General features: G+C 68.3%; 57 protein-coding genes (1 of these 57 running past the window's edge). 27 read left to right on the plus strand and 30 right to left on the minus strand.

Annotation, left to right across the window (positions count from 1 at the left end):
- Positions 1-337: 337 nt before the first annotated feature.
- The 4 genes from NA8_RS27490 to NA8_RS27505 form a co-directional block, all read right to left on the minus strand.
- Positions 338-1507, minus strand: a complete 1170-nt coding sequence (locus NA8_RS27490; protein ID WP_169810572.1) for a CHAP domain-containing protein — start codon at positions 1505-1507, stop codon at positions 338-340.
- Between the two features lie 237 nt (positions 1508-1744).
- Positions 1745-2596: a TIGR02569 family protein gene (locus NA8_RS27495; RefSeq protein ID WP_063053252.1), complete on the minus strand. Its 852-nt coding sequence runs from the start codon at positions 2594-2596 to the stop codon at positions 1745-1747.
- Between the two features lie 408 nt (positions 2597-3004).
- Complete coding sequence (gene moeZ / locus NA8_RS27500; RefSeq protein WP_063053253.1) at positions 3005-4189, minus strand: adenylyltransferase/sulfurtransferase MoeZ; 1185 nt, start codon at positions 4187-4189, stop codon at positions 3005-3007.
- Positions 4190-4458: 269 nt separating this feature from the next.
- Positions 4459-5628 (minus strand): DUF3152 domain-containing protein, encoded by a 1170-nt coding sequence (locus NA8_RS27505; RefSeq protein WP_084467128.1) that lies wholly within the window; start codon positions 5626-5628, stop codon positions 4459-4461.
- 281 nt (positions 5629-5909) lie between these two features.
- On the opposite strand from NA8_RS27505, the gene fasR reads away from it, so the two are divergent.
- Entirely contained in the window at positions 5910-6575 is a 666-nt protein-coding gene (gene fasR, locus NA8_RS27510; RefSeq protein WP_040869167.1) for an HTH-type transcriptional activator FasR, read from the plus strand.
- 79 nt (positions 6576-6654) lie between these two features.
- On the opposite strand, the gene NA8_RS27515 is transcribed toward fasR, so the two are convergent.
- Both NA8_RS27515 and NA8_RS27520 read right to left on the minus strand, forming a co-directional pair.
- Entirely contained in the window at positions 6655-6885 is a 231-nt protein-coding gene (locus NA8_RS27515) for a DUF3107 domain-containing protein (RefSeq protein ID WP_040869214.1), read from the minus strand.
- A gap of 66 nt (positions 6886-6951) precedes the next feature.
- Positions 6952-7491, minus strand: a complete 540-nt coding sequence (locus NA8_RS27520; RefSeq protein ID WP_063053254.1) for a YceI family protein — start codon at positions 7489-7491, stop codon at positions 6952-6954.
- A 102-nt stretch (positions 7492-7593) separates the two neighbouring features.
- Between NA8_RS27520 and NA8_RS27525 the strand changes: the two genes are divergently transcribed.
- A complete protein-coding gene (locus NA8_RS27525; RefSeq protein ID WP_063053255.1) occupies positions 7594-8430 on the plus strand; it encodes a helix-turn-helix transcriptional regulator in 837 nt (278 codons plus the stop codon).
- A 7-nt stretch (positions 8431-8437) separates the two neighbouring features.
- Here NA8_RS27525 and NA8_RS27530 read toward each other — a convergent pair whose 3' ends face one another.
- The 3 genes from NA8_RS27530 to NA8_RS27540 are packed head-to-tail and all read right to left on the minus strand — an operon-like array spanning position 8438 to position 11136.
- Entirely contained in the window at positions 8438-9139 is a 702-nt protein-coding gene (locus tag NA8_RS27530) for a ferritin-like fold-containing protein (RefSeq protein WP_063053256.1), read from the minus strand.
- 27 nt (positions 9140-9166) lie between these two features.
- The gene (locus NA8_RS27535; RefSeq protein WP_063053257.1) at positions 9167-10222 is read right to left on the minus strand and encodes an alpha/beta hydrolase; all 1056 of its coding nucleotides are present in this window, start codon (positions 10220-10222) and stop codon (positions 9167-9169) included.
- A 56-nt stretch (positions 10223-10278) separates the two neighbouring features.
- A complete protein-coding gene (locus tag NA8_RS27540) occupies positions 10279-11136 on the minus strand; it encodes an SCO6745 family protein (protein WP_063053258.1) in 858 nt (285 codons plus the stop codon).
- Between the two features lie 409 nt (positions 11137-11545).
- On the opposite strand from NA8_RS27540, the gene NA8_RS27545 reads away from it, so the two are divergent.
- The 6 genes from NA8_RS27545 to NA8_RS27570 all read left to right on the plus strand — a co-directional run bounded on the left by NA8_RS27545 (position 11546) and on the right by NA8_RS27570 (position 17042).
- Positions 11546-13306, plus strand: a complete 1761-nt coding sequence (locus NA8_RS27545) for a DEAD/DEAH box helicase (RefSeq protein ID WP_063053295.1) — start codon at positions 11546-11548, stop codon at positions 13304-13306.
- A 27-nt stretch (positions 13307-13333) separates the two neighbouring features.
- Positions 13334-14563: an Rv3212 family protein gene (locus NA8_RS27550; RefSeq protein ID WP_063053259.1), complete on the plus strand. Its 1230-nt coding sequence runs from the start codon at positions 13334-13336 to the stop codon at positions 14561-14563.
- A gap of 41 nt (positions 14564-14604) precedes the next feature.
- Positions 14605-15117: a nitroreductase/quinone reductase family protein gene (locus NA8_RS27555; protein WP_063053260.1), complete on the plus strand. Its 513-nt coding sequence runs from the start codon at positions 14605-14607 to the stop codon at positions 15115-15117.
- An 84-nt stretch (positions 15118-15201) separates the two neighbouring features.
- Positions 15202-15807: an acid phosphatase gene (locus tag NA8_RS34775; RefSeq protein WP_063053261.1), complete on the plus strand. Its 606-nt coding sequence runs from the start codon at positions 15202-15204 to the stop codon at positions 15805-15807.
- Positions 15804-16331, plus strand: a complete 528-nt coding sequence (locus tag NA8_RS27565; RefSeq protein ID WP_063053262.1) for a GNAT family N-acetyltransferase — start codon at positions 15804-15806, stop codon at positions 16329-16331. Before NA8_RS34775 ends, NA8_RS27565 begins: the two co-directional genes overlap by 4 nt.
- A gap of 3 nt (positions 16332-16334) precedes the next feature.
- Positions 16335-17042, plus strand: coding sequence for an endonuclease V (locus tag NA8_RS27570; protein WP_063053263.1), 708 nt, complete (start codon positions 16335-16337; stop codon positions 17040-17042).
- On the opposite strand, the gene NA8_RS27575 is transcribed toward NA8_RS27570, so the two are convergent.
- A complete protein-coding gene (locus NA8_RS27575) occupies positions 17021-17434 on the minus strand; it encodes a hypothetical protein (protein ID WP_063053264.1) in 414 nt (137 codons plus the stop codon). The two genes, NA8_RS27570 and NA8_RS27575, sit on opposite strands and share 22 nt — an antisense overlap.
- Positions 17435-17633: 199 nt before the next feature.
- On the opposite strand from NA8_RS27575, the gene NA8_RS27580 reads away from it, so the two are divergent.
- Complete coding sequence (locus NA8_RS27580; protein ID WP_063053265.1) at positions 17634-18578, plus strand: diacylglycerol/lipid kinase family protein; 945 nt, start codon at positions 17634-17636, stop codon at positions 18576-18578.
- Between the two features lie 255 nt (positions 18579-18833).
- Positions 18834-19088, plus strand: a complete 255-nt coding sequence (locus NA8_RS27585) for a WhiB family transcriptional regulator (RefSeq protein ID WP_011211115.1) — start codon at positions 18834-18836, stop codon at positions 19086-19088.
- A gap of 436 nt (positions 19089-19524) precedes the next feature.
- Here NA8_RS27585 and NA8_RS27590 read toward each other — a convergent pair whose 3' ends face one another.
- Positions 19525-21039 carry a sensor histidine kinase gene (locus NA8_RS27590; protein ID WP_063053266.1) on the minus strand — a complete coding sequence of 505 codons (1515 nt, stop codon included), beginning with the start codon at positions 21037-21039 and terminating at the stop codon, positions 19525-19527.
- 22 nt (positions 21040-21061) lie between these two features.
- Positions 21062-21277 (minus strand): biotin/lipoyl-binding carrier protein, encoded by a 216-nt coding sequence (locus tag NA8_RS27595; protein WP_040869187.1) that lies wholly within the window; start codon positions 21275-21277, stop codon positions 21062-21064.
- Between the two features lie 90 nt (positions 21278-21367).
- On the opposite strand from NA8_RS27595, the gene NA8_RS35945 reads away from it, so the two are divergent.
- Positions 21368-21442 (plus strand): 50S ribosomal protein bL37, encoded by a 75-nt coding sequence (locus NA8_RS35945; RefSeq protein ID WP_022597109.1) that lies wholly within the window; start codon positions 21368-21370, stop codon positions 21440-21442.
- Positions 21443-21521: 79 nt separating this feature from the next.
- Here the strand turns inward: NA8_RS35945 and rsrA are convergent, their stop codons facing one another.
- On the minus strand, positions 21522-21812 hold the full coding sequence (gene rsrA / locus NA8_RS27600) for a mycothiol system anti-sigma-R factor (protein ID WP_063053267.1): 291 nt from the start codon (positions 21810-21812) through the stop codon (positions 21522-21524).
- Positions 21809-22567 (minus strand): sigma-70 family RNA polymerase sigma factor, encoded by a 759-nt coding sequence (locus NA8_RS27605; RefSeq protein WP_245664031.1) that lies wholly within the window; start codon positions 22565-22567, stop codon positions 21809-21811. Before NA8_RS27605 ends, rsrA begins: the two co-directional genes overlap by 4 nt.
- Positions 22568-22737: 170 nt before the next feature.
- On the opposite strand from NA8_RS27605, the gene ybaK reads away from it, so the two are divergent.
- Together ybaK and NA8_RS27615 are read left to right on the plus strand one after the other, a co-directional pair.
- Positions 22738-23232: a Cys-tRNA(Pro) deacylase gene (gene ybaK, locus NA8_RS27610; protein ID WP_063053268.1), complete on the plus strand. Its 495-nt coding sequence runs from the start codon at positions 22738-22740 to the stop codon at positions 23230-23232.
- Positions 23233-23306: 74 nt separating this feature from the next.
- Positions 23307-23594, plus strand: coding sequence for a hypothetical protein (locus tag NA8_RS27615; RefSeq protein WP_063053269.1), 288 nt, complete (start codon positions 23307-23309; stop codon positions 23592-23594).
- 251 nt (positions 23595-23845) lie between these two features.
- Here NA8_RS27615 and NA8_RS27620 read toward each other — a convergent pair whose 3' ends face one another.
- On the minus strand, positions 23846-24634 hold the full coding sequence (locus NA8_RS27620; RefSeq protein ID WP_063053270.1) for an SOS response-associated peptidase: 789 nt from the start codon (positions 24632-24634) through the stop codon (positions 23846-23848).
- Between the two features lie 166 nt (positions 24635-24800).
- On the opposite strand from NA8_RS27620, the gene NA8_RS27625 reads away from it, so the two are divergent.
- From NA8_RS27625 to rsgA, 3 genes are all read left to right on the plus strand, one after another.
- The gene (locus NA8_RS27625) at positions 24801-26309 is read left to right on the plus strand and encodes an aldehyde dehydrogenase family protein (protein ID WP_084467129.1); all 1509 of its coding nucleotides are present in this window, start codon (positions 24801-24803) and stop codon (positions 26307-26309) included.
- 563 nt (positions 26310-26872) lie between these two features.
- On the plus strand, positions 26873-28165 hold the full coding sequence (gene aroA / locus NA8_RS27630) for a 3-phosphoshikimate 1-carboxyvinyltransferase (protein ID WP_063053271.1): 1293 nt from the start codon (positions 26873-26875) through the stop codon (positions 28163-28165).
- Between the two features lie 116 nt (positions 28166-28281).
- On the plus strand, positions 28282-29163 hold the full coding sequence (gene rsgA, locus NA8_RS27635) for a ribosome small subunit-dependent GTPase A (protein WP_062973782.1): 882 nt from the start codon (positions 28282-28284) through the stop codon (positions 29161-29163).
- Between the two features lie 5 nt (positions 29164-29168).
- On the opposite strand, the gene NA8_RS27640 is transcribed toward rsgA, so the two are convergent.
- Positions 29169-29546, minus strand: a complete 378-nt coding sequence (locus NA8_RS27640) for a YybH family protein (protein ID WP_063053272.1) — start codon at positions 29544-29546, stop codon at positions 29169-29171.
- A gap of 195 nt (positions 29547-29741) precedes the next feature.
- Positions 29742-32606: a preprotein translocase subunit SecA gene (secA, locus tag NA8_RS27645; RefSeq protein ID WP_063053273.1), complete on the minus strand. Its 2865-nt coding sequence runs from the start codon at positions 32604-32606 to the stop codon at positions 29742-29744.
- Positions 32607-33118: 512 nt separating this feature from the next.
- Here secA and NA8_RS27650 point away from each other — a divergent pair.
- From NA8_RS27650 to NA8_RS34115, 7 genes are all read left to right on the plus strand, one after another.
- Positions 33119-34540 (plus strand): WS/DGAT/MGAT family O-acyltransferase, encoded by a 1422-nt coding sequence (locus tag NA8_RS27650; RefSeq protein WP_174550144.1) that lies wholly within the window; start codon positions 33119-33121, stop codon positions 34538-34540.
- 10 nt (positions 34541-34550) lie between these two features.
- On the plus strand, positions 34551-35099 hold the full coding sequence (locus tag NA8_RS27655) for a DUF6912 family protein (protein WP_062973899.1): 549 nt from the start codon (positions 34551-34553) through the stop codon (positions 35097-35099).
- A 125-nt stretch (positions 35100-35224) separates the two neighbouring features.
- Positions 35225-36382, plus strand: coding sequence for a ferredoxin reductase (locus tag NA8_RS27660; protein ID WP_063053275.1), 1158 nt, complete (start codon positions 35225-35227; stop codon positions 36380-36382).
- Positions 36383-36427: 45 nt separating this feature from the next.
- A complete protein-coding gene (locus tag NA8_RS27665) occupies positions 36428-37864 on the plus strand; it encodes a fatty acid desaturase (protein ID WP_063053276.1) in 1437 nt (478 codons plus the stop codon).
- A gap of 99 nt (positions 37865-37963) precedes the next feature.
- The gene (locus tag NA8_RS27670) at positions 37964-39220 is read left to right on the plus strand and encodes a fatty acid desaturase family protein (protein WP_063053277.1); all 1257 of its coding nucleotides are present in this window, start codon (positions 37964-37966) and stop codon (positions 39218-39220) included.
- A 127-nt stretch (positions 39221-39347) separates the two neighbouring features.
- Positions 39348-39968, plus strand: a complete 621-nt coding sequence (gene bluB / locus NA8_RS27675) for a 5,6-dimethylbenzimidazole synthase (protein ID WP_063053298.1) — start codon at positions 39348-39350, stop codon at positions 39966-39968.
- A gap of 145 nt (positions 39969-40113) precedes the next feature.
- Positions 40114-40284 carry a hypothetical protein gene (locus NA8_RS34115; protein ID WP_157106955.1) on the plus strand — a complete coding sequence of 57 codons (171 nt, stop codon included), beginning with the start codon at positions 40114-40116 and terminating at the stop codon, positions 40282-40284.
- A 78-nt stretch (positions 40285-40362) separates the two neighbouring features.
- On the opposite strand, the gene NA8_RS27680 is transcribed toward NA8_RS34115, so the two are convergent.
- Positions 40363-41655, minus strand: coding sequence for an acetyl-CoA C-acyltransferase (locus NA8_RS27680; protein ID WP_063053278.1), 1293 nt, complete (start codon positions 41653-41655; stop codon positions 40363-40365).
- A 310-nt stretch (positions 41656-41965) separates the two neighbouring features.
- On the opposite strand from NA8_RS27680, the gene NA8_RS27685 reads away from it, so the two are divergent.
- Genes NA8_RS27685 through NA8_RS27700 form a run of 4 tightly spaced genes read left to right on the plus strand, consistent with a single transcriptional unit; the run spans position 41966 to position 44756 of the window.
- A complete protein-coding gene (locus NA8_RS27685; protein WP_063053279.1) occupies positions 41966-42667 on the plus strand; it encodes a helix-turn-helix domain-containing protein in 702 nt (233 codons plus the stop codon).
- A gap of 10 nt (positions 42668-42677) precedes the next feature.
- Entirely contained in the window at positions 42678-43112 is a 435-nt protein-coding gene (locus NA8_RS27690) for a hypothetical protein (protein WP_063053280.1), read from the plus strand.
- Between the two features lie 46 nt (positions 43113-43158).
- Positions 43159-43683 carry a hypothetical protein gene (locus NA8_RS27695; protein ID WP_063053281.1) on the plus strand — a complete coding sequence of 175 codons (525 nt, stop codon included), beginning with the start codon at positions 43159-43161 and terminating at the stop codon, positions 43681-43683.
- On the plus strand, positions 43680-44756 hold the full coding sequence (locus NA8_RS27700; protein WP_063053282.1) for an MAB_1171c family putative transporter: 1077 nt from the start codon (positions 43680-43682) through the stop codon (positions 44754-44756). The genes NA8_RS27695 and NA8_RS27700 overlap by 4 nt, the downstream gene beginning before the upstream one ends.
- Positions 44757-44819: 63 nt before the next feature.
- Here NA8_RS27700 and hpf read toward each other — a convergent pair whose 3' ends face one another.
- The 12 genes from hpf to NA8_RS27760 all read right to left on the minus strand — a co-directional run.
- Positions 44820-45434, minus strand: a complete 615-nt coding sequence (gene hpf, locus NA8_RS27705) for a ribosome hibernation-promoting factor, HPF/YfiA family (protein ID WP_245664033.1) — start codon at positions 45432-45434, stop codon at positions 44820-44822.
- Positions 45435-45737: 303 nt separating this feature from the next.
- Positions 45738-46382, minus strand: a complete 645-nt coding sequence (locus tag NA8_RS27710; protein ID WP_063053283.1) for a ComF family protein — start codon at positions 46380-46382, stop codon at positions 45738-45740.
- A gap of 132 nt (positions 46383-46514) precedes the next feature.
- Positions 46515-48338, minus strand: a complete 1824-nt coding sequence (gene lpqB, locus NA8_RS27715; RefSeq protein ID WP_063053284.1) for an MtrAB system accessory lipoprotein LpqB — start codon at positions 48336-48338, stop codon at positions 46515-46517.
- Entirely contained in the window at positions 48335-50341 is a 2007-nt protein-coding gene (gene mtrB, locus NA8_RS27720; protein ID WP_439957424.1) for an MtrAB system histidine kinase MtrB, read from the minus strand. The genes lpqB and mtrB overlap by 4 nt, the downstream gene beginning before the upstream one ends.
- Before the next feature lie 44 nt (positions 50342-50385).
- On the minus strand, positions 50386-51063 hold the full coding sequence (gene mtrA, locus NA8_RS27725; protein ID WP_039800350.1) for an MtrAB system response regulator MtrA: 678 nt from the start codon (positions 51061-51063) through the stop codon (positions 50386-50388).
- Between the two features lie 78 nt (positions 51064-51141).
- Positions 51142-51789 (minus strand): dTMP kinase, encoded by a 648-nt coding sequence (locus NA8_RS27730; protein WP_063053285.1) that lies wholly within the window; start codon positions 51787-51789, stop codon positions 51142-51144.
- A 136-nt stretch (positions 51790-51925) separates the two neighbouring features.
- Positions 51926-53410 carry an adenosylhomocysteinase gene (gene ahcY, locus NA8_RS27735; protein WP_063053286.1) on the minus strand — a complete coding sequence of 495 codons (1485 nt, stop codon included), beginning with the start codon at positions 53408-53410 and terminating at the stop codon, positions 51926-51928.
- Between the two features lie 127 nt (positions 53411-53537).
- The gene (locus NA8_RS27740; RefSeq protein WP_063053287.1) at positions 53538-54695 is read right to left on the minus strand and encodes an alkane 1-monooxygenase; all 1158 of its coding nucleotides are present in this window, start codon (positions 54693-54695) and stop codon (positions 53538-53540) included.
- 170 nt (positions 54696-54865) lie between these two features.
- A complete protein-coding gene (locus NA8_RS27745) occupies positions 54866-55486 on the minus strand; it encodes a TetR/AcrR family transcriptional regulator (RefSeq protein ID WP_063053288.1) in 621 nt (206 codons plus the stop codon).
- Between the two features lie 40 nt (positions 55487-55526).
- Positions 55527-55709 (minus strand): rubredoxin, encoded by a 183-nt coding sequence (locus tag NA8_RS27750; protein ID WP_040869242.1) that lies wholly within the window; start codon positions 55707-55709, stop codon positions 55527-55529.
- Positions 55706-55879 carry a rubredoxin gene (locus tag NA8_RS27755; RefSeq protein ID WP_063053289.1) on the minus strand — a complete coding sequence of 58 codons (174 nt, stop codon included), beginning with the start codon at positions 55877-55879 and terminating at the stop codon, positions 55706-55708. The genes NA8_RS27750 and NA8_RS27755 overlap by 4 nt, the downstream gene beginning before the upstream one ends.
- Positions 55880-55949: 70 nt before the next feature.
- A protein-coding gene (locus NA8_RS27760; protein ID WP_063053300.1) for an alkane 1-monooxygenase crosses the window boundary here: on the minus strand, positions 55950-56972 show its 3' portion. 225 nt of this gene lie beyond the right edge of the window; the window shows 1023 of its 1248 coding nt (coding positions 226-1248); its start codon lies off the right edge, out of view; the stop codon is at positions 55950-55952.

The raw sequence follows: 56972 nt of genomic DNA on the forward strand, positions 1-56972 counted from the left end.
ACTCTCAGCAGGTTCGGCCATCGAGTTCCAGCACGCCGACGACGAGATCGATCGCACCGCCGCAAATTTGGGCATCAACGTGTCCGGCAACGAGTCTGCTTCAGTGAACGATCTTTCGATCTGAGCAGGCTGTCGCGCGGTTCAGGGCACCGCGCACGGAACTGTCGCGAGACTCCGTGCGCGGTGCACCGGAACATGTGCGGCGAAGGTATGTGCTGCCACGGTTCAGTGCAATGCCATGGTCGGAAGTAGGCGACCACGTCCGGCCGGGATCGCCGAACTCGCATCACCAGCACGGACCGGCCGGGTAACCGGCCGAAAACCGTGAGTAAAACCGTTATACCCGCGCGGCGTTGTTGGACGGCGGCTTGACCACTCCGACAAGCGATCCCGCGTTCATGGAATAGCTGTTGGATTTCAGTTGATCGCTGGAATTGCCTTCGATGGTGGTGATCCGGCCGGTTCGGGGATCCACGGACTCCACGATTCCCACATGGTCGGGAGTTCCGTCGCCTTCCCAGTCGAAGATGATCATGTCGCCCTTCTGGGCATTCGAGATATTCGATGCCAACCCCATATGCTTGGCATCGTTCCAGATGGCGGGCACATAGTTCTTGTTGGTCCAGTCGACGTTGTAACCGGCCTGATCCCACGTCCAGGTGGAGAAGGCCGCGCACCACGCGTCGTTGATGTTGTACGGGGCCTTGTAGAGCTTGCCGTCCGGGCCGCGGAACATGGGGACGTTGTTGCCTCCGCTTTCGGAGACACCGAGCGCCAGTTGCTCTCGCGCCTTCGCGACGATGTCGTCCGGAGTCCCCGTACCTCGGGTCCAGGTGGCGTTGCTCGCGGTCGGCGCCCACGGAGACCGGGACCCGACATCCGGCGCGTTGCCGTAGGGGTTGCGCGGGAGGTCGGGCATCATCTTGTAGATATCGCCCGCGTCCCTCTGCATACCACTGTCCGCGTCCTCGATCGTGTCATGCACACGGTCCACGCCCTCCAAAATCAGCTGCAACAGCCGATTTTCCTCGCCGGCGGTCAGGTGCAAGTTCCCATCGGGCAGACGGGTCAGCTGGTGCTCCCCTGGTGCGCGACTCAACTCGGTTTTGAGCCCGGCCACGATCCCTTTGACATCCTGGAACGCTTTGTTGGAGGTGTCGAAGCTCGCGATGGCGCTTTCGTTCACACCGTCGTTCTGCGCTTGCAGTTGCGACGTTTTATCCCGGAACGCACCGCGCTTGTCGTCATAGTTGTCGACCAGCACCGACGAACCAGGATCGAGCGTCTGGGCGCCATCCTTGGTGAGCTTTCGACCGTCGGCGCTCAACAGCTTCTTATCCGCCAGCCAAGCGATCATGTCCGGCTGGCCGCCGTCCCACCCGGACGCGAACAGCACGACCGCGTTCTGCATGTATACATTGGCGGCGTCGACAACCGCATTGAGACCATCGCTGGCATAGGCGGGATGCGGAAGGTCTTCGAGATCTATGTCTGCAAGGGTCGTCATGCACACCCTCCACCCGGCGTGGTCCACACGGCCTGTCCCCGCGGGACAACAAACAACATCCGTACCTCTCTCGGCGAGAGTCTCTGGCGCATGCGGCACACATGCGTTACCGCGAGTATCCGGCATTCCCGACATTGGCGACAGCGGCGGCCATCCGAACCCCGGGTGGGCTGTTTGCCGAACCGAACGAGTCGGATCTGTGGTACCCGAATACCTCGCCCGAGAACCGCTTTGCTCTCAGAGGGTCAGGCGCACCATGTCCGCCGTCCGCGCCAGACCCGGGAACGCCTGCGGAGTCGACCGCGGGTGCAGCGCGTGCACCGCGAGCCGGAACATGACCGCGCGCAACAACATCTGCGGCCACTCCGGCAGGTCCGCCCAGCGTTCGAGCAACCCGTCGTCCGCGCCGCCCCAGGCCAGTGCGTCCACCACGATCACGCCGGCCGCCCAGGGCGCCGGCCGCCAGTACGGCGTGATGTCGGTGAGGCCGGGGACCTGCGCACCCGCGAACAACACGGTGCCGAACAGGTCGCCGTGCACCAATTGCGGCGGCGTCTGCACCGGCTTGCGGAGGGTGGCCAGCTGACCGATCAGTTCGATGCTGCGCCGCCCGTCCGGCGAGGTCGACAACGACGCCCCACCCGCGCGGAGGCTGCGCAGCGGCACCGGCTCCCAGGCGGCGCGATCGGCCGCGACGAACACATCGACGTCCACCCACGGCACGACGGGAGGCTGCGAGAGGAAGCGCGGCCGCTCGAGGTGGGCCGTCGCCTGGTGCAGGCGCAGGGACACCGAGACCACCTCGTCGTGCCGTGGCTCGGGCGCGCCCTCCAGATAGGTGTCCGCGCGCCACCCGGACACCACATAGCGGCCGTCGGTCGCCCGCACCGGACGCGCCAACCGCAGGCCGTCCACCTTCAGCGTCTCGCGGATCTTCGCAGACCACGCCGCGCGCGCGTGATCGGCGACCGGACTGAGCACCACGTCACCGAAGCGCCAGCCGCCTTCCCAGTCGCCGATCGAAACCGGGGTCACTTCGCGCAGACCGAACGTGGCACGCACATGCTCGGGAGGTTCCACAGAAGTCACGGCCGTACGGTACGTCGTGTCTGATTTGGCGCGCCTCCGGCGCGCCGTGTTCGCGGCTCCCTTGTGGCTCGAGTCAGAGTGACCGCCGCTGGCGACTGCGTCGCGGACGCGGCGGCCATCGGACGCGAGCCCGGCCGCGAACGGCGGATGCTCGGTCTCGCTTCGCTCGAAAGAGGGATCTGAGGTTGTGTGGCCGCGTCTGCTGACAACCTCCGCATTCGAGAACACCCACTCGCAAGTCGACTGCGTACGAACCGCTTCCATAGCGAGCCATCGGCCTGTCCGGCGCGCCCGGTAGGTCGAGTCGCCGGCGCTGTGCGGGTTCACGACCGGGGGCCGAATTCGGTGAATATCGCACCGTTCGGCCGCCACTTGCCTGCGCAGCGAGGCGCGCAGGCGTTCACCGCCTCAGTACACCGGCAGCGACTTGTCCACCTGGTTGGCCCAGGCGATCACGCCGCCCTGCAAGTGGGTGGCGTCGGAGAAGCCCGCGCGTTTGAGCGCGGCCAGGGCCTCGGCGGAGCGCACGCCCGTCTTGCAGTGCAGCACGATCGGACGGTTCTGCGGCAGCTCGGCCAATGCCTCGCCGGACAGGATGCGGTCCTTCGGGATCAGCCTGGCGCCCTCGATGTGCACGATGTCCCACTCGACCGGCTCGCGCACGTCGATCAGCTCGATCGACGTGCCCGAAGCAAGCAACTCCTCGAGCTCACGCGCGGTGATGGTGGACCCGGCCGCGGCCGCTTGGCCCTCGTCGGACACCACGCCGCAGAACGCCTCGTAGTCGATCAGCTCGGAGATCGGCTGACGCTCCGGGTCACGGCGCAGCTTGATGGTCCGGTAGTTCATGTCCAGTGCGTCGTACACCATCAGCCGCCCAAGCAGTGGCTCGCCGATGCCGGTGATCAGCTTGATGGCCTCGGTCACCATCACCGAACCGATGGACGCGCACAGCACGCCGAGCACGCCGCCCTCGGCGCAGGACGGAACCATGCCGGGCGGCGGGGCCTCCGGGTACAGATCGCGGTAGTTGATGCCGCGCCCGTCCGGCGCGTCCTCCCAGAACACCGAGACCTGGCCCTCGAAGCGATAGATCGAGCCCCAGACATACGGCTTGCCCGCCAACACCGCCGCATCGTTCACCAGGTAGCGGGTGGCGAAGTTGTCGGTGCCGTCGACGATCAGGTCGTACTCGCGGAACAACTCGATCGCGTTCTCCGGTTCCAGCCGGATCTTGTGCAGCCGGACGTCGATGCCGGAGTTGATCTCCAGGATCGAATCCCGCGCGCTGTCGGCTTTCGGGCGGCCGATGTCGGATTCGCCGTGGATGACCTGCCGCTGCAGGTTCGAGGCGTCGACCTCGTCGAACTCGACGATGCCGAGCGTGCCGACGCCCGCGGCGGCCAGGTACAGCAGGGCGGGCGAGCCGAGACCGCCCGCGCCGATCACCAGCACCTTGGCGTTCTTCAGACGTTTCTGCCCGTCCACGCCGAGATCGGGGATGATCAGGTGTCGGCTGTAGCGGGCTACCTCATCCCTGGTCAGCTCCGCGGCCGGCTCGACAAGTGGCGGCAGGGACTTGGGTGATGACACGTCCAGGACTCCTCGAATCGCTTGGCCGATCGCTGCGGCGGTGTGACGCCCGTATCGGGCGGGCTCAACTGTGCAACACCGGCGACCGGACCGTTCTTCCCGCCCATCGTTCCGTATGCCCGGCGCGCCGCGACTACCACCCTCTCCATCCGACGAACACTGCCCTCCCATGTCGACGGTATCGGCCTGACCTCGGGTTCCGAGCGGAGCGAGACCGAGCATCCGCCGTCCGCGGCCCGCGCCGCAGGCGCTGGAAAAACAAGCACAGCCTATCCCCGAGGGTAGGGCCACGGGTTGAAGCGGCAGCGCTTGCCGTCCATCGGGACCACACCGTGCGGATCGAGGGAGGCGATGTCGTCGTTCTTGGTACCGAAGGTCTGCTGCATCATCACCGGAGCCAGCCCACCGTCGGTCTCGCACGGCTGGTGCTGGTGGTAGCCGATGGCGTGGCCGACCTCGTGGTTGATCAGGTATTGCCGGTAGGACCCGATATCGCCTTCGAAGGCGAGCGCGCCGCGCACCCAGCGGACGTCCGACAGCACCACGCGGCGATCGTCGGCGTTGTAGCAGGAGGTATCGATCGGGATGTCGAATCCGCACTCCTTGCGGCTGGATCCCCGGGAGGTGAGCGAGACACGAAAGTCGGCGTCGCCCTGGTCGACCCGGCGGAACGCGAACTTGGGGTCGTGCACCCAGCTCTTCGGATTGGCCAGGGTGGAATCGACCATCTTGGCGATGGCCTCGTCACCGCCCAAGCCGGAGGTGTCCACGCCGTTCTCGATCTCCACCGTGTAGCGGAAGACGGTCGTGGTTCCGGTGCCGACCTGGGCGGTGGTGCCGGGCACCACGTGCCAGTCACCCGCGCCGGTCTCGGCGAACGCGCCGCCCTCGGGAAGTGCCCCGGCGGGTAGATCGGTGGAGAAGTGCCCGTCGCCCGGAGGGGCGCCGATGATGCCCGCGGTGGCGGTGGCCGGACTGAGGCGCCCGAGCCCCGGATCCGAGCCCGCGATGCTGTCGGGGTCGGCGGCGCGGATCGCGTCTACGACGACCAGGACGGTGATCACGACCAGAACGGGCAACGCGTACGCCCGCCAGCCGTAGGTCGAGACGAATCTGCCGAGCGCGCTCTGCTTCTTGGCGTCCCGATCGGGTCTGCCGCGGTCCCTGCCGTCGTCGGGGGACGTGGGATCCCAGCGGGCGCGCAGCGGCTGATGGGATCGTTCGGCTTTGTGCGAGTAGAGACCCAGCGGATCGTAGACCTCGACGCCGTCTCGATCGGGCTGCTCCGGATCGGGCTGTGACACAACGGGTTCGGGCGGTTTGCCGCGCTTGCGCTCTTTCTTCCCGCGACCGGGTGATCCGCCGCCTGCCCCCGACCGCTCGGCCGCGCCGGTTCGAGCCGCACCATCGGATCGCGCCTCTGGCCAGGTTCTCGCCATGTGGTCCGACCCTACGGAACCGGACGCGCCGGAGCCAGCCGGGCGGTGCGCACCGTGCCGTCCGGCGGGGGGTCTATCCGGTCGGTCGGTCACGTTCACCAGCGTCTCACAGCGGCGAATCCCCACTCACGGGCACACCTTGCGGCCCCGTCGGTGCGAGAATTCTTTTCGGGTGGCACCAGTTGCCCGGCCCCGATCCGCGGGCGGGCGACAACCGGGTATCGTTCATGAGATAACCCGGTGCACACCCCTTTGCCGGGGAATCGACTGGGAGAGCCGAAATGACTGACCTCGTGGACCGGATGACGTCCCGTAGATCGTCGTCCGAGGCCATGGCACCCGCCAAACGCGGTACCCGGCTTCCGCGCGACGAGCGACGTCAACAGCTACTCGCGGCGGCAAGCGAAGTCTTCGTGCAGCGCGGGTACCACGCCGCGGGCATGGACGAGATCTCGCAGTGCGCCGGAGTGAGCAAACCGGTGCTGTACCAGCACTTCAGCAGCAAGCTGGAGCTCTATCTCGCGGTGCTGCAGAACTACGTGGACATGCTGGTGTCCAGCGTCCGCCAAGCGCTGCGCTCCACCACCAGCAACAAACAGCGCGTGCGTGCGGCGGTGCAGGCGTACTTCGACTTCGTGGACAACGAGATGCAGGGCTTCCGCCTGGTCTTCGAGTCCGACCTGACCAGCGAGCCGCAGGTGCAGCGCCGGGTCGAGCAGGCCACCGAGGCCTGCGTGGACGCGGTCTTCGATCTGGTCGCGCACGACTCCGGCCTGGACCCCTACCGGGCCCGCATCCTGGCCGTCGGCTTGGTCGGCGCGAGTCAGTTCACCGCGCGGTACTGGCTGGAGGCCGATCGGCCGATCCCGAAGGAGGAGGCGGTCGACACCACCGTCTCGCTCGCGTGGGGCGGCCTGAAGCACGTGCCGCTGCACCCGATCGACTGAGCGGTCACCACGACGAACGAGCCCCTGTCCCCGAGCTATCGGGGACAGGGGCTCGATTGCGTATGGGCCGGACCGGGAATCAGACCGCGGCGAAACCGACGCGGCCGCCGGTGGTGGAACCGATCTCGACGTAGGCGACCTTCGACGCCTGGATCAGGAACTTGCGGCCCTTCTCGTCGGAGAGCGACAAGACGCCACCGTCGCCGCCGCCGAACGCACCGGACACCAGCGCCTCGACCTCGTCCTGGGTCTGCGCGCTGTTGATCACCAGCTCGCGCGGGCTATCCGAAATACCGATCTTGACCTCCACGGCCAACCTCCGAACCTGAGAGTCCTGTGCTGTCGAGTCCAGGCTAGTGGGGGCCGCCGACGGCATTCACTTCGGCTCGATGAGCTGGATCTCCAATTCGATCTTGACGGTGTCGCTGAGCATGCCGGGCAGGGGGCCGCCGACGCCGAAGTCGGTGCGCTTGATGGCGCCGGTGGCGGAGAAGCCCGCGTGCCGGTCGCCGGTCGGGCCGAAGTCCCGCACGCCGCCCCACTCGACCTCCAGGGTGACCGGCTTGGTGATCGCGCCGAGCGTGGCCTCGCCCTCGACCTCGAAGGTCTCCGCGACGACCACCGGCCGGGTGGCGCGGAAGGTCAGCGTGGGGCGGTTGGCGACGTCGAGGAAGTCGGCGGTGCGGATGTGGGCGTCGCGATCGGCGTTGCCGGTGTCGAAGGAGTCGAGGTGGATCGTCGCGCCGATGGTGGCCGCGCCCGATTCGTCGACCACGAATTCGGTCTCGAACCGGGTGAATCCGCCACGCACCTTGGAGATGCCGAGATGACGAATGGTGAAGGCGACCGAGGAGTGCGCGGTGTCGAGTGCCCACGAACCGGTTTTCAACGTGGTGGATTCCGAGGTGGATGTCATACCTCCGACAATGACCGGACCACGGTCCGCTAGCCAGACCGCCGTTATCCTGGACCTGACAGGGCGCGGATAACCGTCCTCGGACCGGGCACGATGGGACACATGGCTCGAAACGGATTCGCGGAATTCCTCATCGCGCGTCGCGCCGAATTGCGGCCGTCGGACGTCGGCATGCCCGAGGGCGGACGCCGCCGGACCCCTGGCCTGCGTCGTGAAGAGGTCGCCGTCCGCGCGGGGGTGAGCGCCGACTATCTGGCCCGGCTGGAGCAGGGACGCGACACCAACCCGTCGGTCGCGGTGATCGACGCCTTGGCCGACGCACTGCTGCTGAGCGGCGACGAACGCCAGCACTTCAGCATGCTCGCACTCGCCTCGGGCAACGAATCCCGGTGCCCCGGCAACGAATCCGCCGCGGAGGAGGTGGCTCCGACGATCGAGACCATCCTGCGGGCCTTGCAGCCGACGCCGGCCTTCGTGGTCGGCCGGAGGCTGAACGTGCTGGGCTGGAACCAGGCGTGGGCCGATTTCGTCGCCCCGCTGGGGCTGCTGGACGGAGCCCATCGGCCCAACCTCGCGTGGTACACCTTCGAGCATCCCGCGGCGCGGCGCGTCCTGCGCAACTGGGAGCAGGCCGCCGACGCCTTCGCCGCCGCGCTCGGCCGCGCCAAACTCCACTGGCCGGGCGACGACGCACTGCTGGAGACGATCGCAGCGCTGCGCGAACTCCCGGATTTCGCGGAGCGCTGGAAACCGCATCGAGTCGGCGCCGCGGGCTCCGGGATGCTGCACCTCGACCATCCCGTGCACGGCATGGTCGAGGTACCGTTCGAGACCCTGGAAGCCGACCGCGACCAGAGCGTCGTCGTCTGGCTGACCGACCGGGCGAGCACGCATGCGCCCGGCTTGCGGCTGGTGCCCGACCGCGCGGCGAACGCGTAGCCCGCGCTCAGATGCCGAGTACCGCCATGCGCTCGGCGTGACTGTCCTGCATTCGCTCGATCAGCGCCGCGATGCCGTTGAGGTCGCCGGTGGCGGTGAGCACCAGGTCGGTGAGTTCGTCGCGCTGCGCCATGACGTATTGGGCCTGCGTGAGCGCCTCGCCGAGCAGCCTCCTGCCCCAGAGGGTGAGCCGGTCGCGTTCGGAGCGGCTCTCGGTGACCGCGCGGCGCACCTCCTCGACCACGAACTCCGAGTGCCGAGTCTCGGCGAGCACGTCGCGGACCACCGCGGCTACATCGGGAGTCAGCGCGCCCGCGATCTCGGTATAGAAGTCCGCGGCGATGCCGTCACCGACGTAGAACTTCACCATCGACTCGAGCCACGTCGATGGGTCGGTGGAGGCGTGGTAGTCGTCCAGCGCGCGCACGAACGGCGCCATCGCGTCGAAGACATCGGCCCCCCGCGCGGCCAGCGCGGACTCCAGCGTCTTGAAATGCTCCATCTCGGCCGAGGCCATCTTCGCCACCGCCACCTTGCCCCGCAGGGTCGGCGACAGCTTGGCCTCCTCGGCCAGCCGGTAGAACGCGGAGATCTCGCCGTAGGCGAGCACCGCGAACAGGTCGGTCACGCCGGGATGACCGGCGGGGATGAAGAGGTTTGCTGGGTCGGTCGACGAAACACCTAACGCGGCAGGTGACTGTGCTCCCATGTGCCCCAGCGTAATACTCACCGCGGTTCAGGCGGTCTCGGCCAGGAACTTCTCGAGATAACTCCATGTCGTGTCACGCGCGGTCGGCGCGGCCAGGATGCCCAGGTGACTGCCGGGGGCGCTCTCGTAGCGGACCATCGCCGCTCCGGTGAGCACGCGCGCGCCCGCCTCGACGGCGGGAGCCGGGGTGATCACGTCGGAGGGCCCGCCTACGAGCAGGACCGGCGCGGTCACATTCGCCAGCTCTATCCGGCGTCCGCCGAGCACGACGACACCGCGACCGATGTCGTTGGCGAGGATGAACCTGCCCCACAGCTGGCCGTAGAAACGGCCGGGATACCCGGGCATCTCGGCCATGAACCGGTCGATCGTCTCCATTTTGGCCAGTGCCTCGGTGCGCGCGATATTGCTCGCGACGAACCACGGCCGGGTCAGCTCGCGGTCCCAGGCGGTGACCTTGTAGCCGATTCGAGTCAGTGTCGCAGGAACGCCACCGGCCGCGCGGATGACGGTGGAGGTGGCTCGGCCGCCGGTGAGTCTCGCGACGGCGCGCAGTTGCGGCACGCCGGTCATCCGGTCGTAGTCCAGCGGTGAGCCGACGGCCGTGATGGACCGGATGGGCAGCTCGGGGTGCGCCGCGGCGGTCAGCAAGGCCAGCGTGCCGCCGAGCGACCAGCCCACCAGATCGACCGCACGTCCGTCGCGATCGGCACTGGTGCGCAGCACCGCCTCGGGCAGGATGTCATCGATCCAGTCCTCGAAGCCCATGCGCCGGTCGGCGAAGGTGATCTCGCCGTAGTCGACGACGTACGGGCTGCGGCCGATCTCCAGCAGGAAGCGCGCCAGGCTCTGGTCGGGCCGCAGGTCGAAACAGGTGGCGGGCGCGGCGAGCGGCGGGACCAGCAGGACGGCCGAATCCCCTTCCGGCGCCGTCGCGTTCGCTGGCTCGAAGCGCCGCAGTTGCCGATGCGGCTGGTCCCACAGGATCGTCGCGGGAGTCGGGTCCGGCGCCTCGATGCCGGAGCCGAAGGTCAGCGCCCAGGCGTTGCGTGCGGCGAGGGTGACAGTGTCGGCAAGGCTCACATCGAAGAGAGTCTCATATGACGGTACCGTCGGTAACAGGCAAGTCCCGGAGCGCGCTACCGCGGTCCCATGCCGACCGGGTTGAGTGGCGGGACCACGGCCTCTTGCACGCTGCGCACCAGCGGCTCTAGCGACGTGGTGAGCTCGGTGATCGCGTCGGCCGACAGCACCGCGAGCGCACCCGTCCACGCCGCGTCGTCGGTCTCGGCCTCCACTTCGGCGAGCAGCTCCGCGCCACTGCCGGTGAGGGTCGGAGTGACCGGTTCGCCTTCCACCAAGCCCCGGGCGCGTAACTCGTCGAAGACATCCGCCCACTCCGCCTCCGACACCCCGCGCGCGAGGCGCATCACCGATTCGGGCGCCTTACCCGCGGCCACCTGGGCGACCAGCGCTTGGCGTCCACTGAGACCATGGGTGACCAAGGCCGCGACATGGCCGTCGCCACGGTGCTCGCGCAGCGAGGTGGTCAGCTGCCACAGCGCTGCCACCGGGTCGGCGGGCAGCGGCAGGTCCGCGTTGGCGGCGAACAGCGCCCGGCCGGTCGGATCGGCCTCCCGCTGCGCGGGCGTGAGCAACTCCACCGCGCGAGCGCACACCGCGTCACCCGCGCCGATGCCGCGCAGCAGACCGGTGGCCAGGTCGAGCCGGGTGGCGAGGCAGCTTTGCGGCGTCGCCCGTTCCCACGCCTCCGGCAGCGCGCGCCGCACCATGTCGGGGTGGAATCCGGCGAAGACCGCTTGCACCGTCGCGGGTGTCACCGCGCCCAGCGGCGCGGCGCGGAAAGCGAAGTAGGTCTGCCAGTAACCGCGCAGGCCGATTCCGACGCCCGCCTCCTTGACGCCGGTTCCGAAATAGACCACATCGTGTAGCGGTTCGAGCGTCGCCCAGATTTGCCGCGCCGGATGAATTCCCATGTGGCGCAGCGTACGTGGGTGCGCGGTGCGACGAAAGCAAACGACTGGTCCGGCGGATTTTCCGGAGCGCGCCGCAGTGGCAATTCGAGCGACGCACAATATCACGCTACAATCGCGTCGGACAACGGAAAGTTTCGCTCGACAGAGTTGCCGGACGTCGCGCTCACGCACATCGCGGAGACGCCGCTGCGACCGCTGACCGGTTTCGGGTGCGAAGTTTTCGTTGGACAGGAAAATGTGCGCGCACCAATCCGCGTCACCAGTGCGCCGCGCCGATGTTTTGCGAGGTAGCCGCCGCTTGTCGCGGCAGGCGCCCGGCATCCGGAGCGTGGCCGGGTGAAGTATCGCCTGCGGAGTCGTGGTCGTCGTGGACCGCCCGGTCCGCCCCACCTCGTGCGCGCGGGACGTGATTACGAGGAAGGCACGAACCCTGAGCAAGATCACAGTCGATCAGGAACCAGGTCTGGCGGAGACCCTGTTGACGGCCGAGCTGGACGCAACGCACACCGCCCCGACTTTCACCGAATTGGGGGTGCGCGAGGAAATCGTCCGCGCACTCGGCGAGATCGGAATCGAACGTACTTTCGCCATTCAAGAACTGACCCTTCCACTGGCGCTCGCCGGGGAAGATCTCATCGGTCAGGCCCGCACCGGTATGGGTAAAACCTTCGGATTCGGCGTGCCGCTGCTGCACCGAATCGCGACCGCGGAATCGGGCACGACGCCGCTGGACGGCACACCGCGCGCACTGGTCATCGTGCCGACGCGCGAGCTGTGCATCCAGGTCACCAAGGATCTGGAGAACGCGAGCAAGTACCTGACCAATCACCAGGGACCGCTGCGCGTCGCGTCCATCTACGGCGGCCGCCCCTACGAGGCGCAGATCGCGGCGCTGCGCGCGGGTGTCGACGTGGTGGTCGGCACGCCCGGCCGACTGCTGGACCTGGCCGACCAGCAGCACCTGATTCTCGGCAAGATCGGCGTGCTGGTGCTGGACGAGGCCGACGAGATGCTCGACCTGGGCTTCCTCCCGGATATCGAGCGCATCCTCGGCATGGTCCCGGACAAGCGCCAGACCATGCTGTTCTCCGCGACCATGCCCGGGCCGATCATCACCCTTGCGCGTACCTTCCTCACCCGCCCCACGCACATCCGGGCCGAGGAGCCGCACGACTCGGCGGTGCACGACCGCACCGCGCAGTTCGTCTATCGCGCGCACGCCTTGGACAAGAGCGAGTTGATCGCGCGCATCCTGCAGGCCGACAGCCGGGGCGCCACGATGATCTTCACGCGCACCAAGCGTACGGCGCAGAAGGTGGCCGACGACCTCGCCGAGCGCGGGTTCGCGGTGGGCGCGGTGCACGGCGACCTGGGGCAGATCGCCCGCGAGAAGGCGCTGACCAAGTTCCGCAAGGGCGCCATCGACGTGCTGGTCGCCACCGACGTGGCGGCGCGCGGCATCGACATCGATGACGTCACGCACGTCGTCAACTATCAGTGCCCGGAAGACGAGAAGACCTACGTGCACCGGATCGGGCGCACCGGCCGGGCGGGACGCACCGGCGTCGCGATCACGCTGATCGACTGGGACGAACTCAACCGCTGGTCGGCGATCGACAAAGCGCTCGGCCTCGGCATCCCCGAGCCGGTCGAGACGTACTCGCGCTCGCCGCACCTGTACTCCGATCTCGGTATTCCCGAGGGCGTGACGGGCGTGGTGCGCAAGGCGCAAGTGGAACGCGACGCGGACGCGGTCGTGGTCGAACGCCCGGCCCGCACCCCGCGCAAGCGCAACCGCAGGCGCACCCGCGCCGGCCAGCCGATCGACGGTACGCCGAACGCCGCCGACGCGGCCGAGACGGACTCGCCCGCGGACGCCGAGAGTACGTCTTCGGAGCAGGCGGGAGCCGAGTCCGACGCCGACAAGCCCGCCCGCCGCAGGCGCAGGCGGCGCAAGCCGAGCGGCGACGGGACCGACAACACCGCGGGCGACGAGTCGAGCACCGAGGCCTCCGACGACCACGGCAGCTCGGACGACGACGCGGACGAGACCGGCACCGCCGACCGGCCCGCTCGCCGTCGGCGCAGGCGCCGTCGTGCCGGCGAGGGCGAGGCGGCGGCGGAGGACGCCGGGAGCGCGGCGGAGCCCGCGGCAGCGGCATCGGCCTGACCGCTCGGATCGGCTAGTCTCGCTTTCGTGCTCGCACCCGAGCGGCGGACGCGCGCCGATATCATCTCCGCAGTCGCGATCGCGGTTCTCGTGGTGATCGCCGGGGTCTTGGTGTGGGTGCGCGGCGACGCGCACGGCACCGAGTCGGTGATCGCGTCCTCCACGGTGCCGACCCCGGCGGCGGCCGATCAACTGCCTGCCGCGTTGCGCGAACTGTGGCACGCGCCGGACGGCGCGAGCGCGCGTGCGCTCGTGTCCGGCGGCGTCGCGGTGACCGGCGACGGCGATACGGTCACCGGCCGGGACCCGCGCACCGGTGACCAGCTGTGGAAGTACCGGCGCGACTTGCCGCTGTGCGGGGTCGAGGGCCAGTACGGCATGGTGATCGCGGTCTACCGCGACGAGCGCGGGTGCAGCCAGGCCACGATGCTGGCCGGCGACAGCGGCGCCCGCCGCACGGCGCGCAGCAGCTACATGGATCGCGACGTGCGGCTGTCGGTCGACGGCACCTACCTGCTCGCGCAGGGACCGCAGCGGCTGGAGATGTGGCGCTCGGACCTGGTGCGCACCGTGGAGTACGGCTTCGTCGACGCCCCGGTGAACGTCAAGACCCAGCCGCGCAGAGGCTGCACGCTGCTGTCCTCCGGCTCCAGCCCGTCCCGGCTCGCCGTGCTGGAACGCTGCCCCGCCGACCCGGCCGAACGGCTCACCGTGCTGAACCCGGCCCCCAAGGACAACACGGTGCCGGAGGAGTACGGCTCGCACGTCTTGACCGGTCCCGGAGCGGATTCCGGGGAGGCCCGGGTGGTCGCGGTGTCCGACAGCCGGATCGTGCTCTACTTCCCCGGCGCCACCACCGGTGCGGAATCGCTGCCGCCGCGCTTGGCCGTCTACGATGGGAACGGCAACCCTGTTGTGGTGCATCAACTTTCGGCGCCCCTGAGCCAGACGGCCACGACCACCCGCATCGGGTCGGCGTATCTGGTCTTCACCGGTAACAGCGTGATCGCCTTGAACGGCAGCACTTTCGACCCGCTGTGGACCGCGGGCGCGGCATTGGGCGCACCGGCGCTGATGGCGGGAAAGCTGCTGCTGCCCACCGCCGGCGCGCTCACCGTCCTCGACCCTGCCACGGGAGCCGAAGCGGGGCGCATCCCGGTGGAGCGGCCCGGCTACGGCGGCGGCCCCATCTCCCTCACCGTGATAGGGACGACCGTACTCGAGCTGCGCGAGGGCGAACTGCACGCCTTCGCGTGAGGCCCGGCGAATTTGTCGGTGCCATGGAGCACACTGAGGGCATGAGCGAAACCCCGCCCGCCGCAAGCGAAAACAGCGCTGCTATCACCTCTTACGACGATCCGGACGCGCCGTGGAATCAGCAGTACTCCGACGAAGACATCGCGCATTGGAACGACGGCGTCATCCAGGAGTTCCGCGACAACGCGGGCAAGGTCGGCGGCGCGTACGAAGGCGGTGAACTGATCCTGCTCACCACCACCGGCGCCAAGAGCGGCAAGACGCACATGGTCCCGCTCGGCCTGTTGCGCCGTGGCGAAACCCTTTACGTGAGTTCGTTCATCGAGGACCGGTACCCCGCCTGGTACCACAACGTGAAAGCCGATTCCGCCGTAATCGTCGAGTGGGGGCCCACCACCTATCGAGGCACGGCGCGGGCGCTGGAGGGAGCCGAGTACGACGAGTTCGCGGCATGGGCGATGGCGAACAATCCATTGCTGGCGGACTACCAGGCCAAGATCTCGCGGCCGCTTCCCCTGGTGGTGCTCGAACTGGGGGACTCGATCGAGTCTTAGCCTCCGGCGGTGGGCGCGGGTTCGGATCCGGAGGGCGTCCGATCCCGCGCACCGCCATGATCATCGGTGGACCATCATGGAGACATGTCCGCACTCGACGATGCCCGCGTTGTGCTGCTCCGGCACGGCGAGACCAGCTGGTCCACACAGCGGCGGCACACCGGCCGCACCGATCTCCCGCTCACCGAGCGCGGCGAAGAGCAGGCCAGGGCGGCGGGTAGCTTGCTCGCAACGCTGAAACTGCGGAACCCGTTGATACGCACCAGCCCCCGGCTCCGCGCCAGACGCACCGCCGAGCTGGCCGGGCTCACCGGCGCCGTGGTGGACGACGAACTCGCCGAATGGGACTACGGCGCCTACGAGGGCTTGACCAACCCGCAGATCCGCGAGTCCGTGCCCGGGTGGACCATCTGGACCGGTCCAGTCCCGGACGGCGAGACCGCCGAGCAGGTATGCGAGCGCGCCGACCGGGTGCTGGCCGCCGTGCCGCCCGTCCTTCCGGAGCGGGATATCGTGCTGGTGGGGCACGGCCACTTCTCGCGCGCACTGATCGCCCGCTGGGCGGAATTCGACGTCCGGGAGGGCCGCCGGTTCGCAATGGCGACCGGCGCGCTGACCGTGCTCGGCTACGAACACGACGCGCGCGCTATCCGCGCGCACAACCTGGTACCCAACGGAGCGTCACTGTGACCCGAACCGGCCCCGCCGACCCCACCGCCGTCGACCTCGGCTCCGCCGTCCTGCGCCGCGCGGTTCCTTCCGACGTGCCCGCCCTGGTCGAGCTCGTCTACGACCTGGCCGAATACGAGAAGGCGCGGCACGAATGCACGGTCACTACCGAGCAGTTGCGCGCCGCGCTGTTCGGGCCGGAGCCGAAGGTGTTCGCGCACGTGGTCGCGGACGAGTCGGGCCTGCTGGGCTGCGCCATCTGGTTCCTGAACTTCTCCACCTGGGACGGCGTGCACGGCATCTACCTGGAAGACCTCTACGTCAAACCGGAGACGAGGGGCAGGGGCTATGGCAAGGCGCTGCTCACGGCCCTGGCGAAGGAGGCCGTCGACCACGGCTACAGCCGCGTGGCCTGGTCGGTGCTGACCTGGAACAAGCCCTCGATCGACTTCTACGAATCGATCGGCGCGGTGGCTCAGGTCGAATGGGCGGGCTATCGGCTGGCGGGCGACGCGCTCGGCAAGCTGGCCGCCGAAGCGCGGTAGCGCATGTCCTGGCTCCCGCCGCTCGACCTCGGGGCCTGGCCCACCACTGCCGAATCGGCCATGGCGATGCAGGACGAATTGCGGCCGCTGGTTTCTCCGGTGACCCCGCCGGGCGCACGGTTCCACACGGTGGCCGGACTCGACTCGGCCTACGACGACACCGGTGCGGTGGCCGCGGCCGCCGTGGTCTTGGCGGCGGACACCTTGCAACCGGTCACCTCCGCCGTCGCGCACGGCGTCACGGACTTCCCCTACCTGCCGGGCCTGCTCGCTTTCCGGGAGATCCCGGCCACCCTCGCCGCGCTCGCAAAACTGGACAGCGCACCGGATCTGCTGATCTGCGACGGGCAGGGACTCGCGCATCCGCGCCGCTTCGGCCTCGCCTGCCACCTCGGCCTGCTCACCGGCGTCCCGACGATCGGCGTGGCGAAGACCGTGTGGGGCGAATACGCCGAACCGGGTCCGGAACGCGGCGCGGCCACCGACATCACCATCGACGCGGTGGTGGTCGGGCGCGCGTTACGCACCAGAAGCGGCGTCAAGCCGGTATTCGTCTCCGTGGGCCATCGCATCGACCTCGACACCGCCTGCGACCAGGTGCTCGCGCTGACCCCGCGATACCGGCTCCCGGAAACCACCCGGCACGCCGACCACCTCTGCCGGGCAGCGCTGCGCTCGGCCGCCGGGGACTATTCCGGCTCGACCCCGTAGTCCTCGGCCATCCAGCGGGTGGACGCGGGCGCGAACAGCAGCACCAGCGCGGCGACCGCGACGACGCCGAGCGCAGCGCCGTAGACCGGCTGATGCGAGTCGGTGAGCAGCGACCACGTGACCGGAAGCAGCAGCAGCTGGGCGATGACCGCGATCGCGCGCCCCCAGCGTTTCCCCAGCAGCAGCCCGGCGCCCGCGGCCAGCACCGCGCCGCCGAGGATGCCGAACCAGGCCGCGGTGCCGTAGCCGCTGGTCGTGGATTGATCGTGACCGAGCAGTCCGCGCACCACCAGCACGATCGCGACGCCCACGGCGACCACGCCTTCCAGCGTCACCAGGGCACCTGCCGCACGGACCGTCGTCGGCACCGCCCCCGCTTTTTCGTCGCTCACGCTCGCGCCTCGCCCGCACTCGGCTCCGTCGTGCGCGACAGCGCACGGTGTCCTCGCTTCCCTCGCTGACGCTCGTTCACGCGGCAAGCCTACGACCCGCTCGGTCCCGCCCTCGTCCTGGTGTAGGGCCGCCCAACGGCACACGGGGCGCCGCTCGCCGCTTTTCCGGCGTGGGCCGGCGGCCAACTAGGCTGCCATCGTGCGGACGCTGCTGATCGTGAACCCGAATGCCACCTCCACCACGCCCGCGACCAGGGACCTCTTGGCGCACGCGCTGGAGAGCCGCACCCAGCTCACCGTTGCGCACACTCAGCACCGCGGCCACGCCGCGGAACTGGCCCAATGGGCGGCGACCAACGAAATGGACCTCGTCGTCGTGCACGGCGGCGATGGGACGGTCAACGAGACCATCAACGGATTCCTGCCGCTGCCGGTCCTCGACGACGGTCAAGCCTGGTTGCCGCGCCTCGGTGTGATCCCCGGCGGCTCGGCCAACGTCTTCGCCCGAGCGCTCGGCATCTCCCCCGACCCGGTGACCGCCACCAATCAGCTCATCGACCTGCTCACGGTGGAAACCGATCGCCGGATCGGCCTCGGACTGGCCGACGACCGCTGGTTCTGCTTCAGCGCGGGCGTCGGATTGGACGCCGACGTGTGTGAGGCGATCGACGCCAGCCGCGCCCGTGGCCGCGCCGCCACCCCCGGGCGATACGTTCTGACGACCGTTCGGCAATTCTTCCGGGCGAAACGCAACGAACCGGGCGTTCAGGTGGAAATTCCCGGCCGCGATCCGGTAGACGGAGTGCACTACGCCTTCGTTACCAACACCACACCGTGGACCTACCTGAACGCCACGCCGGTGCACACCAATCCCGGCACCCGGTTCGAAACGGGGCTCGGAGTGTTTGCGGTGCGCTCCATGGCCGTCGTCCCCACCCTGCTGCTCGCGCGCCAGCTCCTCGCAGCCGACGGAAACCCCAAGTCCCGCAATTTATTTCGCGAAGACGACGTTCCCACCGTACGAATCGAGTCCAAAGAACCCATCGGCCTGCAAATCGATGGCGACTTCATCGGGAAGCGCAACGTGGTGGATTTCACTGCCGTGCCCGACGTCCTCGCGGTCGTCGCTCCGCGGCCGCGCTGAGGGCGAAACACCCCCGAAAACATCGCGGGTAGTGCTGCGAAAACCCGGTGGAGCGAGTACAAAGGACCGGGCAGGCTTCCCCCTGTGGGGGCCTTCAGAGCGTGAGCTTCCCCACGGTGCACCGCGTGCCTATTGACATCTACGGTGTTCGTGAAAGCATTCACAAGCAACCGTGCGGAAACATTCGAGTCGCACAAGTGAACGAACCACAAACCCATAGGCGCCTCACGCGGCGCCCAGCAAAGGAGCAGAGGAATGGACTGGCGCCACAAGGCCATCTGTCGCGATGAGGACCCCGAGCTGTTTTTCCCGGTGGGTAACAGTGGTCCGGCGCTCGCGCAGATTGCCGATGCCAAGCTGGTCTGCGCTCGCTGCCCCGTAACCGCCGACTGCCTGTCCTGGGCCCTGAAGTCCGGACAAGATGCCGGCGTGTGGGGTGGTATGAGCGAGGACGAGCGCCGGGCGCTCAAGCGTCGCAACGCGCGCACCCGCACCCGCACTGTCGTCTGAGCGAGACGATCAGCATTACCGGGCCATTCAGCCCGGCCCGGTAACGCATTTCAGCCCGGCACCCATAGGTGCCGGGCTGTGTTGTTTATGTCCGCCGGATCACGAACTGGAAATACCCGGTCTCGCTTCGCGGAGGAAACGGGAACCGACCAATGCGGTTGGGTGGAACGGCAATTGCGGCAATTGCGGCCGGGCGGCGATTCGACTCGCGAATGCGCGGGAGCTGTGCGAAAGTAGTCGGTTCTCCAGCGCGTGGGACCGGTAGCGAATCCGACCCGCACCTCGCATTCCGCTCGATACGGACATTCGGATGGGTGCCGCACGGTAAGCCGCCGACCGCACCCGAGTAGCGTCCGCCCGCGACCTGCGAGCAACAGGTCCCGGGAGTTCGCACGCGACCGGTGCCGAAGCGGCGAATCCGTCTACCGCCGATCGGTCAACGGCCGGAACGACGGCCCAGCGGGACGCGCAGGACGGCGTCGGTGCCGATATCGGCGCCGGGATGCAGGCCGATGGAACCGCCGAGTTCGGCGGTGACCAGGGTCCGGACGATCTGGAGGCCGAGCCGATCCGAGGACTCCAGGCTGAACCCGGGCGGCAGGCCGCGGCCGTCGTCGCTGATGATCACGTCCAGCCAGCGCGCCGAACGCTCGGAACGGATTGTCACCGTGCCGTTTTCGCCCGAATCGAAGGCGTGCTCGATGGCGTTCTGCACCAGTTCGGTGAGCACCATCACCAACGGGGTGGCGCGTTCGGCGGAGAACACACCGAGCGAGCCTGCGCGGCGCACCTTGATGCGCGTGGTGTGCACCGTGGCCACGTCGGCCATGATCGGCAGCAGCCGGTCCACGACCTCGTCGAGATCGACCTCTTCGTCCACCGACATGGACAGCATCTCGTGCACCGACGCGATGGAGGTGACCCGGCGCACCGACTCGGTGAGCGCGACCTGCGCCTCCTCGTTCTCGGTGCGGCGCGCCTGCAGGCGCAGCAACGCCGCGACGGTCTGCAGATTGTTCTTCACCCGGTGGTGGATCTCCCGGATGGTGGCGTCCTTGCTCAGCAGGGCACGATCGCGCCGCTTGACCTCGGTGACGTCGCGGACGAGCACGGCGGCGCCGGCCAGTTCGCCGTGCGGGCGCAGCACGAGGGTGCGCAGCAGCACGGTGGCTCCGCGCGCCTCGACCTCCATCCGGCGTCCGGTCCGCCCGGCCAGCGCGGCCTGGATGTCGCCCACCACTTCCTGGGCGTCGAATGGATCGGTGATCAAGGACCGGGTGGTGACGGCGAGATCCTGGCCGACCAAGTCGGCCTGCAAGCCCATCCGGTGATAGGCCGAGAGCGCGTTCGGACTGGCGTAGACGACGATGCCGTCGGTGTCGAGGCGGATGAAGCCGTCCCCCGCGCGCGGGCTGGAATGGGTGGCCGCGCGATCCTCGGTGGTCGGGAAGGTGCCGTCGGCGATCATCTGGCACAGATCGTCCGCGCACGCCACGTACGCGCTCTCCAGCTGACTACGCACCCGGGAGCGTTGCAGATCGGTGTCCCGGCTCAGCACGGCGATCACATCGTCACCGCACCGCACGGGAATCGCCTCGCGGATGGCGTGCACCGGACGCGGGTGATAGACACCGGATGTCTCGACGTCGCTGTCGGCTCGCACGATATCGCCGCTGGCCAGCGCGTCGAAAACCTGCGGATGTTCGGCCTGCAGAGCGGATGTGCCGACCAAGTCCTCTTGATGCACGGTATGGGCGGTGGTGGGACGGCACTGCGCGACACACACGATGTCCGCGCCCTCCGTCACCGGGCCCGCACCGACCCACAGCAGCAGATCGGCGAAGGACAGATCGGCCAGCAGCTGCCAATCGCCTACCACCCGCTGCAGATGGTCCACGGCGACCCCGGGGAGGTCGGTGTGCTCGGCCAGCAGCTCGCTCAGTGTCGCCATGCAGATCTACCGCCGCAATCGATCAGGAGATGACCGCGATCAGGTGGCCCGCCTTGATCGCGTCGCCCTCCTTGACGCCGATCGAAGTCACCGTGCCGCTGGACTCCGCGACCACCGGAATCTCCATCTTCATCGACTCGAGGATCACCAGGGTGTCGCCCTCGCGGACTTCGTCACCCTCCTTGGCGACGACCTGGTAGACGACCGACACCAGCTCGGCGAGCACTTCCTCAGCCATGGCACCCCATTCACTCGTTGGCCTGTATCCGCTGACGGTACAGCCAACCACACGTGAAAGAATGGCCTTCAATCAGAAGGGAGACTACTCATGGGTAAGCGCGGACGTAAGAAGCGTAGCCGCAAGGGGAACGCAGCCAACCACGGCAAGCGGCCCAACGCCTGAGCGCGACGCTCGGCTCGAAAAGCACGAAGCGGCACGCACTTCCAGCGGGAAGGCGTGCCGCTCGCGTTTCACCGAACGGCTATTCCGAGGTTTCGACCGAGGTCTCCCCGGCGACGAACGTCCGGCGGATCTCGATGGTCAGGCGCTCGCGCAAGGACTCGGGCGCGCGATCACCGCCGCATTTGCGGCTGAGCAGGTTCTTGACCTTCTCCTCGATGCCATAGGCCTCGATACACGGACTGCAGTGCTCCATGTGGTGCTGCAACCGCGCCCTGGTCGCCTCGTCGCACTCCCCGTCCAGCATCAGCCACACGTCGGCCAGCACCGCCGTGCAGTCGAGCTCCAGGTCGGGGTCCCGTTCGGTACTCACTGCTTGACCTCCTGGCGTTCCCCCGAACGGTTGAAACCGCGCTCGCGCGCGACATCGGCGAGCAAACCCTTCAGTTGCTTGCGGCCGCGATGCAGCCGGGACATCACCGTACCGATGGGCGTGCCCATGATGTCGGCGATCTCCTTGTACGGGAACCCCTCGACATCGGCGTAGTACACCGCCATGCGGAACTCCTCGGGCAGTTCCTGCAACGCGGCCTTGATGTCGTCGTCCGGTAACGCGTCCAGCGCCTCGACCTCGGCCGAGCGCAGACCCTGCGAGGTGTGCTCGGCGGTCGCGGCCAGCTGCCAGTCGGTGATCTCGTCGGTCGGATATTGCGCGGGCTGGCGCTGCTTCTTGCGATAGGAGTTGATGTAGGTATTGGTCAGGATCCGGTACAGCCAGGCACGCAGGTTGGTGCCCTCCCGGAACGATTTGAAGCCCTGGTAGGCCTTGACGTAGGTCTCCTGGACCAGGTCCTCGGCATCCGCCGGATTCCTGGTCATGCGCAGTGCGGCGCCGTAGAGCTGGTCGAGCAACGGGAGCGCGTCCCGTTCGAACCGCTGTGCCAGCTCGGCATCGTCGACGGCGCCGACATCGTCGGCCGCCACGTCATCGTCGCTCGTCACACCTGTCCCTTCGATCGCCGTACCTGCCAAATCTACCGGCATCGGCATATCGAAGGAGAATCCGCCGTCCGCCGGGGACACCTCGGTCCATACCGGGCGGTCATCGAGCAGCACGGGCACAGGCATCTCCTTCACGTATCCATAGGGCCTGCTCATGCGCTGGAAATCAGTCCGAGCGCGGTGTACCGGCTACAACATGCGCGACCCGTCCGGTGTTCCCGTGTCCCTCCCGCTCGCGGCGAACGCGCAGGAAATCCCGTTGCCGGCCGGGCCACGGCCGCCGTTAAGGTTTGGCCATGGCAGCAGGCTCGACTCCGGCGATCCGCGCGTTGACCCAGGCGAAGGTGTCCCATCGCGTGCACGCCTACAAGCACGATCCGCGCGCCGACTCCTACGGCACCGAGGCGGTGGACGCGCTGGGCGCCGAACTCGGCGTCGCGGCCGAGCAGATCTTCAAGACCTTGGTCATCGAACTCGCCACCGGCTCACTCGCGGTGGCCGTGCTTCCGGTGCCCACCACCCTGTCGCTCAAAGCCGCGGCCGCGGCGCTCGGCGCGCCGAAGGCGAGCATGGCGGACAAGACGCGGGCGGAGAAGACCACCGGGTACGTGCTCGGCGGTATCTCACCGCTCGGTCAGCGCAAGCCGCTGCCCACCGTGATCGATGACTCGGCGTTGCGCTGGGACCGGATGCTGTGCAGCGCCGGACGGCGCGGACTGGAGATCGAACTCGCGCCCGCCGACCTGATCCGGTTGACCGCCGCGGTGACCGCGTCCGTGACATCCGCGTAATTCGTCCACCATCGGCGCGATCTGTGCGTTACTGAACTGGCCAGATCGACCCGACTCGTGAGGATGTGATGCGAATGTCTACGCACCAGCGTGTGCGCGCCGTGATCGTCGCGTTGTCCGGAGTGCTCGTCTTGGCTCTCGGTCCGGTAACGCTCCTAGCGCCCGAGGCCGCCGCCTCGCCGGGCACGCAGGTCAGCGATTCCGTGTTCGACTTCGACGGTCAGGGATCGAAGAGTGATGACAAGGCCGGAAAGGCCGAGAAACTGAGCGGGAACGTCACCACCAAGCTGATCGACCTGGTCGCTGGAATCATCAAGTGCGGGCTCAATATCGCCTCACCCAGCGTGAAGTGCTCGCTGTAACTTCGGCCACGACTGCGTCGCGGCGTGTTCGCGGCACAGGCTAGGTCTCGCTTCGCTCGAAACCGGGAGTTGAGCTGGTGTGGTCGCGCATGGCGGTCACACCGGCACCCTCTGTTCGCGGAGTATCGGTGGATGGCTCGTGGCAGCTACCGCCTCGGCTACGCAGCGGTATGACGGCGCGAACACGCTCGACGTCGTGGTCGAAAGCGGCGGTCCGGCCGACGCGGCTACGACGGTGTGACAGCGAGCGATCACAACAGACTGATCTGCTCGGCGTCCTTCTGATCCGACACGCGAGCAAGCAGTTCCGGTCCGTTGTTCCGCACGCTGTTGACCAGCGCGGGCACCGGGCGGGGCACGATGTCGGCGACCACTTCCTCAGACGGCGTCTCCAGCAGGCTCGCGGGCGCCGGGTGATCCGGGTCCAGCCATGCGTCCCAGTGCTCCTGCGGCATGGGCAGCGGCATCCGGTCGTGGATGCGGGTCAGGTCGCCGACCGCGTCGGTGGTCAGGATGGTGCACGACAGCAGCGGCTCGCTCTCCGGCAGGGACCGGTCCCGCCAAACCGACCACAGACCGGCCATGTAGAGGCGGGAACCGTCCGCGTGGGCCATGTAGTACGGATGCTTGGCGACCTTCCCTTTCGCACCCTTCTCGCCGTTCGGCTCGACGACCCACTCGTACCAGCCGTCCATCGGTACCAGGCAACGCCGGTACTTCACCGCGTCGCGGAAGGAGGGCGTGGTGGCGGCCTTGTCCGCGCGGGCGTTGAACAGCGGCTTGCCCTTGACCGGGACACCGGGCTCGGCGGCCTTGGTCCACACCGGGATCAGCCCCCAGCGCATCCGCCGGATCCGCCGCTTCGGGTCGTCGTCCTTGCCGCCCTGATCGTGCCGCTCGACCACGGTGAGAACCTGCGTGGTCGGAGCGACGTTGTAGTTGGTGAAAGAGTTCTGGTCCGCGGAGTCGGTCTCGTCGATCGCATCCAACTCGACCGCGAGCCTGCCGGGGTTGGTCGTGGTCGCATATCGTCCGCACATATCCCGATAGTCCCACTCGCCACCGACAGAGTCGGGGACAATTGGTGCATAGCTGGTGACCAGTTGAGAGTTGTGACATAGCATTCTCTCATCGGAAGGACGGGCCGCCCGTCCACTCGGACACGCGCATCGACCGTCCACCGGAGACGGCAAGAGGAGACCCCCTGTGACATCCACCGACACCAAACCGGCCGATCGCGACACGGCACTGACGTCGGTCAATCCGGCGACAGGCGAGGTGATCGGCACGCACGTCATCGCCGACGACGCCGCGGTGGCCGCCGCGGTGGCCAAGGCTCGCGCAGCGGCCGCCACCTGGGGCGCGCTGAGTTTCGACGAACGGCGCACGCATCTGCTGCGCTGGTCGAGCAAGCTGGTGCAGGACTCGGAGAAGTTTTGTGAGCTGATCCACGCCGAGAACGGCAAGCCGCTCGACGACGCCTTCCTGGAGCTGATGCTCGCGCTCGAGCACATCGCCTGGGCGGCCAAGAACGCCAAGAAGGTGCTCGGGCCCAAGAAGGTCTCCCCCGGCGCGCTGATGTCGAACTTCAGCGCCCGGCTCGAACAGCGCCCGCTCGGCGTGGTCGGCGTGATCGGCCCGTGGAACTACCCGGTCTACACGCCGAACGGTTCCATCGCCTACGCGCTGGCCGCGGGTAACACCGTCGTGTTCAAGCCGAGCGAGTACTCCACCGGCATCGGCAACTTCCTCGCCGACGCGTTCGCCGCGGCCAACCCCGAACTGCCCGAGGGCGTCTTCATCACGATCAACGGTTACGGCGCGACGGGCGCGGCGCTGGTCCGCTCGGAGGTCGACAAGATCGCGTTCACCGGCTCCACCGCCACCGGCAAGCGGATCATGGCCGCCGCCGCGGAGCGGCTCACCCCGGTGCTGCTGGAGTGCGGCGGCAAGGACGCGGTGATCGTCGCCGCCGACGCCGACATCAAGGCCGCTGCGGACGCGGTTGCCTGGGGCGCCACCGCCAACAGCGGCCAGACCTGCGCGGGCGTCGAGCGGGTCTACGTCGACCGCTCGGTGCGCGAGGAGTTCGTCGCCGAGGTCAAGCGCATCCTCACCGACATCAAGCCCGGCTCGGACGACAAGGCCGCCTATGGCCCGATGACCATGCCGAGCCAGATCGACATCGTGCGCCGCCACATCGAGGACGCGTTGAAGAACGGCGGTACCGCGGTGCTCGGCGGGCCCGAGTCGGTCAAGGCGCCGTTCATCGAACCCGTCGTGCTGGTCGACGTGGACGAGAACTCCGAGGCGGTGGCCGAGGAGACCTTCGGCCCGACCATCACCATTCGCACAGTCGACGGCGTGGACGAGGCGGTCGAGCTGGCCAACAACTCCAAGTACGGCCTGTCCTCGGCGGTCTACTCGAAGAAGAACGGCCTGGACATCGCGCGCAGGCTGCGCGTGGGCGCCACCTCGGTGAACTCTGTGCTCGCCTTCGCCGCAATCCCCGGCCTGCCCTTCGGCGGCGTCGGCGATTCCGGCATCGGCCGCATCCACGGCGAGCCGGGTCTGCGCGAGTTCACCCGCCCGCACTCGATCGCGGTGCAGCGCTTCACCGTTCCCGGAATGGCGCTGCTGAGCTACAGCCGCACCGACTCCACGATGAAGCTGCTGCGCAAGCTCGTTCCGTTCCTGCACGGGCGGCACAAGTAAGAATCCGACAGCCGGGGCCGGGGCCTGGTACTCGACGTCGTCGAGTACCAGGCCCGTGCCATAGGTGGCATAGGTGGCGCCGGAGCAGTTCCCCGGAGAGCCCCCTGCGCACCGCTGACCGCGACGGCGAGCGTTATGAAAAAGTCGGTCGGGTAACGTCCGCGGCCCCGGGAACCGCGCAACCGCGGCACTCGGTCAGCACCGCCACACCAGCCACATCCCGACCTCGAGAATCCCTTCTCGCACAACAACTTTGGATGAACACCCGGTCGGAGCGCAAAGCGACCCGAGCATGCGCCGTCCGCGGCCTCACTCGCGCCCGAGTGGCCGCCATGTAGAGGCGAGTGACAGCCGAGCCGACAACCAGCAACCAGCAACCAGCACCAGTAAGGAAGTTCCTATACCGACGCGCCCAGCAAACCCCGACTCCCGGTTTCGAGCGAAGCGAGACCGAGCATGTTCCGTTCGCGCCGCAGGCGCTGGAAAACCAACACAGCCACAAAGGGGCCGCGAACACCCAGCGCCGCAGGCGCTGGAAAACAACACCGTGTGATGATGGATGAGTGAACTTCTGGCCAGCGCCCCATGTCGAGGTCCCCGTACACGCGACCGTGACCCTGCCCGGATCGAAATCGATCACCAACCGGGCGCTCATCCTGGCCGCCCTGGCAGACGGCCCCTCCACGATCACCGGCGCGCTGCGCAGCCGTGACACCAACCTGATGATCACCGCGCTGCGCGCGCTCGGCGCGGACATCGAGGGTGCGGGCGACACGGTGACCGTGACCCCGGCGCCCCTGGGGGGCGGCACGGTCGACTGCGGGCTCGCGGGCACGGTGATGCGCTTCCTGCCGCCGGTCGCCGCGCTGGCGTCGGGCGATGTCGCCTTCGACGGTGACGAACAGGCCAGGATCCGTCCGCTGCGCACCATCCTGGACGCGCTGCGCGCGCTCGGCGCCGATGTCGACGGCGACACGCTGCCGTTCACGGTGCACGGCAAGGGCGCGCTGCGCGGCGGCACGGTGACGATCGACGCGTCCGGATCGTCGCAGTTCGTCTCCGGCCTGCTGCTGTCGGCCGCGCGCTTCGACGAAGGCCTGGTGGTGCACCACGACGGCAAGCCGCTGCCGTCGATGCCGCACATCGAGATGACGGTGGAGATGCTGCGCCGCGCCGACGTGCGGGTGCAGGCGCCCGCGGACAGCTTCAAGGCGCAGACCTGGACCGTGGAACCGGGACCGATCCGCGCGGTGGACTGGGAGGTCGAGCCGGACCTGTCCAACGCCACCCCGTTCCTGGCCGCGGCCGCGGTCACGGGTGGGACGGTCAGCATCCCGCACTGGCCGCGGCTGACCACCCAGCCGGGTGACGTGATCCGCGAGATCCTCGTGCGGATGGGCGCCGAAGCGCGGATCTTCGACGGCGTGCTCACCGTGCACGGCCCCGACCGGCTGGCGGGCATCGACATCGACCTGCACGATGTGGGCGAGCTGACGCCCACCGTCGCCGCGCTGGCCGCGCTGGCCGATTCCCCGTCCGTGCTGCGCGGGATCTCCCATCTGCGCGGGCACGAAACCGACCGCCTGGCAGCGCTGTCCACCGAGATCAACCGCCTCGGCGGCAAGGTGACCGAGACCGAGGACGGGCTGGAGATCGTGCCCGCCGACCTGCACGGCGGCAAGTGGCACTCCTACGCCGATCACCGGATGGCCACGGCGGGCGCCATTCTCGGCCTCCGGGTGCCCGGCATCGAGATCGAGGACATCGGCACCACGGCCAAGACGCTGCCGAACTTCGTCGCCCTCTGGGAACGCATGCTCGAACCCGCGCTATCCGACGAAGGAGCGGCGCACTGAGCGGGGGACGGCGCTCCGCGGCCAGCTACGACGAATCCGATGTCCGGGTTCGTCCAGGGCGGAGTTCCCGTCCCCGCACCAAGACCCGGCCGCAGCACAACGACGCCGAGCCGGCCATGGTGGTCTCGGTCGACCGGGGGCGCTGGGGGTGTGTCCTCGGCGGCGATCCGGAGCGCCGCATCGTCGCGATGCGGGCCCGGGAACTGGGTCGCACCCCGATCGTGGTCGGCGACCAGGTGGACGTGGTCGGAGATCTGTCCGGGCGACCGGACAGCCTCGCCCGCATCGTCCGGGTCGCCGACCGGCGAACGGTGTTGCGCCGCACCGCCGACGACACCGATCCGTACGAGCGACTCGTGGTCGGCAACGCGGAGCGGCTGTTCATCGTGGTCGCGCTCGCCGACCCGCCCCCTCGCACCGGTTTCGTGGAACGGGCGATGGTCGCCGCGTACGCCGGTGGGCTACAACCGGTTCTGTGCCTGACCAAGCACGATCTGGCCGCCGATTCCGAATTCGCCGCCGCCTTCGACGATCTCGATCTCACCATCGTCTACGGCGGCATCGACGATCCGCTCGAGCCGGTCCTGGAACTGCTCACCGACCACCTCACCGCGCTGATCGGCCACTCCGGCGTCGGCAAGTCCACGCTGGTCAATCGCCTTGTGCCGGATGCGGAACGGGCCGTGGGCGTGGTGTCGGGGGTGGGCAAGGGCAAGCACACATCCACCCAGTCGGTCGCGCTCCCGTTGCCGGATGGCGGCTGGGTCATCGACACACCCGGGGTGCGATCGTTCGGTCTGGCCCACATCACCCCGGACGACGTGATCGCCGCCTTCACCGATCTCGCCGGAGCCATCGAGGACTGCCCGCGCGGCTGCACCCATCTCGGCCCGCCCGCCGACCCGGAATGCGCGCTGGACGAGCTTCCCGGCAAGGAACGCCGGGTGGCCGCCATCCGCCTCCTGCTCGTCGCCCTGACCTCCAACGACCCCTGGTAAGCGGGTCAGTGCCCGTCCGGCTGTCCGGGCGCGAACGGCCACTCTTCGAACCACACACAGCGGCCACCCTGGTCGAAGCGCAGGATCCACAGGTCTCGCCATCGCGCGGGGGTGTCCCGCGCGTATTCCACCTCCACCCGGACCACCGCGGTGTCCCCGTCCACCGCGACGATGCTCGATCGCAGGACGAACTGCTCGTCGGGCCCGTCTCGGCCGCCTTCCCAGAAGTCGGCGAGCGCGTCGAGACCGGTCAGCGGCTGCGCCCACGGCGAGACGAGGTATCCGGCGTCCGCGGCGAACAGGTCGGCGAGTTGTTCTGTGCCCGCCGACCGCCAGGCTCGCTCATATCCGGCAACCCATGCTTCGACAGCTGCGCGGTCCACGCCAGGAAGATACGCCGACGCGCCCGGCTGTTGCGGCGCGTTCGGCTTCCCACTCGCGTGTCGTGATGCACCGGCGGACCAGCCGTCCGTGCGGTCGCGCCCGGTCGGTGCTGCCGAAACCGTCCGATCCGTACGGACCCCACGACACGGCGAAGGCGCCCGAGGAGACCTCGGGCGCCTTCGGTTTTCAGCGGTTCAGTGGCGGCGGCGGGACTTCGGGCCGCGTCGGCCCTTCGCGTCCGCGCGAGCCGCCTCGCGGCGCTCACGGCGGGTGGGCTGCGGGGAACCGTCCGCGCCGTATTCCTCGGCGTCGCTGTGCACCGCGGCCCGGCCACCCTCGTCGGGGCCGGAGTAGCTGAAACCGCGCTGGGCGGTCTCATCGATGCCCCGGGCCCGCAGGGCCGCGGGCGCGGCGTGCCCGTTGGCGACCCGAGCCTCCTCGGTGGGCAAGGCGGGCGGGGCGGGCGGCGCTCCGACCGGCGAACGCAGGCCCGGGCCGACGGCGACGCCTTCCGGCTGCGGCTGCTGCACCTCGACCTGCAGGTTGAACAGGAAGCCGACCGACTCCTCCTTGAGGCCGTCGAGCATCGCGGTGAACATGTCGAAGCCCTCGCGCTGGTACTCCACCAGCGGGTCGCGCTGCGCCATCGCGCGCAGCCCGATGCCCTCCTTGAGGTAGTCCATCTCGTAGAGGTGCTCGCGCCACTTGCGGTCGAGCACCGACAGCAGCACCTGCCGTTCCAGGTTGCGCATGCTGCCCTCGCCTGCCAGGCCGTCGATCTCGGCCTCGCGGCGCTCGTACGCGTCGTGCGCGTCGTCCAGCAGCGCTTCGAGCAGCTCCTCGCGGGTCAGCTCGCCCGCCTCGCCGACCTCGGTCTCGCCGGTCAGGTCCCGGTAGTCCAGGCTCACCGGGTACAGCGTCTTCAGCGCCGTCCACAGTTTGTCCAGATCCCAGTCCTCGACGTAGCCATCGGCGGTGGCGCCGTCCACGTAGGCGGTGATCACGTCGGTGATCATGCTCTGGACCTGGCCCTCCATGTCCTCGCCGCGCAGGATCCGGTTGCGCTCGCCGTAGATGATGGTGCGCTGCTGGTTCATCACCTCGTCGTACTTGAGGACGTTCTTGCGGATCTCGAAGTTCTGCTGCTCGACCTGCGTCTGCGCGCTCTTGATGGCCTTGGACACCATCTTCGCCTCGATCGGCACGTCGTCGGGCAGGTTCAGCCGCGTCATGATCGCTTCCAGCGCGGCGCCGTTGAACCGGCGCATCAGCTCGTCGCCCAGCGACAGGTAGAAGCGGGACTCGCCCGGGTCGCCCTGACGACCGGAGCGGCCGCGCAGCTGGTTGTCGATGCGGCGTGACTCGTGCCGCTCGGTGCCGAGCACGTAGAGCCCGCCCGCGTCGCGCACCGCGTCGGCGTCCTCGGCGGTCTGGGCCTTGACCTGGTCCAGAGTGGGCAGCCAGGCGCGCTCGTACTCCTCCGGCGTCTCGACCGGGTCGAAGCCCTGCTTGCGCAGCAGGATGTCGGCGATGATGTCCGGGTTGCCGCCGAGCACGATGTCGGTACCACGGCCTGCCATGTTCGTCGCGACGGTCACCGCGCCCGGCCTGCCGGCCTCGGCGATGATCTCGGCTTCCTTCTCGTGGAACTTCGCGTTCAGTACGTTGTGCGGGATGCCGCGCTTGGTGAACTGCTTGGACAGGTACTCCGAGCGCTCGACACTGGTGGTGCCGATCAGCACCGGCTGGCCGTTCTCGTGCCGCTCGGTGACGTCGTCGACCACGGCGGAGAACTTGGCCTCCTCCGTCTTGTAGATCAGGTCGGACTGGTCGGCGCGGACCATCGGCTTGTTGGTCGGGATGGGGACCACGCCGAGGTTGTAGATCTGATGCAGCTCGGCGGCCTCGGTCTCGGCCGTGCCGGTCATGCCGGAGAGCTTGTCGTAGAGGCGGAAGTAGTTCTGCAGCGTGATCGTGGCCAGGGTCTGGTTCTCCGGCTGGATCTCCACCCCTTCCTTGGCCTCGATCGCCTGGTGCATGCCCTCGTTGTAGCGGCGCCCGACCAGGATGCGGCCGGTGAACTCGTCGACGATGATCACCTCGCCGTCGCGGACGATGTAGTCCTTGTCGCGGGTGTAGAGCTCCTTGGCCTTGATGGCGTTGTTCAGGTAGCTCACCAGCGGCGAGTTGGCGGCCTCGTAGAGGTTGTCGATGCCGAGCTGGTCCTCGACGAACTCGACGCCCGCCTCGTGCACGCCGATCGTGCGCTTCTTGATGTCGACCTCGTAGTGCAGGTCCTTCTTCAGCAGCGGCGCGATGCGCGCGAACTCGGCGTACCACTTCGAGGAGGCGTCGGCCGGACCGGAGATGATCAGCGGGGTGCGCGCCTCGTCGATGAGGATGGAGTCGACCTCGTCGACGATGGCGAAGTTGTGCCCGCGCTGCACCAGGTCGTCCAGCGAGTGCGTCATGTTGTCGCGCAAGTAGTCGAAGCCGAACTCGTTGTTCGTGCCGTAGGTGATGTCGGCGCCGTAGGCCACCCGCCGCTGCGCGGGGCTCATGCCGGACAGGATCACGCCCACCTCGAGGCCGAGGAAGCGGTGCACGCGGCCCATCCACTCGGAGTCGCGCTTGGCCAGGTAGTCGTTGGTGGTGACAACGTGCACACCATCACCGCTGATCGCGTTGAGATAGGCGGGCAGCACCGAGGTGAGGGTCTTGCCCTCACCGGTCTTCATCTCGGCGATATTGCCCGTATGCAGCGCGGCGCCGCCCATGATCTGCACCTTGTAGTGCTTCTGGTTGAGCACCCGCCAGGACGCCTCACGCGCGACCGCGAACGCCTCGGCCATCAGCTGGCCGAGCGGATCGGTCTCGCCTTCCTCGGCCATCTCGGCGTAGCGCTCGCGGAACTCGTCCGTTTTCGCCCGTAGCTCCGCGTCGCTGAGGTCTTCGTAGTCCGGTTCGAGGGCGAGGACCTGGTCGGCGAAATGCGCGAGCCGCTTGACCATGCGACCCTCACCAATCCGTAGCAACCTCGTCAGTGTCAGCGCAGGCACGGGTCTCGTCAGTCCTCTGGTCGGTGTGTCAAATCGTGTCGTCGGCCCCCGGGCCGGTGCGGGCCCACGCGGTTGCGCGGAATCCGCTGCATGTTTCATGGTAATGCTCTGTCCGATGTGCAGCGCCTGCGGCGCTGCGTGTTCGCACCCCCTTCGTGTTCGCTGCCCATGCTAGGTCTCGCCGCGCTCGAAACCGGTGGGCCGATGTGGGCGGGTGATGTGGTTCTCATGCGACCTCGGTGTGCGCGGCACGGTGGAGGAGGTGAACGGCATCGTTCGCGACTTCGTCGTCATGTGTGCGACAACCGACGGGCAGTTTCGACCGTGCGACCCGGTGCGAACTGTGATCGGATCGAGGCACCGAGGGCGAGTGGGCGGCGTGCCACCGAATCCAGGGGTGCGGGAATAGGGTGTAGGAGATTCATCGGAAATGCCGCAACAGCCGGGGTAACGGGCGCTGCGGCAGCACAATGAAGCGGGGGACGGTATCGGCAAAAGGAGTACCGGGCAGCGTGATCACGAGACTGACGCCGCAGGACACGGCCTTCTACCGGCTCGAGTCGAGTAGCAATCCGATCCATATCGGCTCTCTCGCGATCCTGCGGAACAGCGAACCGGCCGACGGCGCGGGCCGTGCGGTTCTGGACTACGACCGGCTGGTCGACCTGGTCGAGAGCAGGCTTCCGCTGGTGCCGAGGTACCGGCGCAAGGTGCGGGAGATCCCGCTGTCGCTCGGGCGGCCGGTCTGGGTCGAGGACAGCAGGTTCGACATCACCTACCACATCCGGCGCTCTGCGCTCCCCGGCCCCGGCACCGACGAACAACTGCACGAGCTGGTCGCCCGGCTCACCTCCCACCCCTTGGATCCGGCGCGGCCGCTGTGGGAGATGTACCTGATCGAACGGCTGTCCGACGGCCGCTGCGCGATCTTCACCAAGACGCATTCCGCCCTGGTGGACGGGGACACCGCGCTGGAGATCGGTCACGTGATCCTCGACGCGGGGCCCGCGCCCCGCGAACTGGCCGGTGACGATTGGATCGCGCCGCGCGAACCCGGCGAGGTCGAGCTGCTGGTGGGCGCGCTGGCCGATCTCGCCGCGCAACCGCGCAAGGCGCTGGAAGTGGCCCGCGACGCGAGCGCGGGGGCCTTCGCGGTGCTCGGGACGGCGGGCAAGGCGGTCGAGTCGGTGGTCGCCGCGGTGCGCACCGCGGCGACCGGCGCGCCCGCCAGCCCGTTGAACGCCCGTACCTCGCGTAACCGGCGCTTCGACGTGGTGCGCACCGACCTGGCGGACTACCGCACGATCCGCAGGCGTTTCAGCTGCTCGATCAACGACGCGATCCTCGCCGTGGTCACCGGAGCGCTGCGCAACTGGCTGCTCTCGCGCGGGGAAGCGCTCACCGAGTCGACCGCGCTGCGGGCGGTGGTGCCGATGTCGGTGTATGTCGAGGGAGCCGATGGCGACCAGGCGCAATCGGCGAGCGAGGTGTCGTCGTTCCTGATCGATCTGCCGGTCGGCGAACCGAATCCGGTGATGCGGCTGTCGCACATCGCGCACGCGACCGAGCTCAACGGTCGGCAGCGGCGCGGCGTCCGCGCGCGCACCCTCGTGCATCTGGCCGGTTTCGCTCCGGCCAGCCTGCATGCGATGAGCGTGCGCGCGGCGAGTACGTTCGCAGAACACACGTTCAATCTGGTGATCACCAACGCGCCGGGTCCGCAGGCGCCGATGTACATCGGCGGCGCGCGGATGCTGGAGATGTACCCGGTGTCGCCACTGCTGCGCAATCAGGCATCGAGCATCGGGATCACGTCCTACGACGGACGGGTGTTCTACGGTCTCAACGCCGACCGCGACGCGATGGCCGACATCGGCGTGCTCGCCACGGCGGTGCGCGATTCCATGGAGGAGATGCTCGGTGCCTGCGTCTGATCAGAACAAGCTGCGGGTCTACATCCCAGCTACGGTGCCGATGCTGCGCGAGCTGGTCGACAACCGGGAACTGTCCGCCGTCGGCGGGACCGCGTTCGCGGTGACGCCCGCGCTGCGCGAGGCCTACGCCTCCGGCGACGACGAGGAGCTCGGCGAAGTCGCCATGAACGAGGCCGCCCGCGCCTCGCTGCGGCTGCTCGCCGCCGAACGCGAGGCGATCGGATCGTCGGAGGAGTCCGACGACGAGGCCGCGCCGGTCGCGGGCGGCAGTCCCGTCTACCGGCGCGCGGTGATCGCCGCCGACGTGACCGGCGCGAAACTGCGGCCCGACCTCGACGACGCGGTGGTCCGGCTGGCCGGTCCGATCGGCTACCAGCAGATCGCCTCGGTGCACGTCGATCTGGCCGACGCCGAACCGCAGGTGGCCAAGGCCGTCGACGTGGTGGACGCGGCCGATCTCGGCGACACCGACGCGGAGTTCGTCCTCGGGGACGCCGAGGACCATCAGTTGGCCTGGTACGCCGCGCAGGAGCTGCCGTTCCTGCTCGAACTGCTCTGACTCGCGGCCGCGTACTCGGGCTCACCCATCGCGATAACCTACGATGCCGTAACCTTGCTGGCGAGGCATCCGATCGGCGAGACGGCGGCCTGCGCATCCGGACGACAGGGAGATCAACGGCAGCGATGGGTTCGAAAATTGGGAGCTTCTCCGTGCGAAGCGTCCGCGCGTGGCTGGAGGCGCCCGCCGCGAGCGTCGCCGAGCGTGGCGGCAAACTGAACGTGCTGCGCGGGGCAGTGGCGCGGGTGACCACGCCGTTGCTGCCCGACGACTACCTGCACCTGGCCAACCCGCTGTGGTCGGCGCGCGAACTGCGTGGGCGCATCGTGGAGGTGCGCAAGGAAACCGCCGACGCCGCGACGCTGGTGATTCAGCCCGGATGGGGCTTCGACTTCAAATATCAGCCCGGTCAATACATCGGCATCGGCCTCTTGGTCGACGGACGCTGGCATTGGCGTTCGTATTCGCTGACCTGTCCGCCGGATTGGTCGGTGCCGGGCCACGCCGGTAAGCGGTTGATCTCCATCGCCGTGAAGGCGATGCCGGAGGGCTTCCTGTCCAGCCATCTGGTCAGTGGGGTGCCGGTCGGCACCGTCGTCCGGCTCGCCGCCCCGCAGGGCGGATTCGTGTTGCCGTACCCGCCGCCGGAGAAAGTGTTGTTCCTCACCGCGGGCAGCGGCATCACCCCGGTGATGTCCATGCTGCGTGCGATGGACCGTCGTGAGCTGTTCACCGACGTGGCGCATCTGCACTCGGCCCGGACCGCCGACGACGTGATGTTCGGTGCGGAGCTGCGCGCGCTGCACGAGCGCAACCCGAGCTTCGACACCCGTCTGCATCTCACCGCCGAGAAGGGCAAGTTCGCGCTCGCCGACCTCGACACCGAGTTCCCGGATTGGCGCGAACGCCAGACCTGGGCGTGCGGCCCCGCCGGGATGCTCGACGAGCTCGAGAACCACTGGCGTGCGGCGGGCCTGCCGGAACGGCTGCATGTGGAGCGCTTCGAGATCGAGCGCTCGTCGGTCGGTGCGGGCGGCACGGTCACCTTCGGTAAAACCGGTCGCACGGTCGAGGCCGACGGCGCGACCAGCCTGCTCGAGGCCGGTGAGTCCGCCGGCGTGCAGATGCCGTTCGGCTGCCGGATGGGCATCTGCCAGACCTGCGTGGTCACGTTGAGTTCCGGCCACGCGCGCGACCTGCGCAACGGTGAGGAGCGCCGCGAAGGCGACAAGGTGCAGACCTGCATCTCGGCGGCCGCGGGCGACTGCACCCTGGACGTGTAGTCCAGCGGGTACCCTCGAGGTGGATCGAGTAGGGAAAGGACCCCGGTGGCAATCACCGACATCAAGACATTTGCCCATCTCACCGCGGCCGATATCGAGACACTGGGGCAGGAACTCGATTCCATCCGGCGTTCGGTGGAGCTGTCCCGTGGCGAGCGTGACGCGAAGTACATCCGGCGTGCGATCGCGGCGCAGCGCGGTCTCGAAGTCGCGGCTCGCGCCGTGCTGTTCGGCAGCCGCAACCGCTGGGCCTGGCTGACCGGCACCGCGCTGCTGTCGGTCGCCAAGATCATCGAGAACATGGAGCTCGGGCACAACGTCAGCCACGGGCAATGGGACTGGATGAACGACCCGGAGATCCACTCCACCTCGTGGGAGTGGGACATGACCGGCCCCTCCGCGCAGTGGCGCCGCGCGCACAACTACTCCCACCACACCTATACCAATGTGCTGGGCAAGGACGAGGATCTCGGCTTCGGCATCCTGCGGATGACCCGGGACGAGCCTTGGCGGCCGATCCACCTGGTGCAGCCGTTGGCGAACCTGCTGCTGGCCGCGACCTTCGAGTGGGGCATCGCGCTGCACGACTGGAGCATCGAGAAGGAGTTGGCCGGCACCCCTCCCCGCGAGCTGATGTCGGAGCCGAACGTTGCGTTCGGACGCAAGATCCGCCGTCAGGTGGCCAAGGACTTCCTGTTCTACCCCGCGCTCACCGGCCCGGCGTTCAAGCAGACGCTGAAAGCGAACGCGACGGCGAACCTGGTGCGCAATCTCTGGGCGTACGCGGTGATCTTCTGCGGCCACTTCCCGGACGGCGCGGAGAAGTTCACCATCGAGCAGCTGGAGAACGAGACCAGCGGCGAGTGGTACCTGCGTCAGATGCTCGGCAGCGCGAATTTCAAGGCCGGGCCCGCCATGGCGTTCATGAGCGGCAACCTCTGCTACCAGATCGAGCACCACCTGTTCCCCGATCTGCCGAGCAACCGGTACCCCGAGATCGCGGTGCGGGTCCGCGAGCTGTGCGACAAGTACGACCTGCCCTACACCACCGGGTCGCTGGGCAAGCAGTATCTGCTCGCCTTCCGCACGATCCACAAGCTGGCACTGCCGGACCGGTTCCTCAAGGCGACCGCCGACAACGCGCCCGAGACCTCCTCGGAACGCAAGTTCGCCGGTATCACGCTGCCGTCGCTCGGCACGGAGTCCACGCACTGGCTGCGCATCGATCCGGAGACCGGCAAGCGGCGCGGTCTGCGCTCGGCGTTGCACGAGGCGAAGGTCGTGCTGAAGGAGAAGGCGCGGCAGGAGAAGGAGATGCTGCGCGAGGCCAAGGCGGCGCTGAAGGAGAAGGCCGAGCACGAGGGTCAGGTGCTGCGGGAAGCCACGGTCGCGCTCCAGGAACGAGCCCGGCACGAACAAGCGGCGCTGCGCGAAAAAGCCATGCGGGACAGGCGATTTCGCTTTCTCCGAAGGGCGCGGTAATCTACCAGCCGACAACCAGTATCGCAATAGGGTGATTGACACATCCGCGCGGCGCACCTCGCAACCTACGCTTTCGTAACTTACGGTAAAGTAACCCGTATGGCGATCTCGGATGTCAAGGAATACGCGCACCTCACCGAGGCCGACGTGGAAGCACTCGGCGCGGAATTCGACGCGATCCGGCGGGAAATCGAAGCCTCGCGCGGCGAGCGCGACGCGAAGTACATCCGCAATGTCATCAGGTTGCAGCGAGCTCTCGAGATCAGCGGCCGGGCGGTGCTGTTCGCCAGCCCGGTCCGCGCGGCGTGGCTGGCCGGCGTCGCCCTGCTCGGCACCGCCAAGATCATCGAGAACATGGAGATCGGGCACAACGTCATGCACGGGCAGTGGGACTGGATGAACGATCCGGAGATCCACTCCAGCTCGTGGGAATGGGACAACACCGGCGCAGCAAAGCACTGGAAGCACACCCACAACTACCTGCACCACAAGTACACCAACGTGCTCGGCATGGACGACGACATCGGCTACGGCCTGCTGCGGGTGACGCGCGACCAGCGCTGGAAGCCGTTCAACCTGGGTAACCCGATCTACAACCTGGTGCTGCAGCTGTTCTTCGAGTACGGCGTCGCCATCCAGCACATGGAGCTGGGCAAGCTGGTGGCGGGCCGGTACAAGCCGGGCTCGCCCGAGCGGGCCGAGTTCGAGCGCAAGCGCAGCGAGGCGCTCACCAAGATGGGCAAACAGATCCTCAAGGATTACGTCATCTTCCCCGCCCTCACCGGCCCGGCGTTCTTCTCCACGCTGACGGCCAACCTGGCGGCCAACGCGATCCGCAACGTCTGGTCCAACGCGGTCATCTTCTGCGGGCACTTCCCCGACGGCGCGGAGAAGTTCACCAAGGCCGACATCGACGGTGAGACGCACGGCCAGTGGTACCTGCGCCAGATGCTCGGCAGCGCCAACATCTCCGGTGGCCCGGTCATGCACTTCATGACCGGCAACCTGAGCCACCAGATCGAGCACCACCTGTTCCCCGACCTGCCGAGCAACCGATACGCCGATATCGCCGTGCGGGTGCGCGAGCTGGCCGACAAGTACGACCTGCCCTACACCACCGGCTCGCTTCCGGTGCAGTACTTCAAGGCGTGGCGCACCATCCTCAAGCTGTCGCTGCCGAACAAGTACCTGCGGGCCACCGCCGACGACGCGCCGGAGACCGCCTCGGAACGCAAGTTCGGGGGCAGCGCCGCGGCCACCATCGATCCGGTGACCGGCCGGCGCCGTGGTCTGCGCACCGCGCTCGCCCAGGGGCGGCGCCGGCTCGCTCGACGCGGCACGCCCGCGCCGCGCTGAGATTCCACCAGTGACGCTCGTCGGCTCGGCCTCTGATCCGAGCCGACGAGCGTCACTGGTCGCTCGGCCGGGCCGTGTGCGGCGAGTTCGCCGGATTTGATTGACTCAGGCGGTGCATCCTGAGGTTCTGAACGTCTATGAGGCCATCCGGCGGCGCCGCGACGTGCGCGCGGAGTTCACCGGCGAGGTCGTGGACGAGGCGACGCTGTGGCGGCTGCTGGATGCCGCGCACCGGGCTCCCAGCGTAGGCAATTCGCAGCCCTGGGATTTCGTGGTGGTCCGCGATCCGGCGACGCTGCGCAAGTTCGCCGACCATGTGGCGCGCAAGCGCATCGAGTTCCGGGACGCGCTGCCGCCCGATCGCGCCGCCACCTTCGAGCCGATCAAGATCGAGGGCATCCTGGAGAGCGGCACCGGGGTCGTGGTCTGCTACGACCACGATCGCGGCGGACCGCAGGTGCTCGGGCGGGCCACGGTACCCGAAACCGGTATCTACTCCGCGGTTCTCGCCATCCAGAATCTCTGGCTGGCGGCTACCGCCGAAGGCGTCGGCGTCGGGTGGGTGTCGTTCTATGATCCCGGCTTCCTGTCCGACCTGATCGGCCTTCCGGAGGGCGTCCGCACCGTCGCCTGGCTGTGCGTCGGGCCGGTGCGCGAATTCCAGCGCGTCCCCGATCTCGAGCGCTTCGGCTGGCGCGCGGGCAGACCGCTCACCGAGGCGGTGCACCGCGAAACCTATCGCGGCTGATCTGCGCGTCCCGGTCTCGCATCGTTACGCAAATGTGTGGATCGTTCATGGTTCAATCGGATGCCCACTGGGTACGACAAGGGCGAAACTGCCTCTGACGCAGTGTTCTTCACGTGATTTCGTCGGTTCCAGGAGGTTTTTGCACATGGCCAATGTCGATGCTGTTCGGCTGTCGAGCGAGCTGGGCATCGATCTGGCACAGGCGACGTTGCGCCTGCGTCGGGAAGGCATCCCCGGCGAGACCAAGCACCAGACCTGTCTGCGGATCCTCGCGGACGAGGGACGCAAGCGGCGGGGCGCCACGGGCAAGGCCTGAGGACGCCGAGGCGGCGATAGCGAGGCGACCGCCGCCCGGCGCGGGCTCCCGGTCGGCGAGTGCGGCCACCCGCTAACGTCAGACGCGTTCGAGCACCGCCGACGCGCCGATGCCGCCTGCAGCGCAAATCCCCAGCAGCGCCGTATTCTTCCCCGTGCGGGCCAGCTCGTTGGCCATGGTGGTCACCATGCGCGCTCCGGTGGCTCCGAACGGGTGGCCGAGCGAGATCGAGCCGCCGTGCACGTTCAGCTTGTCGATGTCCACCTCACCGACGGCGGTGTCGCGATCCAGCCGGGTCTTGGCCCACTCGTCGCTGGCGAGCGCGGTCAGCACCGCCAAGGTCTGGGCGGCGAAGGCCTCGTGGATATCGACGAGATCGGCGTCGCCCAGCGACATCCCGGCCTTGTCCAGCGCCCGAGGCATCGAGATGGCCGGACCGATCAGCACCTGATCGGCCGGATCCACGCTCACGTAGCTCCACGACCGGAACGCCGCCAGCGGTCGATACCCGAGGGCATGCGCCTTCTCCTCGCTCATCAGCAGCACCGCGGCGGCCCCGTCGGTGAGCGGGCTGGCGTTGCCCGCGGTCACGCTGCCGTCCGCGGCGAAAACCGGCTTCAGAGCGGCCAGTTTCGCGATGCTGGTATCGCCGCGTACCAAGCCGTCGCGCAGGATCTCCACGTCTTCGGGAGTGCGGACTCGCAGCACTTCGTCGTCGAACCGGCCGGACTCGATGGCGGCCGCCGCGCGATGGTGCGAGCGGGCGGCGAACTCGTCCTGGTCCGCGCGGCTCACGCCGTGGATGCGAGCCATCTTCTCGGCCGACTCGCCCATCACCTCACCGGTGGTGCGCTCGGCGATCCTGGGCCGGCTCGGCAGCAGATCGGTGAACGGCGCGAGGCGCGCGACCGCAGACAGGTAGTCCTTCGGCTTCGGCTTGCCCAGCGCCAGCGGCGCCGCCGCGTGCACAACCTTCTGCGGCAGCTTGACCTCGGCGTTCGAGGTGGAATCACTGCCGCCCGCGATCATGATGTCGTACTCGCCCCGCTCGATCGCGGCCGCGGCCGAGGTGACCGCCTGCAAGCCGGAGGCGCAGGCCCTGGTCACCGTGTAGCCCTCACAGCCCGGGTCCAGCCGCAGGTCCAGCGCGATCTCCCGGGCGATGTTCGGCGCCGCGCCAGGCAGGATGACACCGCCCCAGACGATCGCCTCCACTTGCGCGCCGGGCAGCCCGGTTCGCTCCAGCAGTCCCCGTACCGCGGCGTCGGCCAGCGCGATGGAATCCATCCGCGTGTATCCGGTGAACGCGCGCAGGAACGGCGTGCGCGCACCGGACACGATCACGGCACGGCGAGCAGCTTTGGTGGCCATGCGATTTCCTTTCGAAAGCCTCTGGCCACCAAACTTACTCTAAAGTAAGTTCACCGTCGACCCCCTTCGCCGACGGTGAACCCGACGTAGCGGCACTCCCCTCCACCGCCGCTGAACCGGTCCGCCGCGCGCCGTTGAGCGGCAGACCGGAGACGCCCGTCCCGGCGAACGCCCCTGCCCGTTCCGGAACCGCCGCAGGCCCTCCCCGGGACCTTCCGACGCAAAGAACCGTAACAAACTTTCTACCGATTTTCCAAATAGTTTCTATTGATTTGCTTAAGACCTCCCAGCGGCTTACCATGAACGCACTATGCATAGCCCTTCGGAGCTGTCGCGGCAGAAGAGATTCGGGCGAATCATCAGAGAACGCCGGGACGAGCTCGGCCTCACCCAGCTACAGATCGGCGACCTCGGGGGACCTTCGGCGCCGACCATCCGGAAGATCGAGGACGGCGAGGCGACCATCAGCATGCAGACGCTGAACAAGCTCGACGCCCCGCTGCGATGGTTGCCGGGCAGCGCCGCACGCACCTACGCCGGCGGCGTCCCCGCCGCCGACGAACCCGCGAACGCTCCGCGCGGCGCAGGCGAATCGGTGGTGGCGGGCCCGGACGCGATCCGCTTCGAAATCTCCGACCTCACCGGTCTTCTGGCGGCGTCGGGCAGGCTCACCGACGCCGTCGAGAACGGTCGCACCGCCGACCCGCAGGTGGTCGCGGCGATCGCGGAACTCAACCGGGTGGTCTCCAAGCTGTCCGCGCGGTACGCGACCGCCATGCTCGAACGCAACGGCGGACCGGGCAGGCAAGTGCATCCGCTGGTGGAGATGGCCTTCGCGCACCTGCTCGCGATCCCGGCGGAGGCCAGCGACCCCGGCGAGTTACAGGAACGCCGGTACCGCCGCTGGCTGGCCGGTCGATCGGAGGATATCGATGCGGCGACCGAAGCCCGATTCCGTGCACGCTGGCTGGCGGCCAACATGGCGACAGCAACGGTTCGAAACGGTGAGTGACGAGGCAGCCATGACCGACAACGGACCCGACCGCGCGGCACTCACGCTGAGCCGCAAGATCAATCGGCTGTTCGCCGTCGTGCATCCGCGCGACACACCGGAACGCAGCGTCGAATCCGTCGCCGAGCAGGTAGGCGATTTCCTCGGCCGCCCGGTGCCGCACGGCTACCTGACCCGCCTGCGCGCCGGGGAGTTCGACGACGAGAACGCGCGCTCCGTCGATCCCGAGATCCTCGCCGCGGTGGCGCGCAGCTTCGGCGTGGCCGCCGACTATCTGCTCACCCGTGGCCCCGCCGCCGACGCGATCGACCGGGAACTCGAATTGCTCGCCACCATGCGCGACGCCAACGTCGCCAGCATCGCGCTGCGCGGTTCCAACATCGATCGGGCCATGCTGGCCGAGATCATCCGGAGCACGGAAGGGTCGACGCCGCCGAGTCGGTAGCATGCCTTCTACATGGGCCACTGAGCTTTTGTAGGAGACCGATCGCATGGCCATCCAGGCCCGGTTCCGGAGCTTGACCCGGGACCTCCCGATACCCCACCCATGGGATTTACAGACCTACCTCGATGATGTCGCGGCGTACCGGGGCCGCAGCATCAGCCTGCTACCGATCGATACCGCGCTGCTCGCGGGGACCGGATGCGGCACGGGCAGCGGCCTGTGGATCGCGAAGCAGGACAGCGATGTCATCGCCTACGGCGCGGACACCACCGAGTGGCACGCCGAGCACATCATCGTGCACGAGCTCGGGCACATGTTGCTCGGACACGGCCCGGAGCAGTCCGAATCCGGTGAGCCGCCGACGAGCGCACCGACCGTGGCGGCGGTCGCCGACCTGCTGCCCTCGATCTCGGCCGAGTCGATCGCCCACGTGCTCGGCCGCACCGACTACGGCACCCGGCGCGAACGAGACGCGGAGACCTTCGCCGACATGGTGATGCTGCACGCCATGCGTCCGCCGCGCCGCGATTCGCTGCTGCACCGCACATTCTTCCGCGACCGGCGGCGGTGACCTCGCCGGTCCCGGCGCCGATCGCGATTCCGCTGATCGTGTTCGTCGCGGTGGTCGTGCTCGGGCGTCGTTTCGTGCTGCACCACGCCACCGTCGATCGCCTCCTCAACCGGGCCATGCTGTGGGGCATCGCCACGTTGATCCTGCTCGAACGCGGCATCGCACCGGAGATCGGCAGTCTGCTGCACCAGCTTTCGATGGGCACGCTGTTGATGGAGGTGGTCGGCCTGTACGGCGCGGCCCGGCTGTGGTCCGGCGCCGACCCCGCCGCCGCGTTCGCCCGGCAGCGGGTCTACGACCTCGCCGGCCTGGCCGGAGCGGCGATCATCCTGGTCGTGGGGACCCCGGCACGCCAGGAGGGACGGCTGGTGGGGCAATCGCCGGACTGGCCGGCTCTGGTGGTGTGGGCGATCCTGTGGATTCCGCTGCTGGCCGCCGGCCGGCTGTGCTGGCGCGCGGCGACGCGCGAACTGCGCTCGAACGAATCGACCGCGGCGGAGCGGATCGTCTACGGGACCCTGCTGGCCACACTGGTCGTGGGGTCCGGAGGCCTGGTCGTCTCCGCCGTACAGCTCGCAGGGCCGGGCGCGACGGCCGATCCAGCCCTGGCGCGCTGGGCCGCACCGACTTTCGCCGTATCGGCGCTCGGCGCGGCACTCCTGGCCGTGCCCCTGGTCGCGTGGCTGCGGGCCCACGCGGGCTGGGACCGCGCCGGACGATACTGCCGACGCCTGCATCCGCTGTGGCGCGATCTGACCGCGGCGGTACCGGAGGTCGTGCTCGAGCCGGACCTGCCCGCGGCCGAATCCGACGCGCGGCTGATCCGCATGACGGTCGAGATCCGCGACGCCCTGATGCACCTGCGGCGCTATCTGCCCGAGGACGCCGCAGGCGCCGACTACGTGGAACAGATCCAGCGCGCCATCGCCGCGAAATCGAGCGGCGCGGCGGTGCGGACGGTGCGGTCGGACCGTCCCGCGGGGCCGCCCGTGGGCGACATCGACTCGGATCTGCGGCTGTTACTCGCGATGGCACGCGACTGGCCGCAAGGTGCGAGAGGCGTCTCGACATGATTCTCCGGGCATCCAGCCGGTGAGCTGAATGCCCGGAGAAGTCGGGACGGATGGTTCGTGCCGTCAGGCCAGGCGGATCAGGCCGTAGTCGAAGGCGTGGCGGCGGTAGACCACCGAGGGCCGGTCGCTCTCCTTGTCGTGGAACAAGAAGAAGTCGTGACCGACGAGCTCCATCTGGTACAGGGCGTCGTCGACGGACATCGGTGTCGCCGAGTGCACCTTCGTGCGCACGATGTGGCCGGGACCGGCCTCGTAATCCTGCTCGCGCCCTTGCTCCAGGTGGGTGTGCGCGGCATCGGACTCGGTGAGCCGTTCGAACAGGGAGTCATCCACCAGATCGGCGGTAGCCTGGGCGACCGACAGCGGCGTCTTGTCGCCGTAGTGCACCCGGCGCCGATCCTTGGTGCGGCGCAGCCGGCTCTCCAGCTTCGCGGTCACCGACTCGAAGGCGGCGTAGAAGCTGTCCGCGCAGGCCTCGGCCCGCACGACGGGACCCTTTCCGCGCGCGGTGATTTCGACGCGCTGACAGTTCTTGCGCTGACGCCGGTTGCGCTCGTGGAACAGCTCCACGTCGAAGAGGAAGATCGATGGATCGAAGCGTTCTAATCGGGAGAGTTTTTCCGCGACGTAAATACGAAAATGGTCGGGCACCTCGACGTTGCGGCCCTTCACCACGATGTCGCCGCGTGGCGCACGTGGTCGTTCCGCTGCGGTTTGCTCGGGTGCTGCTGCCTGGGTGCCGGAGTCCAGCACCGAAGGAGCGGGATCTTTCACTGAAGGTCGTGAAGAAGTCGTCACGCGTACCTCCCGGATCTGGCCGCACCGACCGATTCCAGTGCGGCGGGATTGAGCCGTGCCGATCGATAATTACTCGGCACAAGTTGTCCGAGGCGCCACCTCCAAACTTGCGGTTCGGGTGTGTGTCCGCGACGCTAGTCCGCCGACGCGCTGATCGCCAGTGTTCACGCAAATTTCCCGGAGTCAAGCAACACACGTAACCAGAACGCCATGTGTCGGCAATCCGGTGCGCCGCAGAGCACGCACCGATTCGCTCGCCGTGGCGCCGGTGGTCAGTACGTCGTCGACCAGCACTATCTCGGCATTCGCCGGTATTCCCCAATCGGCGACACAGCCGGGGGCGGTGCCCACCCGCCCTTCCAGGTTGCGAGCCCGCTCGGCGGGTGTCAAGCCGACCGAATCACGCACCTCACGCCCCAATCGCAACAGGGGTACCATCCGGGTATCCGGTAGCCATTGCGCAGCTACCGAGGCGGACCGCAGCACCGGATCGCCGCCTCGGCGCCGCGCCGCCACGCCCCTGCTCGGCGCGGGAACCAGCACCAAAGGACGGCGCGGCGAACGCAACTCGGCGAGCGCGCCCGCGAGCGCCGCCCCGAGTGGCTTCGCCAGATCCCGCCTGCCTCGTTCCTTGACGGCGAGCACCGCCCGGCGCGCGGGCCCGGCGTACGGCCCCAGCGCCCAGCACGGAACGCCCGGATCGGTGCGCGGCCACACCCGCACCGGCGGGCCTGCCAGGGTGACGGCGCAGTCGGCGCACCAATCGGCACCGGAACGCCCGCAGCCGGCGCAGGCGGCGGGCAGCACCAGATCGAGCAGGGTTCGCATCGACCGAGTGTGCGCCCATCCCCCGACAAGTTCGCCCGCTCAGGTCGACGGCGGCGGCGCGCGATCGTATGCCTCTGCGGCAGGGACGTTTACGCGGTCCACCATGGCCGCGTTTCCGGGGCCGGACGTACCTCAGCCGGGCAGGACGGGTATGGCGTTCGCGCCCAGACCCGGAACCTCGCGCCAGTACGGCTGTCCTTGGTCCGGTGCGGAGGTCAGCTCCAGCACCGCGCGGGAGTCGGCGACGTACTGGTGGTCCGGGCTCGCGCTCACCGAGCGCACCGGCGCGGTCAGATTCTGCGAGGTCAGCGGGGTCGGCTCCGAGCCGTCGACCGACACCGTGCTGACCGGGTCCACATTGCCCTCACGGGCGATGATGATGGTGTCCGCGTCGAGCCAGTCCACCGACACCGCGGCCGTGCTGAGTCCGACGCCCACGGGAAGCGCCGAGGTCAGCGCCACCTTTCCGTCCGGTTTGGGCACGACGACCGCGACGTAGACCCTGCCGTCCGCGATCATCGCCGCCCGCACCCCGGACCGGGAGATCCGTAGTTCGGTGATCGGCAACCGGGGCGAGGTGGTCGAGGATGCCGCCGTCAGCCCGGAGATGTCGACGTTCTGCACCGATACATTGCCGCTGCCCCGGTCATTGACCGCGCGGATCACCCGGTCGCCGTCGACCACCGCCCATGCCGCGCTGCCGTCCGCTGTCCAGGAGGGCCGGGTGATGGTGAAGCCCTCGGCCACCGGAAAGGCGTTGCCGCCGTAGGTGCCGACCATCAGCGTGCGCGACGCCACGCCCGGGGGTCTTCCGGCTTCCGCGACGGCGGCGACGAGCTGACCGTCCGGGGACAACGTCGCCGACTGCAGGTTGTTCACCCCGCCGAAGTAGCCGCCGGCGGGGTTGATACCACCGTTCTCGGCGATCTGCACCAGCCCCCCGCCGCGCAGCGCGTGCAGCCCGGTCTGGTTGCGCGCGGAGGTGGCCGGATTGAACTGCTGCACGTCGGCACCGCTCCACCCGTTCGCGGCGAACCGCTCGTCCAGCGGCTTGCCGTCGGCGAGCAGCAGGTACGGCCCGAGGATGTCGGCGCTGGACAACGTGAGCACCACCTGCGCGGCCAGTAGTTCGCGCTCGCGCGGATTCAACGCCGACGCGCCCGCGAAGTCGATCTTGACGCCGCCGAGCCCGATGCCGACGCCGTCGGGATCACCGTTGGCCTTGGTGATCGCCCCGCGCAGCGCGATCGGCGGCGTCAGCTCGCTGCGCAGCACCGACGCCAGCGCGGGCTGCGGCCCCTCGAGCAACGAGCTGAGCAAGCGCTGGGTCAGCTGGGCTTTCGGCACCGCGAGCCAGCGTAGATCCGGGACGGCCATATTGCCGCTCGGATCGATGAAGTACAGCACGTAGCGGCGGTAGGACTTGAAGAACGCGGTGGAGTCCATGACGACGCCGTCGGGCAATTCGTCGATGCGCCACTCGCCGTTGATCTTGGTCAGCTCGATCTTGTTCTCGACGAAGGGGATATCGTCGTTGGGGCGGTACCCGCCGTCGGCGGACAGCTCCCCGACCTTGCGCGCGCGGATCAGATAGTTGGCTTTGTCGCCGGAGCGCGACTCGCGCAAGGTGTCGGGCTTCTCGACGATGACGGTGCCCGCCGCGTCGTCCCATTGCGTGGAAGCCGCGGGTGTCATGTACTGCCGGGCAGCCAGATGCCGGTTGGCGGGATCGGCGGTGGCCTGGAGGAAGTCGCGCAGCAGCAGATCGGGATCGCGGTTGGCGACCGGTGGCGGCGGGCCTTCGGAGGTGGGTTCCCGGTTGATGGTGCCCAGCGCCTCCGGCGCGGAGGACTCGGGCAGGCTGGCGCAGGCGGTGAGCGGCGCCATGACCGCGAGAACCGTTGCCACCAGCACTGTCAGTCGCCGCCTCCGCGCAGATCTGACACGCATTCTCATGACTGTACGTCCCCCGGTTCGCGCGTCCCGCCGCCCCCGGCCTGCGCCGACTCCGATGCCGATGAGCCGTTCGTTCCGGACGCGTGCGCCTCTTCGGTCGAGGCGGTGTCGGTGGGCTGCGTGCCGCCGGCCGAGGCGTGCGGTGCACCCGCATTCGCCTCCGAGCCGCGTTCCGCGCCCCTGCTGTCTCCCTCATCGCCGCTCGGCCCGCCGCCGCCCGGCTCGCCGGCGTGCTCCGAACGCCCGTTGTCGGGCGCTGTCACGGAGTCGCCCCGCTGCGCATCGACCGGATCGGAGCTGCCCGGCTCAGCGCTATGCGGCGCGGCGTTCGTCCCCTGCGCGGCGCCCGAAACGGTCGAGTCGTGGGTGGCATCGTCCGGTTCGGCGGCGACCGGTGGCGCCGTCACCGCTTCGGCGGGCGGTTCCGGCTCGACCAGGCGCATCGACTTGCGCGCCGGTTCCAGCGGAAGCGGGCTCGGGCCGAGCTTCTTGCCGCGCACCAGCGGCAGCGTCAGGCGGAAGCTGGCGCCGATGCCGGCCTCACCCCAGGCCTCGAGCTTGCCATCGTGCAGGTTCGCGTCCTCCACGCTGATCGACAGGCCGAGACCGGTGCCGCCGGAGCGGCGCATGCGGGACGGATCCGAGCGCCAGAACCGGTTGAAGACCAGCTTCTCCTCGCCCGGCCGCAGGCCGACGCCTTGATCGCGCACGACCACGGCGACGGCATTGGCCTCGACGTCGCCGCGCATCCGGATCAGCACCGGCTTGCCCTCGCTGTGATCGATCGCGTTGGCGAGCAGATTGCGCAGCACGCGCTCCACCCGGCGCGGGTCGACCTCCGCGACGAGCGGGTCCTCCGGCATGTCGCTGATCACCTCGACCCCGGCGTCCTTGGCCAGGTGCCGCACGGTGGAGATCGCGGCTCGCGCGCACATCCGCACGTCCAGCGATTCGACCTGCAGTTCGGCAACGCCCGCGTCGTGCCTGCTGATCTCCAGCAGGTCGTTGAGCAGGCCCTCGAACCGGTCCAACTCATTGACCAGCAACTCGGCGCTGCGGGCCAAGGCGGGATCGAGGTCGTCGCTGCTGCCGTGGATCAGGTCGGCCGCCATGCGCACGGTGGTCAGCGGGGTGCGCAACTCGTGGCTGACGTCGGAGGTGAACCGGCGCTGCAGATTGCCGAACTCCTCCAGCTGGGTGATCTGGTTGGACAGGCTCTCGGCCATCTCGTTGAACGCCTGAGCCAGCCGCGCCATATCGTCCTCGCCGCGCACCAGCATGCGTTCCTTGAGCCTGCCGTCGGCGAATCGGCCCGCGATCCGGGCGGCGGAACGGATCGGCAGGACCACCTGCCTGGTGACCAGCGCGGTGATCGCGGCCAGCAACACCAGCAGCACGATGCCGCCGACCAGCATCGTGCCGCGCATCAGCGACAGGCTGCGTTCCTCGTTCGCCAGCGGGAAGATCAGGTAGATCTCCAGGGTCGGGATCTCCGCGCTCGGGCTGCCGATGATCAGCGCGCGACCGCGGTAGCCATCCGCGTCGTCGACCGTGGCGAACTGGTAGCTCACCTGGTTGCGCTGCACGAACCGGCGCAGTTCGTCGGGCACCTCTTGGATCGGGCCGCGCGGAATCTGCTGCGGCGGCATCCCGCCGATAACGCTCAGCGCCGAATCGAAGCTGCCCGCCGCGCCGGTGGACTGCCCGGTGCCGCCGCGGTTGGACAGCGCGTTGCGGGCTTCCTCCAACCGCTGCGGTTGGGCGCCGATGTCGTGCACACCCGCCAGCTGGCTCTCCACCGTGTTGCGCGCACGGTCCATCTCCTCGACCGCGGCGTTGATCTTGGCGTCCAACAACCGGTCGGTGATCTGACTGGTCAGCACCACGCCCAGGATCGTGATGACGATCAGCGACAGCGTCAGCGTGGACACGATGACGCGCAACTGCAGCGAACGGCGCCACAGGTGGCCTAGGGCAATGCCGACCGCTTGGAACCAGGCCACCACCGGAGCCAGCGATCGTTCCAGACGCGTGATCACGCCATGGATCACGGCGGTCCGGCCTTGTAACCGACACCACGGACGGTCAGCACGATCTCCGGGTTCTCGGGATCCTTCTCCACCTTCGCCCGCAACCGCTGCACATGGACGTTCACCAGGCGGGTGTCGGCGGCGTGCCGGTAGCCCCAGACCTGCTCGAGCAGGACCTCACGGGTGAACACCTGGCGCGGCTTACGAGCCAGGGCGACGAGCAGGTCGAACTCCAGCGGCGTCAGCGAGATCTGCGCGCCGCCGCGGCTGACCTTGTGCGCGGGCACATCGATCACGATATCGGCGATCGACAGCAGCTCGGCGGGCTCCTCCTCGGTCCGGCGCAGGCGGGCCCGCACCCGGGCGACGAGCTCCTTCGGCTTGAAGGGCTTGACGATGTAATCGTCGGCGCCCGATTCCAGACCCAGCACGACGTCGACCGTGTCGGTCTTCGCCGTGAGCATCACGATCGGAACCCCGGAATCGGCCCGCAGCACACGGCACACGTCGATGCCGTTCATGCCGGGCAGCATCAGGTCCAGCAACACCAGATCGGGGCGGATCTCGCGAACCGCCGCCAGGGCCTGTGTGCCGTCGCCGACCACGTGCGGGTCGAACCCTTCCCCGCGCAAGACGATCGTGAGCATCTCCGCGAGTGCCATATCGTCGTCGACGACCAGAATCTTCGGCTTCATAACTACTATGTTGTCATCTCCCAGGCCAGGATCGGGCCGCCACGCCAACACTGGTGCGAACCCACGGCACAGCCAACCTTATCGACCAACGATTTCGGCGATCCGCGCGGCCAGCTCAGCCGGACCGTCGTCGGATCGGTATGTCCACCAGGGTCCGCGCCAGTCGCGTTCGGCCAGCTCACGGTACACCGCACCGGTCCGGTGCTGCAGACCGCCGTCACGCTCGTAGGCGTCGAGGGCGCGCTCGGCGTCGAGTTCGCCACGCCTGCGGGCACGCTCGGCCGCGAGCTCGGTGGGCACATCCAGCAACACCTGCAGGGCAGGCACGGGCAGGGCGAATCTGCGGAACTCCAATTCGCCCACCCAGTCCACGATTTCACCGTCGGCCGACTGCCCGAGCCGGGCGGCCGAGTAGGCGGCGTTGGAGGCGACGTAGCGATCCAGGAGCACAACGTCGTTGTCGGCCAACAGTTTCGACAGCTCGTCCTGCGCGTCCGCGCGGTCCAGCGCGAACAGCAGGGCCATGCCGCTGACCGAGCCCGCCAGGTCGCCGTGCGCGCCACGCAGCGCCTCGGCGGCCAGATCCGCGTGCACCGAGACGCGGTAGCGCGGGAAGGCCACCGTCGCGACGCGGAGCCCGCGCCCACGCAGATCGGCGACAACCCGCTCGATCAGCGTCCGCTTGCCGGCGCCGTCGAGCCCCTCGACCGCTATCAGCACTCCCATGACCAGGCAGACTACCCCGCCCGATACCCGGCGCTCGCACCGACTGACCAGCGAGGATACCGGCCGGGTGCGCCGGGACCGTCCGGCGAGCCGGATGTCCGACCGCCGGACGCGGACGGGACACCCGGCGGCGCGCTCAGTAGCGGTAGTGGTCCGGCTTGTACGGGCCCTCGACGTCGACGCCGATGTATTCGGCCTGGTCCTTGGTGAGCTCGGTGAGCTCGCCGCCGAGCGCTTCGACGTGGATGCGGGCGACCTTCTCGTCCAGGTGCTTCGGCAGCCGGTAGACCTCGTTGTCGTACTGCTCGGGCTTGGTCCACAGCTCGATCTGGGCGATCACCTGGTTGGAGAAGCTGTTGGACATCACGAACGACGGATGGCCCGTCGCGTTGCCGAGGTTGAGCAGACGCCCCTCCGACAGCACCAGGATCGAGCGGCCGCTCTCCTTGAACGTCCACAGGTCGACCTGCGGCTTGATGGTCAACCTCGTTGCGCCGGAGCGCTCCAGCGCCGCCATATCGATCTCGTTGTCGAAGTGGCCGATGTTGCCCAGGATGGCCTGGTCCTTCATCGCCTTCATGTGCTCGAGGGTGATGATGTCCTTGTTGCCGGTCGCGGTGATGACGATGTCGGCCTCGCCGATCGCGTTCTCCACGGTCACCACGTCGTAGCCGTCCATCAGCGCCTGCAGCGCGTTGATCGGGTCGATCTCGGTGACCTGCACCCGCGCGCCCTGTCCGGCAAGCGATTCCGCGCAACCCTTGCCGACATCGCCGTAGCCGCAGATCAATATCTTCTTGCCGCCGATGAGCACGTCGGTGCCGCGGTTGATGCCGTCGATCAGCGAGTGGCGGGTGCCGTACTTGTTGTCGAACTTGCTCTTGGTGACCGAGTCGTTGACGTTGATGGCGGGGAACACCAGCTCACCCGCCGCCGCGAACTGGTAGAGCCGCAGCACGCCGGTGGTGGTCTCCTCGGTGACGCCGCGCACCGACTCGGCGATCTTGCTCCACTTGCCCCGGTCGGTCTCGAACCGCTCGCGCAGCAGGCTCAGGAAGACCTTGTACTCGGCCGAGTGGTCCTCGTCCTCGGGTGGCACCACGCCCGCCTTCTCGAACTGCGCGCCGCGCAGCACGAGCATGGTGGCGTCGCCGCCGTCGTCGAGGATCATGTTGGCCGGCTCACCCGGCCAGGTGAGCATCTGCTCGGCGGCCCACCAGTACTCCTCCAGCGTCTCGCCCTTCCAGGCGAACACCGGGGTGCCCTTGGGCTCCTCGACGGTGCCGTTCGGGCCTACCACCACGGCGGCCGCCGCATGGTCCTGGGTGGAGAAGATGTTGCAGGAGGCCCAGCGGACCTCGGCGCCGAGGCTGGTCAGGGTCTCGATCAGCACCGCGGTCTGCACGGTCATGTGCAGCGAGCCGGAGATGCGCGCGCCCTGCAGCGGCCGCACCTCGGCGTATTCACGGCGCAGCGCCATCAGACCGGGCATCTCGTGTTCGGCCAGACGGATCTCTTTGCGGCCGAAATCGGCCAGCGACAGATCCGCCACCTTGTAGTCGATGCCGTTGCGGACATCGGCGGTCAACGACGTGCGTGCGGGAAGTTCTGAGGTGGTCATCAGCCTCTCCTGGTTCGGCAAGTACCGAGGCAAGGCTAGTCGCTCACGGCCGGGTGCGGACTACGCGGCCGTCCTCTTCGCTCGGCCCGGCGCCGGCCGGGGTCGCGCCGGGGCACCGATGCGACCGTTACGCGGCGACCCCGCGGGCCGCCAGGATGCGGCGGCGCTTGCGCGGCTGGATGTTCGCCAGTGTGATGTCGCCGCCATAGTGGGCGAGGACGCGATCGTCCATCATCCAGCGCCACAACGGCGGGATGGCGGCCAGCACGATCATGGCGGCATAACCCGCGGGCAGTTGCGGGGCCTGTTCGGAGGTCCGCAGCGTCTGGTAGCGACGGCCGGGATTGGCGTGGTGATCGCTGTGGCGCTGCAGGTGGAACAGGAAGATGTTGGTGACCAGATGGTCGCTGTTCCAGCTGTCGCGCGGCGAGCAGCGGGCGTACCTGCCGTTCGGGCGGCGCGCCCGCAACAGGCCGTAGTGCTCGACATAGTTCACCGTCTCCAGCAGGCCGAAGCCGATCACGGCCTGCAACAGCAGCCAGGGCAGCACTTGGTAGCCGAACGCCGCGATCAGGGAGCCGAACAGCACCAGCGTCATCGACCAGGCTTGCAGGATGTGGTTGTGCACGCTCCACCAGCCCTTGCCCTTGCGCGCGAGCCGTTCGCGCTCGAGGGCGATGGCGGAGCGGAAACTGCCGGACACGCTGCGGGGCAGGAACTCCCACAGCGACTCGCCCAGCCGGGCGCTGGCCGGATCCTCCGGGGTGGCCACGCGCACGTGGTGACCGCGGTTGTGCTCGACGAAGAAGTGCCCGTAACCGGACTGGGCGAGCGCGATCTTGGCCAGCCAGCGCTCCATGTGCTCGACCCGGTGGCCGAGTTCGTGGGCGGCGTTGATGCCGATTCCGCTGACGAATCCGAGGGTGGTGGCCAGACCGAACTTGTCGACCGTGCTCAGTTCGTCGCCGGCCCACATGTAACTCGCGATGACCAAGCCGATCAGCTGGACCGGGAGCATCAGATAGGTGCACCACCGGTAGTACCGGTCGTTGGACAACAGCTCGTAGTCCTCGTCCCTGGGGTTGCTTCCGTCCACGCCGACCGCCCAGTCCAGCACCGGGATGACGATCAGCACGATGATCGGGCCGATCCACCAGAAGACCGCGGAGCCGGTGTGCAGCACCAGTTGTGACGGCAGCAATGCCGACGAGGGCGCGAGCAAGCCGAGAACCCACAGATGGCGTTTGGGATCAGCCGATCCCGTCGGTTTGCCAACCGTTTGCACTTTTGCTCCACTCAGAGAAGACCCGAACACCGTCGCCTGAGAATACTTCGTGAGTTGTGGTCCGTTACAACGATGCCGTCGGTTGAAACGTGATCGCTATTACAAGCCGGGCAGTCTGTTTTCAATGTGCTGCATATGCGCCAGGTCGCGAGCAGGTTGCCCGTCAGGGCTCAGCTCTGCACCCGCGCGGCGAGGATCGCTTCGACGTAAGGGCTCAGCAGCGCGCTCAGCTCCGCGGGCGCGTCGCGCCCCGGACCAGGCGGAGTGGGAATGTAGCTGAGGGCGATTCGCACCAGCGCGTGCGCGATGACGTCCGATTCGGCCGCCGTCGACGCCACCCAGCTGTACTGGAAGGCACGCGACAGCCGCACGGTCGCGTGCTCCAGCAACGGCCCCGCGTCGAGCGTGATCAGGCGCAGCAGATCCAGCTTGACCTCGCCCGCGACCAGCGACTGCACCAGTGGGTCGGACGCCGCGTCGAACAAGAAGTTCGTTATCCCGTCGCGGAAAGCCGCGCGAACGTCACCGACGTTGCCGTTGATGGCGGCGTCGACGTGGTCGACCAGGAAGTCGGCCAAGCGCAACGCGTATGCCTGGGTGAGTCCGCTGCGCGAGCCGAATTCGTTGTACAGCGTCTGCCTGCTCACGCCGGCCCTGGCCGCGACGTCACCGAGCGTGATCTTGGACCAATCCCGCTCGGTGAGCAGCTCGCGCATCGCGTCCAGGACCGACGTCCGCAGCAGGTCCCGCGCGGCCTCCTGGTAGGGAATCCTGGTTCCGTTCCGCGGCATACCCGCGACACTGTCACGGGCGCCTGCCGCAGTCAAAATCTCACGACCGTTCGATTTCGACCATGAAGAAATCCGCCTTGGCGGCGCCGCAGTCCGGACAGGTCCAGTCGTCGGGGATGTCGTCCCAGCGGGTCCCCGGGGCGATGCCGTCCTCCGGCCAGCCCTCGGCTTCGTCGTACTCGAAGCCACACTGGATGCACTGATACAGCTTGTACTCGGTCATCTCGTTGTCTCCATCGGCTCGAAGTCGATCTTCTCCCGCACGCCGCAATCCGGACAGCACCAGTCGTCCGGCACCGCCTCCCACCGGGTGCCCGGCGGAAAGCCCTCATGCGGAGCGCCTTTCGCTTCGTCGAAGACGTAGTCGCAGACCGGGCAGCGATACGCGCTCACGCCGTCTCCTTTCGGACACAGACGGAGCCCTCCGCGGTGGTCATTCGCCGCCACCTCCGGCCTCGGACGCTCATGCCGTGGCCTTTCCCGCCTGAGCGGCGCCGTAACGCGCCAGCACCTTGTCCCGCTTGCCCGGATCTATGTTGGCGCGGGTGATGTCGCCGTCGTAGTGCGCGAGCACCCGCTTGTCCATGACACGACGCCACAGCGGCGGGAAGTAGGCGAGCAGGATCATGCTGGCGTAGCCGCTCGGCAGGTTCGGCGCACCGTCCCAGCTGCGCAACGTCTGGTAGCGCCGGGTGGGGTAGGCGTGATGGTCGCTGTGCCGCTGCAGGTGGTACAGGAAGATGTTGGTGACGATGTGGTCGCTGTTCCAGCTGTGCACCGGGGCGGGCCGCTCGTACCGGCCGCTCGCCGTGCGCTGCCGCACCAGGCCGTAGTGCTCCAGGTAGTTGACCGCCTCCAGCAGGCTGAAGCCCACCACCGCCTGCAGGATCAGGTACGGCAGCAGCTCGACGCCGAACACCGCGACCAGGACCGCGAACAGCGCCGCCGACATCAGCCAGGCGCTGAGCACTTCGTTGCGCAGGCTCCACGGCTTCTTGCCGAGCCGCTCCAGCCGGGCCTTCTCCAGATTCCAGGACGATTTCAGGCTGCCCCACACGGTGCGCGGCCAGAAGGCCCAGAACGTCTCGCCCACCCGGGAACTCGCCGGATCCTCGGGCGTCGCGACGCGCACGTGGTGGCCGCGATTGTGCTCGATGTAGAAGTGCCCGTAGCAGGACTGGGCCAGCGCGATGCGCGACAGCCAGCGCTCCAGGTCGACCTTCTTGTGGCCGAGTTCGTGCGCGGTGTTGATGCCGATGCCGCCGATCATGCCCACGGTGATCGCCAGGCCGATCTTGTCCACCACGTGCAGCCCACCGTCGATGCCGAGCCAGCTCACATGGTCGGCGGTGATCAGATAGGCCGCCATCACCAGCGCGGCGTACTGGAACGGCAGGTACAGGTAGGTGAGATAGCGGTAGTACTTGTCGTTCTCCAGGTACTCCATCACCTCGTCGGGCGGATTGTCGCCGTCCGGGCCGAAGAA

Origin of the sequence: Nocardia arthritidis NBRC 100137 (assembly GCF_001612765.1) — a bacterium.
Classification (GTDB): domain Bacteria; phylum Actinomycetota; class Actinomycetes; order Mycobacteriales; family Mycobacteriaceae; genus Nocardia; species Nocardia arthritidis.

What these genes read in the sequence shown, in the direction of transcription:
- NA8_RS34115 (WP_157106955.1), top strand. Translation starts at nt 40,114, where the DNA reads ATGGCCAATGTCGATGCTGTTCGGCTGTCGAGCGAGCTGGGCATCGAT.
- mtrA (WP_039800350.1), bottom strand. Translation starts at nt 51,063, where the DNA reads ATGAAGCCGAAGATTCTGGTCGTCGACGACGATATGGCACTCGCGGAG.
- NA8_RS27540 (WP_063053258.1), bottom strand. Translation starts at nt 11,136, where the DNA reads ATGGGAATTCATCCGGCGCGGCAAATCTGGGCGACGCTCGAACCGCTA.
- NA8_RS27520 (WP_063053254.1), bottom strand. Translation starts at nt 7,491, where the DNA reads ATGACATCCACCTCGGAATCCACCACGTTGAAAACCGGTTCGTGGGCA.
- lpqB (WP_063053284.1), bottom strand. Translation starts at nt 48,338, where the DNA reads ATGAGAATGCGTGTCAGATCTGCGCGGAGGCGGCGACTGACAGTGCTG.
- NA8_RS27595 (WP_040869187.1), bottom strand. Translation starts at nt 21,277, where the DNA reads ATGGCTGAGGAAGTGCTCGCCGAGCTGGTGTCGGTCGTCTACCAGGTC.
- NA8_RS27590 (WP_063053266.1), bottom strand. Translation starts at nt 21,039, where the DNA reads ATGGCGACACTGAGCGAGCTGCTGGCCGAGCACACCGACCTCCCCGGG.
- rsgA (WP_062973782.1), top strand. Translation starts at nt 28,282, where the DNA reads ATGGTGGTCTCGGTCGACCGGGGGCGCTGGGGGTGTGTCCTCGGCGGC.
- ybaK (WP_063053268.1), top strand. Translation starts at nt 22,738, where the DNA reads ATGGCAGCAGGCTCGACTCCGGCGATCCGCGCGTTGACCCAGGCGAAG.
- NA8_RS27555 (WP_063053260.1), top strand. Translation starts at nt 14,605, where the DNA reads ATGAGCGAAACCCCGCCCGCCGCAAGCGAAAACAGCGCTGCTATCACC.
- NA8_RS34775 (WP_063053261.1), top strand. Translation starts at nt 15,202, where the DNA reads ATGTCCGCACTCGACGATGCCCGCGTTGTGCTGCTCCGGCACGGCGAG.
- NA8_RS27680 (WP_063053278.1), bottom strand. Translation starts at nt 41,655, where the DNA reads ATGGCCACCAAAGCTGCTCGCCGTGCCGTGATCGTGTCCGGTGCGCGC.
- NA8_RS27525 (WP_063053255.1), top strand. Translation starts at nt 7,594, where the DNA reads ATGGCTCGAAACGGATTCGCGGAATTCCTCATCGCGCGTCGCGCCGAA.
- fasR (WP_040869167.1), top strand. Translation starts at nt 5,910, where the DNA reads ATGACTGACCTCGTGGACCGGATGACGTCCCGTAGATCGTCGTCCGAG.
- NA8_RS27710 (WP_063053283.1), bottom strand. Translation starts at nt 46,382, where the DNA reads ATGCGAACCCTGCTCGATCTGGTGCTGCCCGCCGCCTGCGCCGGCTGC.
- NA8_RS27690 (WP_063053280.1), top strand. Translation starts at nt 42,678, where the DNA reads ATGACCGACAACGGACCCGACCGCGCGGCACTCACGCTGAGCCGCAAG.
- NA8_RS27615 (WP_063053269.1), top strand. Translation starts at nt 23,307, where the DNA reads ATGTCTACGCACCAGCGTGTGCGCGCCGTGATCGTCGCGTTGTCCGGA.
- NA8_RS27490 (WP_169810572.1), bottom strand. Translation starts at nt 1,507, where the DNA reads ATGACGACCCTTGCAGACATAGATCTCGAAGACCTTCCGCATCCCGCC.
- NA8_RS27695 (WP_063053281.1), top strand. Translation starts at nt 43,159, where the DNA reads ATGGCCATCCAGGCCCGGTTCCGGAGCTTGACCCGGGACCTCCCGATA.
- NA8_RS27585 (WP_011211115.1), top strand. Translation starts at nt 18,834, where the DNA reads ATGGACTGGCGCCACAAGGCCATCTGTCGCGATGAGGACCCCGAGCTG.
- NA8_RS27530 (WP_063053256.1), bottom strand. Translation starts at nt 9,139, where the DNA reads ATGGGAGCACAGTCACCTGCCGCGTTAGGTGTTTCGTCGACCGACCCA.
- NA8_RS27685 (WP_063053279.1), top strand. Translation starts at nt 41,966, where the DNA reads ATGCATAGCCCTTCGGAGCTGTCGCGGCAGAAGAGATTCGGGCGAATC.
- NA8_RS27730 (WP_063053285.1), bottom strand. Translation starts at nt 51,789, where the DNA reads ATGGGAGTGCTGATAGCGGTCGAGGGGCTCGACGGCGCCGGCAAGCGG.
- NA8_RS27670 (WP_063053277.1), top strand. Translation starts at nt 37,964, where the DNA reads ATGGCGATCTCGGATGTCAAGGAATACGCGCACCTCACCGAGGCCGAC.
- NA8_RS27745 (WP_063053288.1), bottom strand. Translation starts at nt 55,486, where the DNA reads ATGCCGCGGAACGGAACCAGGATTCCCTACCAGGAGGCCGCGCGGGAC.
- NA8_RS27750 (WP_040869242.1), bottom strand. Translation starts at nt 55,709, where the DNA reads ATGACCGAGTACAAGCTGTATCAGTGCATCCAGTGTGGCTTCGAGTAC.
- NA8_RS27660 (WP_063053275.1), top strand. Translation starts at nt 35,225, where the DNA reads ATGGGTTCGAAAATTGGGAGCTTCTCCGTGCGAAGCGTCCGCGCGTGG.
- ahcY (WP_063053286.1), bottom strand. Translation starts at nt 53,410, where the DNA reads ATGACCACCTCAGAACTTCCCGCACGCACGTCGTTGACCGCCGATGTC.
- NA8_RS27505 (WP_084467128.1), bottom strand. Translation starts at nt 5,628, where the DNA reads ATGGCGAGAACCTGGCCAGAGGCGCGATCCGATGGTGCGGCTCGAACC.
- NA8_RS27605 (WP_245664031.1), bottom strand. Translation starts at nt 22,567, where the DNA reads ATGCCTGTGCCCGTGCTGCTCGATGACCGCCCGGTATGGACCGAGGTG.
- NA8_RS27570 (WP_063053263.1), top strand. Translation starts at nt 16,335, where the DNA reads ATGTCCTGGCTCCCGCCGCTCGACCTCGGGGCCTGGCCCACCACTGCC.
- NA8_RS27620 (WP_063053270.1), bottom strand. Translation starts at nt 24,634, where the DNA reads ATGTGCGGACGATATGCGACCACGACCAACCCCGGCAGGCTCGCGGTC.